The organism is Bacteroidota bacterium (genome assembly GCA_016195025.1).
In the GTDB taxonomy this organism is placed as follows: domain Bacteria; phylum Bacteroidota; class Bacteroidia; order Palsa-948; family Palsa-948; genus Palsa-948.
The window spans coordinates 1-57,671 of the sequence record JACQAL010000018.1 but is presented as its reverse complement, the minus strand read 5'-3'; the positions used below and the strand labels follow the sequence as shown (position 1 = coordinate 57,671).

53 protein-coding genes (1 of these 53 running past the window's edge) are annotated in these 57,671 nt (G+C 40.2%); 27 read left to right on the top strand and 26 right to left on the bottom strand.

Features of this window, described 5'->3' with window-relative positions; all coding sequences use genetic code 11:
* Both recG and HY063_03790 read right to left on the bottom strand, forming a co-directional pair.
* On the bottom strand, positions 1 to 1,001 hold the beginning of the coding sequence (recG, locus tag HY063_03795) for an ATP-dependent DNA helicase RecG (GenBank protein ID MBI3500896.1). The gene continues 1,144 nt to the left of window position 1, outside the view; 1,001 of the gene's 2,145 nt are visible here — the first part of the coding sequence; it begins with the start codon at positions 999 to 1,001; its stop codon lies off the left edge, out of view.
* A 2-nt stretch (positions 1,002 to 1,003) separates the two neighbouring features.
* A complete protein-coding gene (locus HY063_03790) occupies positions 1,004 to 1,228 on the bottom strand; it encodes a hypothetical protein (protein MBI3500895.1) in 225 nt (74 codons plus the stop codon).
* Positions 1,229 to 1,285: 57 nt separating this feature from the next.
* On the opposite strand from HY063_03790, the gene rfaE2 reads away from it, so the two are divergent.
* The 3 genes from rfaE2 to radA are packed head-to-tail and all read left to right on the top strand — an operon-like array spanning position 1,286 to position 4,670.
* Positions 1,286 to 1,780, top strand: coding sequence for a D-glycero-beta-D-manno-heptose 1-phosphate adenylyltransferase (gene rfaE2 / locus HY063_03785; protein MBI3500894.1), 495 nt, complete (start codon positions 1,286 to 1,288; stop codon positions 1,778 to 1,780).
* Between the two features lie 11 nt (positions 1,781 to 1,791).
* Positions 1,792 to 3,309 carry a glycosyltransferase family 39 protein gene (locus HY063_03780; protein MBI3500893.1) on the top strand — a complete coding sequence of 506 codons (1,518 nt, stop codon included), beginning with the start codon at positions 1,792 to 1,794 and terminating at the stop codon, positions 3,307 to 3,309.
* The gene (gene radA, locus HY063_03775) at positions 3,306 to 4,670 is read left to right on the top strand and encodes a DNA repair protein RadA (GenBank protein ID MBI3500892.1); all 1,365 of its coding nucleotides are present in this window, start codon (positions 3,306 to 3,308) and stop codon (positions 4,668 to 4,670) included. Before HY063_03780 ends, radA begins: the two co-directional genes overlap by 4 nt.
* Here the strand turns inward: radA and HY063_03770 are convergent.
* Positions 4,656 to 5,135, bottom strand: a complete 480-nt coding sequence (locus HY063_03770) for an Lrp/AsnC ligand binding domain-containing protein (protein ID MBI3500891.1) — start codon at positions 5,133 to 5,135, stop codon at positions 4,656 to 4,658. The two genes, radA and HY063_03770, sit on opposite strands and share 15 nt — an antisense overlap.
* A gap of 302 nt (positions 5,136 to 5,437) precedes the next feature.
* Complete coding sequence (locus tag HY063_03765; protein MBI3500890.1) at positions 5,438 to 6,109, bottom strand: hypothetical protein; 672 nt, start codon at positions 6,107 to 6,109, stop codon at positions 5,438 to 5,440.
* Between the two features lie 516 nt (positions 6,110 to 6,625).
* Here HY063_03765 and HY063_03760 point away from each other — a divergent pair.
* On the top strand, positions 6,626 to 7,882 hold the full coding sequence (locus HY063_03760; GenBank protein MBI3500889.1) for a T9SS type A sorting domain-containing protein: 1,257 nt from the start codon (positions 6,626 to 6,628) through the stop codon (positions 7,880 to 7,882).
* On the opposite strand, the gene HY063_03755 is transcribed toward HY063_03760, so the two are convergent.
* Positions 7,879 to 8,763 (bottom strand): DMT family transporter, encoded by an 885-nt coding sequence (locus tag HY063_03755; protein MBI3500888.1) that lies wholly within the window; start codon positions 8,761 to 8,763, stop codon positions 7,879 to 7,881. The two genes, HY063_03760 and HY063_03755, sit on opposite strands and share 4 nt — an antisense overlap.
* Positions 8,764 to 8,866: 103 nt before the next feature.
* Between HY063_03755 and HY063_03750 the strand changes: the two genes are divergently transcribed.
* The 5 genes from HY063_03750 to HY063_03730 all read left to right on the top strand — a co-directional run bounded on the left by HY063_03750 (position 8,867) and on the right by HY063_03730 (position 14,188).
* Complete coding sequence (locus HY063_03750; protein ID MBI3500887.1) at positions 8,867 to 10,006, top strand: PLP-dependent transferase; 1,140 nt, start codon at positions 8,867 to 8,869, stop codon at positions 10,004 to 10,006.
* Positions 10,007 to 10,010: 4 nt separating this feature from the next.
* Complete coding sequence (gene rnpA / locus HY063_03745) at positions 10,011 to 10,394, top strand: ribonuclease P protein component (protein ID MBI3500886.1); 384 nt, start codon at positions 10,011 to 10,013, stop codon at positions 10,392 to 10,394.
* 42 nt (positions 10,395 to 10,436) lie between these two features.
* Positions 10,437 to 10,667, top strand: coding sequence for a membrane protein insertion efficiency factor YidD (gene yidD / locus HY063_03740; GenBank protein MBI3500885.1), 231 nt, complete (start codon positions 10,437 to 10,439; stop codon positions 10,665 to 10,667).
* A 26-nt stretch (positions 10,668 to 10,693) separates the two neighbouring features.
* Positions 10,694 to 12,517: a PDZ domain-containing protein gene (locus HY063_03735; GenBank protein ID MBI3500884.1), complete on the top strand. Its 1,824-nt coding sequence runs from the start codon at positions 10,694 to 10,696 to the stop codon at positions 12,515 to 12,517.
* 114 nt (positions 12,518 to 12,631) lie between these two features.
* Entirely contained in the window at positions 12,632 to 14,188 is a 1,557-nt protein-coding gene (locus tag HY063_03730; protein ID MBI3500883.1) for an O-antigen ligase family protein, read from the top strand.
* On the opposite strand, the gene HY063_03725 is transcribed toward HY063_03730, so the two are convergent.
* Positions 14,185 to 14,931, bottom strand: coding sequence for a glycosyltransferase family 2 protein (locus HY063_03725; protein MBI3500882.1), 747 nt, complete (start codon positions 14,929 to 14,931; stop codon positions 14,185 to 14,187). The genes HY063_03730 and HY063_03725 overlap by 4 nt on opposite strands.
* Before the next feature lie 41 nt (positions 14,932 to 14,972).
* Here HY063_03725 and meaB point away from each other — a divergent pair, with 41 nt between their 5' ends.
* Positions 14,973 to 15,869, top strand: coding sequence for a methylmalonyl Co-A mutase-associated GTPase MeaB (gene meaB, locus HY063_03720; GenBank protein ID MBI3500881.1), 897 nt, complete (start codon positions 14,973 to 14,975; stop codon positions 15,867 to 15,869).
* Positions 15,870 to 15,878: 9 nt separating this feature from the next.
* Here the strand turns inward: meaB and HY063_03715 are convergent, their stop codons facing one another.
* The 4 genes from HY063_03715 to HY063_03700 all read right to left on the bottom strand — a co-directional run bounded on the left by HY063_03715 (position 15,879) and on the right by HY063_03700 (position 21,061).
* Positions 15,879 to 16,850: a hypothetical protein gene (locus HY063_03715; GenBank protein MBI3500880.1), complete on the bottom strand. Its 972-nt coding sequence runs from the start codon at positions 16,848 to 16,850 to the stop codon at positions 15,879 to 15,881.
* 455 nt (positions 16,851 to 17,305) lie between these two features.
* Positions 17,306 to 19,852 carry a bifunctional UDP-N-acetylmuramoyl-tripeptide:D-alanyl-D-alanine ligase/alanine racemase gene (locus tag HY063_03710; protein ID MBI3500879.1) on the bottom strand — a complete coding sequence of 849 codons (2,547 nt, stop codon included), beginning with the start codon at positions 19,850 to 19,852 and terminating at the stop codon, positions 17,306 to 17,308.
* Positions 19,853 to 19,940: 88 nt separating this feature from the next.
* Positions 19,941 to 20,402, bottom strand: a complete 462-nt coding sequence (gene tnpA, locus HY063_03705) for an IS200/IS605 family transposase (protein ID MBI3500878.1) — start codon at positions 20,400 to 20,402, stop codon at positions 19,941 to 19,943.
* Between the two features lie 86 nt (positions 20,403 to 20,488).
* Complete coding sequence (locus HY063_03700; protein ID MBI3500877.1) at positions 20,489 to 21,061, bottom strand: thymidine kinase; 573 nt, start codon at positions 21,059 to 21,061, stop codon at positions 20,489 to 20,491.
* A 106-nt stretch (positions 21,062 to 21,167) separates the two neighbouring features.
* On the opposite strand from HY063_03700, the gene HY063_03695 reads away from it, so the two are divergent.
* From HY063_03695 to corA, 4 genes are all read left to right on the top strand, one after another.
* Positions 21,168 to 21,740: a hypothetical protein gene (locus tag HY063_03695; GenBank protein MBI3500876.1), complete on the top strand. Its 573-nt coding sequence runs from the start codon at positions 21,168 to 21,170 to the stop codon at positions 21,738 to 21,740.
* A 35-nt stretch (positions 21,741 to 21,775) separates the two neighbouring features.
* Positions 21,776 to 22,684, top strand: a complete 909-nt coding sequence (locus tag HY063_03690) for a M28 family peptidase (protein MBI3500875.1) — start codon at positions 21,776 to 21,778, stop codon at positions 22,682 to 22,684.
* Between the two features lie 89 nt (positions 22,685 to 22,773).
* On the top strand, positions 22,774 to 23,445 hold the full coding sequence (rsmI, locus tag HY063_03685) for a 16S rRNA (cytidine(1402)-2'-O)-methyltransferase (GenBank protein MBI3500874.1): 672 nt from the start codon (positions 22,774 to 22,776) through the stop codon (positions 23,443 to 23,445).
* Between the two features lie 80 nt (positions 23,446 to 23,525).
* Positions 23,526 to 24,578 (top strand): magnesium/cobalt transporter CorA, encoded by a 1,053-nt coding sequence (gene corA / locus HY063_03680; GenBank protein MBI3500873.1) that lies wholly within the window; start codon positions 23,526 to 23,528, stop codon positions 24,576 to 24,578.
* A 7-nt stretch (positions 24,579 to 24,585) separates the two neighbouring features.
* Here the strand turns inward: corA and HY063_03675 are convergent, their stop codons facing one another.
* Positions 24,586 to 25,092: a hypothetical protein gene (locus tag HY063_03675; GenBank protein MBI3500872.1), complete on the bottom strand. Its 507-nt coding sequence runs from the start codon at positions 25,090 to 25,092 to the stop codon at positions 24,586 to 24,588.
* Positions 25,093 to 25,181: 89 nt separating this feature from the next.
* Positions 25,182 to 26,807 carry an alkaline phosphatase family protein gene (locus tag HY063_03670; GenBank protein MBI3500871.1) on the bottom strand — a complete coding sequence of 542 codons (1,626 nt, stop codon included), beginning with the start codon at positions 26,805 to 26,807 and terminating at the stop codon, positions 25,182 to 25,184.
* Positions 26,808 to 26,876: 69 nt separating this feature from the next.
* On the opposite strand from HY063_03670, the gene HY063_03665 reads away from it, so the two are divergent.
* Positions 26,877 to 29,003 carry a tetratricopeptide repeat protein gene (locus HY063_03665; GenBank protein ID MBI3500870.1) on the top strand — a complete coding sequence of 709 codons (2,127 nt, stop codon included), beginning with the start codon at positions 26,877 to 26,879 and terminating at the stop codon, positions 29,001 to 29,003.
* A gap of 14 nt (positions 29,004 to 29,017) precedes the next feature.
* On the top strand, positions 29,018 to 32,371 hold the full coding sequence (mfd, locus tag HY063_03660; protein MBI3500869.1) for a transcription-repair coupling factor: 3,354 nt from the start codon (positions 29,018 to 29,020) through the stop codon (positions 32,369 to 32,371).
* On the opposite strand, the gene HY063_03655 is transcribed toward mfd, so the two are convergent.
* Complete coding sequence (locus HY063_03655; protein ID MBI3500868.1) at positions 32,368 to 32,709, bottom strand: hypothetical protein; 342 nt, start codon at positions 32,707 to 32,709, stop codon at positions 32,368 to 32,370. The two genes, mfd and HY063_03655, sit on opposite strands and share 4 nt — an antisense overlap.
* Before the next feature lies 1 nt (position 32,710).
* Positions 32,711 to 33,955 carry an ABC transporter permease gene (locus tag HY063_03650; GenBank protein MBI3500867.1) on the bottom strand — a complete coding sequence of 415 codons (1,245 nt, stop codon included), beginning with the start codon at positions 33,953 to 33,955 and terminating at the stop codon, positions 32,711 to 32,713.
* A gap of 157 nt (positions 33,956 to 34,112) precedes the next feature.
* Between HY063_03650 and purH the strand changes: the two genes are divergently transcribed.
* The 6 genes from purH to rodA all read left to right on the top strand — a co-directional run bounded on the left by purH (position 34,113) and on the right by rodA (position 41,378).
* A complete protein-coding gene (gene purH, locus HY063_03645; GenBank protein MBI3500866.1) occupies positions 34,113 to 35,639 on the top strand; it encodes a bifunctional phosphoribosylaminoimidazolecarboxamide formyltransferase/IMP cyclohydrolase in 1,527 nt (508 codons plus the stop codon).
* 132 nt (positions 35,640 to 35,771) lie between these two features.
* Positions 35,772 to 36,794 (top strand): rod shape-determining protein, encoded by a 1,023-nt coding sequence (locus HY063_03640; protein ID MBI3500865.1) that lies wholly within the window; start codon positions 35,772 to 35,774, stop codon positions 36,792 to 36,794.
* Positions 36,795 to 36,815: 21 nt separating this feature from the next.
* Positions 36,816 to 37,646, top strand: coding sequence for a rod shape-determining protein MreC (mreC, locus tag HY063_03635; protein ID MBI3500864.1), 831 nt, complete (start codon positions 36,816 to 36,818; stop codon positions 37,644 to 37,646).
* A complete protein-coding gene (locus HY063_03630) occupies positions 37,639 to 38,148 on the top strand; it encodes a rod shape-determining protein MreD (GenBank protein ID MBI3500863.1) in 510 nt (169 codons plus the stop codon). Before mreC ends, HY063_03630 begins: the two co-directional genes overlap by 8 nt.
* 39 nt (positions 38,149 to 38,187) lie before the next feature.
* Positions 38,188 to 40,089 carry a penicillin-binding protein 2 gene (gene mrdA / locus HY063_03625; GenBank protein MBI3500862.1) on the top strand — a complete coding sequence of 634 codons (1,902 nt, stop codon included), beginning with the start codon at positions 38,188 to 38,190 and terminating at the stop codon, positions 40,087 to 40,089.
* Positions 40,089 to 41,378: a rod shape-determining protein RodA gene (gene rodA, locus HY063_03620; GenBank protein ID MBI3500861.1), complete on the top strand. Its 1,290-nt coding sequence runs from the start codon at positions 40,089 to 40,091 to the stop codon at positions 41,376 to 41,378. Before mrdA ends, rodA begins: the two co-directional genes overlap by 1 nt.
* Here the strand turns inward: rodA and HY063_03615 are convergent.
* From HY063_03615 to HY063_03585, 7 genes are all read right to left on the bottom strand, one after another.
* A complete protein-coding gene (locus HY063_03615) occupies positions 41,365 to 42,330 on the bottom strand; it encodes a hydroxyacid dehydrogenase (protein ID MBI3500860.1) in 966 nt (321 codons plus the stop codon). The two genes, rodA and HY063_03615, sit on opposite strands and share 14 nt — an antisense overlap.
* Positions 42,327 to 43,724 carry a magnesium transporter gene (gene mgtE / locus HY063_03610; protein MBI3500859.1) on the bottom strand — a complete coding sequence of 466 codons (1,398 nt, stop codon included), beginning with the start codon at positions 43,722 to 43,724 and terminating at the stop codon, positions 42,327 to 42,329. The genes HY063_03615 and mgtE overlap by 4 nt, the downstream gene beginning before the upstream one ends.
* A gap of 99 nt (positions 43,725 to 43,823) precedes the next feature.
* A complete protein-coding gene (locus HY063_03605) occupies positions 43,824 to 44,468 on the bottom strand; it encodes a DUF4956 domain-containing protein (GenBank protein ID MBI3500858.1) in 645 nt (214 codons plus the stop codon).
* Positions 44,469 to 44,579: 111 nt separating this feature from the next.
* Entirely contained in the window at positions 44,580 to 45,365 is a 786-nt protein-coding gene (locus tag HY063_03600) for a polyphosphate polymerase domain-containing protein (protein ID MBI3500857.1), read from the bottom strand.
* Positions 45,366 to 45,474: 109 nt separating this feature from the next.
* On the bottom strand, positions 45,475 to 46,071 hold the full coding sequence (locus HY063_03595; GenBank protein ID MBI3500856.1) for a hypothetical protein: 597 nt from the start codon (positions 46,069 to 46,071) through the stop codon (positions 45,475 to 45,477).
* Positions 46,072 to 46,080: 9 nt separating this feature from the next.
* A complete protein-coding gene (locus HY063_03590; protein MBI3500855.1) occupies positions 46,081 to 46,524 on the bottom strand; it encodes a hypothetical protein in 444 nt (147 codons plus the stop codon).
* A gap of 10 nt (positions 46,525 to 46,534) precedes the next feature.
* A complete protein-coding gene (locus tag HY063_03585) occupies positions 46,535 to 48,247 on the bottom strand; it encodes a T9SS type A sorting domain-containing protein (protein ID MBI3500854.1) in 1,713 nt (570 codons plus the stop codon).
* A 137-nt stretch (positions 48,248 to 48,384) separates the two neighbouring features.
* On the opposite strand from HY063_03585, the gene HY063_03580 reads away from it, so the two are divergent.
* The 4 genes from HY063_03580 (at position 48,385) to HY063_03565 (ending at position 51,651) form a co-directional block, all read left to right on the top strand.
* Entirely contained in the window at positions 48,385 to 49,446 is a 1,062-nt protein-coding gene (locus tag HY063_03580) for a T9SS type A sorting domain-containing protein (protein ID MBI3500853.1), read from the top strand.
* A 132-nt stretch (positions 49,447 to 49,578) separates the two neighbouring features.
* Positions 49,579 to 50,940: a T9SS type A sorting domain-containing protein gene (locus tag HY063_03575; GenBank protein MBI3500852.1), complete on the top strand. Its 1,362-nt coding sequence runs from the start codon at positions 49,579 to 49,581 to the stop codon at positions 50,938 to 50,940.
* A 31-nt stretch (positions 50,941 to 50,971) separates the two neighbouring features.
* Positions 50,972 to 51,313, top strand: coding sequence for a hypothetical protein (locus HY063_03570; GenBank protein ID MBI3500851.1), 342 nt, complete (start codon positions 50,972 to 50,974; stop codon positions 51,311 to 51,313).
* 2 nt (positions 51,314 to 51,315) lie between these two features.
* On the top strand, positions 51,316 to 51,651 hold the full coding sequence (locus HY063_03565; protein ID MBI3500850.1) for a hypothetical protein: 336 nt from the start codon (positions 51,316 to 51,318) through the stop codon (positions 51,649 to 51,651).
* Between the two features lie 115 nt (positions 51,652 to 51,766).
* On the opposite strand, the gene HY063_03560 is transcribed toward HY063_03565, so the two are convergent.
* The 5 genes from HY063_03560 to HY063_03540 form a co-directional block, all read right to left on the bottom strand.
* Positions 51,767 to 54,433, bottom strand: a complete 2,667-nt coding sequence (locus tag HY063_03560) for a TonB-dependent receptor (protein MBI3500849.1) — start codon at positions 54,431 to 54,433, stop codon at positions 51,767 to 51,769.
* 302 nt (positions 54,434 to 54,735) lie between these two features.
* On the bottom strand, positions 54,736 to 55,215 hold the full coding sequence (locus HY063_03555; protein MBI3500848.1) for a hypothetical protein: 480 nt from the start codon (positions 55,213 to 55,215) through the stop codon (positions 54,736 to 54,738).
* 82 nt (positions 55,216 to 55,297) lie between these two features.
* Entirely contained in the window at positions 55,298 to 55,867 is a 570-nt protein-coding gene (locus tag HY063_03550; GenBank protein ID MBI3500847.1) for a hypothetical protein, read from the bottom strand.
* A gap of 243 nt (positions 55,868 to 56,110) precedes the next feature.
* On the bottom strand, positions 56,111 to 56,614 hold the full coding sequence (locus tag HY063_03545; GenBank protein ID MBI3500846.1) for a hypothetical protein: 504 nt from the start codon (positions 56,612 to 56,614) through the stop codon (positions 56,111 to 56,113).
* Positions 56,615 to 56,617: 3 nt separating this feature from the next.
* Positions 56,618 to 56,755: a hypothetical protein gene (locus HY063_03540; GenBank protein ID MBI3500845.1), complete on the bottom strand. Its 138-nt coding sequence runs from the start codon at positions 56,753 to 56,755 to the stop codon at positions 56,618 to 56,620.
* Positions 56,756 to 56,967: 212 nt separating this feature from the next.
* Here HY063_03540 and HY063_03535 point away from each other — a divergent pair, with 212 nt between their 5' ends.
* Positions 56,968 to 57,333, top strand: coding sequence for a hypothetical protein (locus HY063_03535; GenBank protein MBI3500844.1), 366 nt, complete (start codon positions 56,968 to 56,970; stop codon positions 57,331 to 57,333).
* Positions 57,334 to 57,671: the final 338 nt, after the last annotated feature.

Sequence of the window (57,671 nt, the reverse complement as noted above, 5' to 3'; positions counted from 1 at the left end):
GGCGCCATTAAGCATGTCTGAAATCCGTTATCAATCGCAATGAGCATTGAAAGAAGCGCGACAATTGTTTTTCCGCTGCCCACATCGCCTTGAAGCAAACGATTCATTTGTTTGCCAGTTGCCATATCAGCGCGGATTTCTTTTATGACTCGCTTCTGCGCTTTCGTAAGTTCAAACGGAAGATGATTATTGTAAAAGTCATTGAAGGAATTTCCAACCGAAGAAAAATTAAATCCCGCATAAGTTTTTTTGCGGATTAGTTTCAATTGAAGCAGACGAAGCTGAATGAAAAATAATTCATCAAACTTTAATCTGAATTCTGCGCGCTTGAGCAATTCGGAATTTTCGGGAAGATGAATTATTTTATATGCTTCTTCTCTTGAAAGAAAATTATTTTTCTTTATCAATTCTTCAGATAAGGTTTCAGGAATGTTATTATTGATTTGAGAAATTAAAGTTCGCTGAAGTTTCCAGATTCCACTGCTGTCAAGCCACTTTGATTTTAATTTTTCTCCCGTGCTGTAAACGGGTTGCATTTTTCTGGCGAGTTTTAAATTTTCTTCCGTGGCTTCTTCCATTTCAGGATGGACAATGCTAAATGTGTTTAGAAACTTTTGCGGCTTTCCGAATACTATGTATTCGTTTTCTTTTTTCAGTTTCGGCAAAATCCATTTTATTCCCTGGAACCAAACTAACTCCATTGTTCCAGTTTCATCGGCAAGCCGCGCAACTAATCTTCGTTTTCCTTTAGAAATAACTTCCGTACTAATAATTTTTCCGCGCAACTGGACATATTGTAAATTGGAATTTAATTCGCGCACTTTATAAAATTTTGTGCGGTCAACATAGCGGAACGGAAAATGGTTGAGCAAATCTCCGAACGTGGAAATATTCAATTCCGATTTCAGAGTTTTTTCTTTCTCAGGACCAACGCCTTTGAGAAATTTAATCTCAGTATCTAAAAAAGATTTTGTGGCGCGCAAAGCTGTTTGCACATTCATCCTCAAACGGCATTTTTATCAGAAGGCAAAAGAATTTCAAGTTTGTCATACTTCACATTCACGAGCAAATCATCTCCGTGAAAAAAAGTTATTGCTGTTCCTTTTCCTTTGCGCTTAATGGAGCGGATATTTTCCTGGTGAATAAAATATTTTCCAAGCTTCCACCACACAGGGGTTTTATCCTTGGCTTTTACCGGAGCATCAAGCACAATAATTTTTTTTGTCATTATTAAATAAATTTGACGGGCGAAATTACATAATTCCTCTATCTTTGAAACCTCTTTATGACAAATCTTGAAATCATCAGGCAAAAAATTGTTCCACTCGAACAACTTCAACGCAATCTCCATGTTTGGAGAATGAAGGACTATAAAACTGTTTTCACCAACGGATGTTTCGACCTTCTTCATCACGGACACATTGATTATCTCAGCAAAGCATCCGACCTTGGTGATATTCTCATCATCGGCTTGAATTCAGATTTCTCCGTGAAAAAATTAGGTAAAGGAAAAAACCGCCCGATACAAAATGAAAATGACCGTGCGCTGATTCTTTCCGCGCTTCAGTTTGTGGAAGCAATTACCATTTTTCATGAAGACACTCCACTCGAACTGATAAAAATTGTTCAGCCGAATGTTTTGGTGAAAGGAGGTGATTGGAAAGAAAATGAAATCATTGGCGCTGATATAGTGAAAGCGAAAGGCGGAGAGGTTGTGATTATTCCCTTCGTAGAAGGGTATTCTACCACCGCGATTGAAAAGCGAATCAAGTCCTCCTAATTTTTTCCTGAATGATTGAGCGGCTGAAAATTCTCTGGGAAGAAAAACCTCTCCGCTTAATTTTATTTTCTGCGATTTTTTTCAGATTACTCTCTGTAATTTTTGCCAAGGGATTCGGCATGCACGATGACCATTTTCTCGTAATAGAGGCGGCTCAATCGTGGGCAGATAATTTTGATAACAACGACTGGCTTCCTTCTTCTGTTTCGCAGCCGAGCGGGCATAGTTGGTTTTATTCGGGAATTCATTATTTTCTTTTTGTTGTTTTAAAAGCATTGCGAATTAATGACCCGCAAACTAAAATGTACATAGTGCGTTTTCTTCATGCAATGCTTTCACTTATCACAGTTGTTTTCGGTTTCCGCATTGCAAATTTATTATCAGATAAAAAAACAGCAGCCATGGTTGGAATTCTTCTCGCCATTTATTGGTTTATGCCTTTTTTATCCGTGCGCAATTTGGTTGAAGTAGTATGCGTTCCTTTTCTGATGCTCTCATCCTGGATGTTATTAAAGCCGAATAAAAATAATTTCTTCCTTCATTTTTTTCTTGCAGGAATAATTGCGGGCATTGCTTTCTCCATCCGCTTTCAAACGCTGCTTTTCATAGGGGGATTGGGCATTGCTTTATTGGTGCAGAAAAAATGGAAAGAAGGATTTATTTTTGGAACAGGTGCGCTTATTTGCATGGTAATGATTCAGGGGATTACAGATAAAATTTTGTGGGGGCATCCTTTCATGGAATTCCGGGAATATGTTCGGTATAATATTGCTGCAGCGCGGGATTATTTGGTTCAGGAATGGTACATGTATTTTACGCTTCTGCTCGGCATCTTGCTTCCACCAGTAAGTTTTTTTCTTCTCTTTGGATTTTTCAGAAGTTGGAAAAAATATTTATTGCTTTTTCTGCCAACTTTTATTTTTCTCGCCTTCCATTGTTATTTCCCCAACAAACAAGAGCGTTTTATTTTTCCTATTGTTCCTTTCATTATTCTTCTCGGAGTAATCGGATGGAAGGATTTTGTTCAAACATCTGCCTTCTGGAATAAAAGAAAAAAACTGCTGCGCTCCTGCTGGATATTTTTCTGGGCATTAAACTTCGTTCCGCTTGTGGTTGTTTCGGTTTCCTATTCAAAAAAAACAAGGGTGGAATCAATGATATATCTTTCCCATAAAAAAGATTTCAGGCAACTAGTAGTGGAAGAAAGCAACCAGGATGATTACACCATGCCTCCTTATTTTTATCTTGGCAAATGGTATAACGGGGTTGGATATCCGCTGGGAGTTACCAGGGAAAAAACAATTGACACACTTTGTTACATGACGCACCGCTATAAAAATTATATGCCGAACTATGTAATCTTCTTTGATGAAGAAAATATAGAGCAGCGCGTTTTAAATTTCAAAAAATGTTTTCCGGATATTAAACTCGATACGATTATTGAACCTGATTTTATGGACCGGTTTATTTACAAACTCAATCCTGTAAACAGAAATTATACTGCGTATATTTACAAAGTTCAAGAATGACAAAAGTTAAAACAAGTTTCTTCTGCCAGAACTGCGGGGCGCAATCCGGAAAATGGATTGGCAAATGTCCTTCTTGCGGGGAGTGGAATACGTATGTAGAAGAAGTAATTCAAAAAGAAGAAAAAAAAAATGGAAGAAGCACCAGCACTCAGCGCGCGACAAAGCCGTTGAAGGTTTCTGAGATAGAACAAAGCGGAGAAATCAGGATTACACTTCCCGATAAAGAATTGAATCGTGTTCTGGGCGGAGGCGTTGTTCCCGGCTCGGTGGTTTTATTTGGAGGAGAACCGGGAATAGGAAAATCAACTTTAATGTTGCAGATTGCGCTTCAGCAGAAGAAAATCAAAACACTTTACATTTCAGGTGAAGAAAGCGAACAGCAGATAAGAATGCGCGCGGAAAGAATGGGAATTAAAAATGACGACTGTTACATTCTCGCAGAAACGAGTATGCAAAATATTTTCAAGCAGATTGAACTACTCGAACCGAATTTTGTGATTGTAGATTCTATTCAAACGATGTTCAGCGCGCACATTGAATCTTCGGCAGGAAGCATTTCGCAGGTGCGTGAATGCACCGCAGAACTTTTGCGCTTTGCGAAAGAAAGTGGAACACCTGTATTTCTCATAGGACATATTACAAAAGACGGAATGCTTGCAGGACCAAAAGTTTTGGAACACATGGTGGATACTGTTCTGCAATTCGAAGGCGACCGTCATCATATATATAGGTTGCTGCGAACTTTAAAAAACCGTTTCGGTTCTACGAATGAATTAGGAATTTATGAAATGACAGGAACCGGTTTGCGCGAAGTGAGCAATCCATCTGAAATTTTAATTACTGCACGCGAAGAACCCGTGAGCGGAGTTGCGATTGCTACCATGATGGAAGGAATCCGCCCGATGCTGATTGAACTTCAAACGCTCGTGAGTTCTGCTGTGTATGGAACTCCGCAGCGCACCGCAACCGGTTTCGATACAAAAAGATTATCCATGCTTCTTGCCGTTTTGGAAAAGCGTTGCGGATTCAAACTCGGACTCAAAGATGTTTTCTTAAATGTAGCAGGCGGAATAAAAGTGGAAGACCCTGCGATTGATCTTGCCGTGATTTGCGCAGTGCTTTCTTCCAGTGAAGATATTCCTATCTCTCAGAAATATTGTTTCTGTGCGGAAGTTGGTTTGAGCGGGGAGATTCGTCCTGTGAACAGAATTGAAAGCAGAATTTCAGAAGCGGAAAAACTTGGGTTTGAGCAAATTTTTATTTCGAAATATAACCTGAAAGGATTGAATCAGAAAAGTTTTAAGATTAAAATTACTTCGGTTGGAAAAGTGGAGGATGTATTTCGATTACTCTTTGGTTAATTCCACATCTCTTTTAATACTTTCTTCCAGCGAAATAATTGTTTCCGTTCTGTCAATTCCTTCTACCGACTGAACTTTTTCATTCAGCACTTCGCGCAGGTGTTCGGTGTTCCGACAAACAATTTTCATAAAGATGCTGTACACGCCCGTGGTGTAATGCGCTTCTACCACTTCGGGAATTTTTTCCAGCCGCTTGATTACTTTATCGTAGATGGAACCTTTCTGAAGATACACACCAACAAACGCGGTGAGGTCATAGCCAAGTTTCGCGTAATCCAAAACCAGCGAAGTTCCTTTCACGATTCCTTCTTTCTGAAGATTATTCATGCGCACATGAATGGTTCCGCTTGACATGAGAACGCGATGACCGATTTCGGTGTACGGCATCATGGCATCTTTCATCAGGAAGGAAATTATTTTCCTGTCCACATTGTCAATCTGGTAATTTTCTTTTTGTTCTTTCATACTACTTTATAATAATTACAACAAAAGTAATTATTTATTACAATAAGTATAATAATTATTCTAAATTGTTAAAGTATATATAATGAACGAAAACTGTTTCTACTTTTGCCTCGTGTTCTTTTTAAAATACTGTGGGGTGATGAAACAAGGCAGACATGCCCTCTTGTCTCGGGGGTGAGGAAAAAGAAACAAACACAGCATAGAGCCGTCCCTGTATTTTATCGGGATGACCAGGGTTGACCACTCTTCTTTGTGCTGCGGCTAATCTCCTCGTGGAGGTTCGAACCCTTCCCCTACAGCAATCAGTATATTACCGATTGATGCATTTCGCTCCAGGGTCCTGCCAGTTCAGGATGTTTGGTATTGTACCACCGCGCGAAAAGATAAATGCGGTTTCCCCGTTCTTTATAGTCGAGCCGGAGAAAAAACTTTGCGCGTGTGCTGATGTGCTTCAGGGTGCAGGCATCCACGCTCGCGGGAGGAGTTCTTCCTATCGCGTATGCAATGAGCACGCTGTTTGAAAGTTTATGCCGGTGCCCGCGCCCGGTGCCTGTAACCGTTCGGCAGAAAACTTTTATGGCGCCACCGCCCTGTCCTTTTAACGCCACCATAGGCGCTTCGTCTATTGATGCGGTGTGCACGGTGCGCTTGATTTTTTCAAGCGGGCTTCCGCGCTTTATGCGGAACAAAGAAAAATCGGAAGTAACGGTTCGGTTGGGATTGGAAGCAATGCGGTCAAGCAGTTTTTGCTGTTGGTTGTATTTCACCGTGTCGCGCTGCACATCAACGAGCATATTCTTCACCGCGGTGGTGCGGACTGCCGGATTGGAATAGAGTTTAAACCATTCGTCAGCCGTTTTGGCGAATGATTCCCATTGTGCGCGTTCTGTTTCTTCCCAGTTAAATCGTTCCCAGTTCTTTCCCTTGAAGGAAGTGAGCGAAGGGGCATTCAAAAAATGGGTGGTGCGAGTCATATACCGTACATACTCACCCAAATTACGCGGAATTCTTGATTCGTCAGGCATTTTTAGTGTGTGATAAGTGATTTAGTAATCATCTGAAGTAATGTGAGTGAACACTCATAACTTTGCGCAAATAGATTAGAACACTCCCGTTCTTGTTTAAGACATTGCGGGTGTTGTTTTCGTTCTGAAACAAGCATGCTGCAAAGGTAAACATTTCAGCGGAAGCCAGTCAGAAAGAGTTTTAAGCAAATAACAAGCATGCTAAGTGCTGTAATGTTGTTCCAAAATGTTATGAGTGTTCACCCATAACGGCTAATGTGTTTGTGAAATGCCTTACGGAAGAACGGGAATTCCTTCCGCTGCAAGCGCAATGCCTCAAACATGAGCGGGAATTCCTCCCGTTGCAAGCACAATGCCTCAAACATGAGCCGGAATGCCCGCGCGCAACAGCGCAATGATTACGCAGCGTGTTGGAAGAAGTTAAAGCGAATAGGAAATGTTTGCGGAAGTTGTATATTTGTCCTAATGAAAAAATTTCTTCCCCTCTCCACAGTTTTTTTCTGCTTGACAGTTGCGCATATTCCGACAATTGCGCAAGGAACTTGGACGCAAAAAGCATCCTTGCCTGCTGCTGGAAGAGTTGGAGCAGTTGGATTTAGCATCGGCTTAAAAGGTTATGTCGGTACAGGTGGAGGAACGAGTGCTTTTCAAGATTTTTGGGAATGGGATGGAGATACTGCTTCGCCCACTTATAATACATGGACTCAAAAAGCAAACTTTGGCGGTGGTAATAGGTGGTTGGCTGTCGGTTTTTCAATAGGGACTAAAGGATATATCAGTACAGGGGCTTTAAATGTAAATACATTTTACAGTGACTTATGGGAATGGGACCAAGCAACAAATACATGGGCGCAAAAGGCGAGTTTTGGCAATAACTATAAAAGAGGAGAGGCAATTGGATTTTCTATAGGCAACAAAGGATATATTGGAGCTGGCGATGATGGTTTTATCTTATACTTTGATTTTTGGGAATGGAACCAGGCAACCAATACATGGACAAAAAAAGCAAGCATTGACAGCGTTGGCGGGGGAAGAACTTATGCTGTCGGTTTTTCTATAGGGAATAAGGGCTACATCGGAACAGGAACAGGTTCCGGCAATTACAATGATTTTTGGGAATATGATACTACTTCTGATACATGGACACAGAAAGCAAATGTTCCGGTAACACCACGATTTACATGCACTGGTTTTTCAGTTAAAGCAAAAGGATATATTGGTATAGGCGCAGATGGTTCAGGAGCATATAAAGATTTTTTGGAATGGGACCAAGCGACTAACACATGGGCACAAAAAGCAAATTATCCAGGGATGGCAACAAGGTCTGCTACCGGCTTTTCTATCGGTAATAAGGGGTACATGGGAATGGGAGGTGATATTGGTTTTACTATAGGATATAATGACTTTTGGGAATACACGCCTGATACTGTAACAGGAATAAATAATATTCAAGAAAATGTCTTTATCAAAAATATTTTCCCGAATCCTTTTTCTTCGCAGACAGTTTTGCAGTCAGACAATTTTTTTCATAACGCAACCCTCACAGTTTACAATTGTTTCGGGCAACAGGTAAAAGAAATAAAAAATATCAGCGGGCAGTCAGTTACTTTTCACCGCGACAATCTCGCAAGCGGAATTTATTTCTATAAAGTAACAGGGGACAAGGGACAAGGGGCAGGTGAGGTTCTCGGCACAGGGAAATTAGTAATCACGGATAATTAATTTGCTTCTTTCCTCATACTCACCAAATACACCCCGATAAAAATCATGAGCGCAGAAAAAACTTTTCCCCAGGTGAGGGAATCATTCTTGAAAATATAAATTGTGATGAGCGCTGTGAGAAACGGTTGTGTATAAATGTAGGCGCTCACCACAGAAGGTGAAAGTTCTTTCAGCGCAAGCGTATTTAACAAGTAAGCAACAAAAGTGGTGAACACAATTACAAACCCAGCGTAGAGCCATATTTTTGTGGAGATGCTGTGCCAGTCAAAACTTATTGCGTCAGCAATTCCAAATGGAGTAACTAACGGAAGCGCGAAAAGAAAAGTCCATTTAAGAATGGTGATGCTGTGATATTTTTCCATCAGCGGTTTCACCAGCACCAAAAAAGTTCCCCACGAGCAGGCGTTGATGAACACATATAAATCTCCGAGGAAAGAAGATTCTTTATTTGTTCCGCCAAGATTTTGAAAAACCAAATACGTAGCGCCACTGAAACCGATTGCAATGCCAACAGTTTTTAAAAGAGTAATTCTTTCCTTAATAATTAAACTTGCTATAATAAGAACAAGGATGGGCGTTGTTATCATCATGATGGCTGCGTCAATGGGAGAAGTGAGATGCAATCCTTTCAGAAATAAAGATTGATTGATTGCCACTCCGCAGATTCCAAGCGTAAATAATCTCAGGAAATCTTTTTTATCCACTTTTTCTTTTACGATGAGCGAAGAAGACCAGAATAAAATAATTGCTCCGAGCACGCGCATAATCACGAGTACGTTGTAGGAAATTTCTTCCATCACAATTTTTGCAATAGGAAAACTTGCCGCATACAGCGCCTGCGAAAGAAAAAGTGCGAGATGGGCTTGCAATGTTTTATTCATAATGCGAATAACGAATCGGCTGCGAATTTACGAATGGAATCCAATGACATAATACTGTATTTGTATATTCGCAGATTCGTAAAAATTCGTTATCCGCACCACTATGAAATTTGCAACCAAAGCCATTCACGCAGGGCAAGAGCCCGACCCGACAACGGGCGCCATCATGACTCCTATTTATCAAACTTCCACTTATGTGCAGGAAGCACCGGGAAAAAATAAGGGCTATGCTTATGCGCGTGGAAAAAATCCTACGCGTGCTGCGCTGGAAAAATGTATTGCTTCTCTTGAAAATGCAAAACATGGTTTATGTTTTTCCAGCGGAATGGGCGCAAGCGATGCAATCATTAAACTTCTGAAGCCGGGCGATGAAGTGATTGCCACCAATGATTTATATGGCGGAAGTTACCGCATGTTCGAAAAAATTTACCGCAACTTCGGAATCAAGTTTCATTACGCGGATATGAGCGATGTGAATACTATTTCGAAACTCGTAAATGAAAAAACAAAAATGCTCTGGGTAGAATCGCCTACAAACCCGCTGATGAAAATAATTGACATTGCTGCCTGCGGAAAAATTGCAAAAGAAAAAAATCTGATTCTTGTAGTGGATAATACTTTTGCTTCTCCCTATTTGCAAAACCCTCTCGACTTAGGCGCAGGCATTGTCATGCACTCGGTAACAAAATATTTAGCCGGGCATTCGGATGTGGTGATGGGTGCGACCTGCACAAACGATGACAAGATTCATGAGCAACTTGCGTTCATTCTTAATTCATGCGGAGCAAATCCCGGACCTATGGATTCTTTTCTTGTACTGCGTGGAATAAAAACACTTCACGTAAGAATGCAGCGCCATTGCGAGAACGGAAAAAAAATTGCGGAGTATTTGAGAAGTCATCCTAAAGTTGATAAAGTTTTCTGGCCCGGTTTTTCTGATTCACATAATCACTCCATCGCAAAAAAGCAAATGAAGGACTTCGGAGGAATGCTCTCCTTCACATTAAAAGGAAATAAACTGGAAGATGCTTTCAAAGTTGTTATAAGCGTAAAAGTTTTTTCTCTTGCAGAATCTTTGGGCGGTGTTGAATCACTCATTTCACATCCTGCAACAATGACACACGCTTCCATTCCGAAAGAAGAAAGAGAAAAAACCGGCATTGCAGATTCGTTCCTGCGCGTGAGTGTTGGAATTGAAGATGCGGATGATTTAATTGAAGATTTGAAGCAGACGCTCGGATAATCAAATGAAGCGTTATACTTTCAAAAAGAACGAGCGGCTGGTAAATAAACAAACGCTTGAAGAAATTTTTTCTTCCGGAAAAAATATTTCTGCTGATTCTTTCCGCCTGTTATGGATAAGCAAACCGCAAACAACAATTTCACCTGTTGAAGTTGTTATTTCTGTTCCCAAAAAATCTTTTTCAAAATCCGTTCAGCGCAACCGCATTAAAAGGCGAATCCGCGAAGCGTACAGAAAAAACAAGCATTCACTTTATGAATTTCTTGAGAAAAAGAATCTCTCTATTGCACTGATGATAATTTATTCAGCAAAAGAGGAACTCGCTTATAAAGAGATAGAACAAAAAATGATAGTATCTTTACAGAAACTCATAGAGAAATTGCAATAAATTTCCCGTATATTCGTTATGCGTTAACATTATTTAACAGGCATGAATAAAATAGCAGGCATAATTTTAGTTACGTTTATTAAAGTTTATAAAATGACTTTATCTCCTTTCATAGGAAATTCTTGCCGCTATCAGCCCACGTGTTCACACTATGGAATAGAAGCCATTCAAAAACACGGAGCAATGAAAGGAAGTTGGCTAACGATGAAAAGAGTTTGCTCCTGCCATCCGTGGGGAGGGCATGGTTATGACCCGGTGCCTGAAAAAATTTAATTACTATTAAAAGAAAAAAATTCAAAATGAAAATCTCAAAATCACTTCTGAAAAAAATAAGAAACGGAGCAATTGTATTATCCATTTCCTTCACTGCATTTTTCTCGTTCGGCTTTGTTGACAGTTATTTCGAACTTTCCAAAAACCTCGACATCTTCGCAACGCTTCTGCGCGAACTCAACACCTATTATGTAGATGAAATCAAGCCGGGCGATTTAATCAAGAAAGGCATTGACGAAATGCTGAACACGCTCGACCCGTATACAGAATTTTATGCCGAGACAGACATTGAAGATTATAAAATGATGGTCACCGGACAGTATGGAGGAATTGGTTCTCTCATTCGTCAGAAAGGCGATTACGTCATGATTGGCGAACCTTACGAAGGATTTCCCGCACAAAAGGCAGGATTGATGGCGGGCGATGTAATTACAGAGATTGACGGGAAATCTATCAAAGGAAAAACAACTGCCGATGTAAGTAAACTTCTCAAAGGGCAAGCAGGAACTGCCGTAAAAGTTTTGGTGGAACGCGAAAGCGAGAAAAAACCTTTTGAAGTTTCGCTCACGCGCGAAGAAATCAAAATCAAAAATGTTCCTTATTATGGAGTGATTGGCGATGGAACTGTTGGCTATATAAAACTTACCGGCTTCACCGAAAATGCCGCAAAAGAAGTGAAGGATGCTTTCACGCAACTCAAAGAAAAAAATCACATCAAGTCACTTGTGTTTGATTTGCGCGATAACGGTGGCGGGCTTCTGAAAGAATCGGTTGACATTGTAAATACATTCGTGGGCAAAGACCAGCCGATTGTGGAACAAAAAGGAAAAGTGAAAGAGATGAACCGCACACACAAAACGCAATTTGCTCCGGTAGATACTACCATGCCCATTGCAGTTCTGGTAAATAAAAATTCTGCTTCGGCTTCTGAAATTGTAACCGGCTCTCTTCAGGATTTGGACAGAGCCGTGGTGGTTGGCCAGCGTTCATTCGGAAAAGGGCTTGTTCAGCAAACCGTTCAGCTTTCTTACGGCACGCAAATGAAAGTTACCACTGCAAAATATTATACACCCAGCGGAAGATGCATCCAGGAGTTGGATTACTTCCACAAAAACAAAGCGGGCAAGGCGGAACACATTCCCGATTCGCTCATTCGTGAATTCAAAACCAAAAACGGAAGAAGCGTATATGACGGAAGCGGAATTTTCCCGGATGTAAAAACAGAGCCGCGGCAATACGCGCTCATCACCGGAACCATTCTCAGCAAAAATTATGTTTTCGATTATGCAACAAAATACCGTTTAGCGCATAACACGCTTTCTTCTTCGAAAGATTTTTCTCTCACAGAAAAAGAATACAGTGATTTTGTAAATTACTTATCGGATAAAACCTATGAGTATACTACGAAAAGTGAAAAATCTCTTGATGAGTTGAAAAAGAATGCCGAATCGGAAAAATATTTTGAAAATATAAAAACGGACTATGATAACCTGAAAGAAAAAATAAAGTCAAATAAAAAAGAAGACCTTGCAAAATACAAGCCGGAAATAAAAGATTTTCTGGAAGAAGAAATTGCATCGCGCTATTATTACCAGCATGGGCGGCTGGAATCTTCACTTCGCGATGACAAAGAATTGAAAGAAGCCATTCGCGTACTCAACGATCAGGAATTATACAAATCAATCCTTAATGGAAAAGGACAATATAAAGTAATCGGCAAGCCGGGCGATGCGCAGGCAAAAGCAAATACTACTGATGATGAAGGCGAAGATTTGCTTGCTCCCGATGATAATATTAAAAAAGATTCTTTGAAAGTTGTGCCTCCTCACAACAAGAAAAAAGGAGGATAACTTTTCTGAAAGCAATTTAAAAATCCCTTTCATTTTTCCTGAAAGGGATTTTTATTTTTGCATGCAATATTGCGGAAGCGCTTGCGTTCAGTTTGCATCCATGAAAAACCGCCTATGTTAAACTCTACAAAAAGTTTTTTTTACTACTCTTATTTATTCGGAATTTTTCTTCTTGCTGCCTCCCTGCCGTTCTCAAAATTTCTGACCAGCGTTTCAGAACTTATTCTTTTTATTTCCTGGCTGGCTGACAAAAATATTGCAGAGAAAATAAAATCGTTTCTGAAAAATAAAACTGCTTTAATTATAAGTTCTGTTTTCATTCTTCATTTAATCGGGCTTGCGTATACTTCTGATTTTAATTACGGGTTGGAAGATGTTAAGAAAAAAATTCCGCTGATGCTGCTGCCGCTTGTTTTTTCAACTTCTCATCCGCTTTCAAAAAATATTTTTGAAAAATTATTGTCTCTTTTTGTTTTGACAGTAGTAGTAGTATCGTTTATTTGCTTTTATGTTTTGCTTGGATATTCGGGCAGACAAATTCTTCAGCCGCAGGATGCTTCCATTTTCATGTCGCATATTCGTTTTGGACTTCTTATCTGCATGGCGGTTTTTATTCTCGGATATTTTTTCATAGTTAAAAAACAAATCACAATAAAAATTTTTATTGCCCTGTTAATCGCATGGCTTATTTTATTTTCAATAATGCTCGAATCAGAAACCGGGTTAATCTGCATTGCAATTCCTTCTTCGGTTTTACTTTTCCGATTTATTCTGAAAACAAAAAATACAATTGTAAAATGGTCACTCTGCATTTTATTTGCAGCTATTTTGATTGGCGTTATAAAACTTTTTCTTTTCGTATCTGATAATTTTAATTTGTCCTCAAATAAAAAATGCCCAGCTGCTTCTAAAAATGGAGTTCCATATACAACCAATTCTTCCAGCACAGAAATTGAAAATGGAAATTATGTTTGGCAATGCATATGTGAAAAAGAACTTGCCGATGAGTGGAATAAAAAAAGTAAAATTGATTACGGAGGAAAGGACTTAAGCGGCAACGAAATTAAATACACATTGATTCGGTTCCTGACTTCGAAAGGATTGAACAAAGATGCAGAAGGGATGCAGACGCTTTCATCTGAAGAAATAAAAGCCATTGAAAAAGGAATTCCAAATAAGAATTTCATTGGCATTTTTAATCCTACTGCGCGGCTGCAAAAAATTTTTTGGGAATTTAATTTATATTCAGGCGGTGGAAATCCCAGCGGGCATTCGGTAGTGCAGCGTTTTGAATTCTGGAAAGCCGCTATGGGAATTATAAAAGAAAATTTTTTCTTCGGAGTGGGAACCGGTGATGTAGATACTGCTTTCGTGCTGGAATACGAAAAAATAAATTCTCCGCTTAAACAAGAATGGCGATTGCGTTCACACAATCAGTTTCTCGCTATAGGAACTGCATTTGGAATTGTTGGAATGGTTTGGTTTTTAATCGCGCTTTTTTATCCGCTTATTGCTGAAAAAAAATGGAAAGATTATTTTTATATTATTTTTTTCACCATTGCCTTTCTTTCAATGCTTACCGAAGATACTCTTGAGTCACAAACAGGAGTTACATTTTTTGCCTTCTTTAATTCGCTGTTTTTATTTTGCAGAAAAGAAAATGGCTCTTAGTGTGAGTCATACAAGTTACGATATTTCAAATAGGTTTCCCATGCTGTGATTTTACAAATCACAAAACCATATTTTCCATCCAGGAATCCAAGTTTAAAAAAATAATTTCTAAGGAATTTAAATCCTGTTTTCAAATAAATCATGGAAACAGAAATTTTTCTTCCTTGTTTTTTCATTTCTCTTGCTGATATTTCCGCGAACTTTTCTGCCTGCTTGTAATGTTCATCTATGGAATAATAACTATAATGCAAAATATCTCCTTGCAAAAATCCAACTTTATTTTTTTCATTCATTTCAAATTTATCATGCGGGTTCATTCCGCCCCATTTTCCTTTTCGCGAATCCCACAATCGAAGTTTTCTGTCAGGATACCAGCCGCAGTGATGAATCCATTGTCCGCAATAATTAGTGAGGCGATTCATATAATAACCATCATTCGTCCAATTATTTTTTACAGCGAGAATATTTTTTTTCAGTTCATCTGAAAGCGCTTCATCGGCATCCAAAGAAAGTATATGTGGAAATTTTGCCTGCGTGACAGCGAAATTCTTTTGTTCAATGTGTCCGTCAAATTTATGGGAAACGAATCGCGCGCCTTTTGATTTACATATCTCTTCTGTTTTGTCTGTAGAAAAAGAATCAATAACTACAATATCATCCGCAATTTCCTTAACGGAATCCAGACATCTTCCGATATTTTTTTCTTCGTTGAAAGTAATTATGACAACCGAGAGTTGAATCATGGTCGCAAAGTTAAGATTATTAATTTTTTACCTTTGTTTAGATGAGTTCAACGAAAGACATACTGAAAAAATTTGAATCAGGCGAACTAAAAGCGCTGGCAAGAGTTATTTCCGTAGTTGAAAATGAAGCAGACGGCTACGAAGAAATATTATCCTCGCTCAAAATAAAAAATGTTCCTGTTGTTGGAATTACAGGGCCTCCGGGAGCAGGAAAAAGTACGCTCATAAACGCCATTCTGAAAAAACTTACGGACAAGGGAAAACGAATCGGTGTGATTGCCATTGACCCGACTTCTCCCTTCAATTACGGCTCGTTGCTTGGCGACAGGTTAAGAATGGCTGAACATTTCACCAACGAAAAAGTTTTCGTCCGCTCGCTGGCTACGCGCGGTTCGCTGGGTGGGCTTTCAGCCAAAACAATTGAGGTGGCGGATGTGATGCGCGCGTTTGGTTTTGATTATGTATTTATTGAAACCGTTGGCGTTGGACAAAGCGAAGTGGAAATTGCAGGACTTGCCGATACCACTGTTCTCGTTCTTGTGCCCGGCTATGGAGATGAAGTGCAAACGCTGAAATCCGGCATTATGGAGATAGGAGATATTTTTGTGATCAACAAAAGCGACCAGCCGAATGCAGAAGGGTTTGCAAAAAATATAGAACAGTTAGTTCACAGCAGAGAAAAAAGTAATTGGACTCCACCGGTTTTGAAAGCAACTGCCACCGAAGAAAAAGGCATTGAAGAAATAATTAAGAAGATTGACGAACACGCAACCCACAGTAACAACAAAAAATTATTCTTGCTTACAGAAAAAGCATTTAAACTGATACAGAACAAGCGAATGAAGGACATTGACAAGAAAAAATTGCAGAAGGAAATTGAAAAAGAAATGAAGAAGAAGGATTTTAATTTTTATCAATTTATAAAGTCAATAACTTAAAGGTCAAACTCATTCATTCTTTCTAATCAAACCAAATTTCGTGTCAGTATAAGAAGGGTAAATATCATCTGAGGTATTTGGTTTTCTATCTGGACCTGAAGAAAACAAATAATACTTTTCTCCTGCTTTTTTATAATTAAATGCTCGTTGCTTGACTTTTGGATTTTGTATAAAGGGGAAAGGTTCATAAATTATAGCACCTCCAGCAAAAAAATTTGTATCTATCTGTTGTAAACTATCAGGATATACTCCATGTTTTAATTTATATAGTTCAATAGCTTTCACATCTGAATTTAAATATTCTTGACAAATTGTTCCCATAAAATTTGTTTTCTTCAAGTCTTTCCCAATACCTTCGCCTGCTTTATAAAGAAAATAAACTCCTACTAAAACCAGCAATATTATACTTCCAATTATAATCCACGTATAATCGATTTTTCCTGGAACCACTAACGGTTGTTTTCTGGTTATACTACCTAATCCCTTTATTTTAACGATTCCACTTTCAACTATTCCCTGAAAATTTAATGCATCCGTTTGGGATTGAAAAAATCTTTTGGGAATGAGAAGAGAGGAATTATCTACAAAGATTATATTGATATAATCCATATTTGAATAACATGTATAAATGCTTTGCCAAATAATTTTTTTAGTTTCATCTTGATATTGAATATCTATTCCATCATCATTACTTACTATTTTTTTCTTTTCTGTAAATTTTTTATCTGCTGATATTTTTTTATTAATTAGTACAATTGCAGTAATAAATGGAATTAGATAAAAAGTAAATGACAATACAGAAATACCCCAAATAAATGCAAATAAAAATTTAGATAAACTAAATGATTGGGTTATACATGCTAACGCTAAACCAAATGAAATTAAAATAACAAAGAGAATTCTTTTTCGTATTTCACCAACAAATTGAATTTTAAAAAACTTTTTATAATCTTCTTTTGTATTTTGAAATTCCACATTCATTGATTGCAAACTTATCATTTTATTTTTAAATATTGCATTTCGCACGAGGGATTGAAGCAATTACATATCACTCCTACGGAGTTTTAATTTCTATTTATCTGTGTTTTTATAAATAGCTCACCTCTTTGGGGTTCAATACAAAAATATTTTTCAATTCAAGTTAACCCCGAAGGGGTGGTCTGATTATAGAAAAAAGTCCATCATCATTCTAACTCCGTAGGAGTGGCATGTTGGCTGTTTGCGTTAGGGATTGAGCCATTTGTTTGAACTCTTTTTTGCACTTCGCAAAAAAAGTGAGTGGCGAAAGCCCGACCGCGCTTCGCGGGAACGCCCAAGAAAAAATTCACAAGAGAGTCCTCCCCCTTCACCCCCTCCAAGAGGGGGACACAACAGCCTTCATCAAGCCTGCCTGCAGTAGGCAGGGGGAAATTTTACACTTCGACAGGCTCAGTGTGTTACTCGTGAAAATAAACTCGCTTCACTCTTCGTGAAATTCCGGTGAACACTTCGTAGGGGATGGTGTCCATATCTTTTGCGATGAGCGAGATGGGATTTTGCTCACCGAAAACAATTACTTCATCGCCTTCCGCGCATTGAATGGCGGAAATATCGAGCATGCACATGTCCATGCAAACATTTCCGGCAATGGGCGCGGGCTTGCCTGCGATGATCATTTTCCCTTTTCCGTTGCTGAGGCGCCTGCTGAGTCCGTCTGCGTAGCCGATGGGAACGGTGGCGATGCGCATTTCTTTTTTCGCTATGAATTTACGGCTGTAACCCACCGATTCTCCTGCGGGAATATTTTTTATCTGCGAAATAGTTGTCTTGAGCGTGGAAACATTTTTCAGCTGCGCCTGTTCGGTTTCGTTCGCGCCAATTCCGTATAAACCGATTCCGAGCCGAACCATTTCAAACTGCGCGCCAGGAAACCGTACTATGCCTGCCGAATTTAATATGTGACGAAGAATGGAATAGTCAAACCGCGAACGAATGACTTCACTCATCTCTCCGAATTTTTTTATTTGCTGGCGTGTGAATTCATCGTGCGCGGATTCATCGCTTCCTGCCAGATGAGAAAACACAGAGCGCACTTCCAGATATTTGCTGTTGCCGATTCTCACTGCGAGTTCGTTCACTTCTTTTTCTTCAAAGCCGAGACGGTGCATGCCGGTGTCGAGTTTTAGGTGGATGGGAAAACGAACTGCCCCTCCTAAATCCTCCCCATTGGGGAGGACTTTAATACTTGCTCCCTCCCTAACGGGGAGGGTTGGGGTGGGGCTTCTTCTTTTCACGGCATCTTCAAAAAGTTTCAGCACGCGGAAAGAAAAAATTTCGGGTTCCAGATCATTTTTAATCATTGCGTCATAACTCGCTTCTTCGGGATTCATTACCATAATCGGCACGGTGATTCCCGCTTTGCGAAGTTCAATTCCTTCATCGGCATACGCCACCGCGAGATAATCCACATGATGGTGCTGAAGAATATTCGCGATCTCAAAACCCCCGCTTCCATAGGAGAACGCCTTCACCATTGCCATCATCTGAGTTCCGCCAGCAAGTTTGGAGCGGTAATAATTCAGGTTATGAACGAGGGCGTTCAGATTTATTTCAAGAACTGTTTCGTGCGCTTTCTGCTGAAGCACTTGCGATATTTTTTCGAAACCGAATGCACGCGCGCCTTTCAGTAGAATTGTTTCGTTGGAAAAAATATTTCCATTGTACTGCGAAAGAAATGCATCTGTGGTCTTGAAAAAAGTTTTTTCCGTTTCAAATTGTTTTTGCTGTCGGGAAATTGCTTCACCAATTCCGAAAATCTTGTTGACTCCTTTTTCTTTTACAAGTTGCGCCACTTCTTTATAAAGTTCATCTTCATTTTTTCCACTCTGGAAAATATCTGAAAGTATCAATGTTCGCTTCGGATGTTGCTTTTGCTGATTCAAAAAATCCAACGCAATAGCAAGCGAACCCAAATCTGAATTGTAACTATCGTTGATGACGGAGCAATTGTTAATTCCTTCTTTCAATTCCAAACGCATTGCCACAGGACTCAAACGCGTCATTCGTTCGGCAATGATTTTATTCGGATAGCCGAGAAACAGCATCATCGCCCAACAGTGAATGGCGTTCTCAACGCTTGCGTCATCCGTGAATGGAATTCTGATCCGGATGAAATCATTGTTGTAAACGCCCTGCAGTTCGGTTTCGTTTCCTTCCTTGGTAACTTTCCCCACCTGAAGATTTGCTTTTGATTTGCGCGACCAAGTGAAGAGATTTATTTTCTTGATAACCGGATTCGCAATAATTTCTTCGTTCAGTTTCAGATTATCGCGGTTGTATATCAACGTATTCGCATGAACGAAAAGTTTCAGCTTCTCGCGAATCTTTTGTTTTGGGTTCAGAAAATTTTCATCGTGTGCTTGCCCGATATTTGTAATCAAACCAACTGTTGGAGAAATAATCGGCTCCAGGTTTTCCATTTCATCGGGCTTGGAAATTCCTGCTTCAAAAATGGCAATGTTGTGCTCTTCGCTCGTCAGCCACACCGAAAGCGGAACTCCCACTTGTGAATTATAACTCTTCGGGCTTCGCACCACGCTTTTGTCTTCCTGCAAAAGATGATAGAGCCATTCCTTCACAATGGTTTTTCCGTTACTTCCGGTAATTCCGATAACGGGAATATTAAATTTCTTTCTGTGATTCGCTGACAAGTGCTGAAGCGCAGACAAAGTATCTTTTACGAGAATGAAATTTGCTTCCACCAATAATGCAATATCGTGCGGAAGTTCCGATACCACAAAATTCCGAACGCGCTTTTTGTAAGCATCGTTAATAAATTTATGTCCGTCATTGCGCTCACTCTTCAAAGCAAAGAAAAGAGAAGTTTCAGGAGAGGAAATGCTCCGGCTGTCAATGAGCAAATGACGAATCTGAGCATCAGGATTTCCGTTTCCACTGAGCGTTCCGCCTAAAATTCTTGCTATGTCTTTTGCGAAGTAATACAATTGTATTCTTTTTGTTAGTCCCGCAGGGACGGTCTGTTTGTAAAAAAGAGAGCCATACCAATAGAAGTCCCACCGGGACGACCTGTTATTATTCTACCCATTCGAATAAATATTTATCATCGTATTTCACATCGTTATTCTTCAACATCTCCAAATATTCTTCTTTAAATGATTGCTTGCCGTGATGTTCTTTCTGACTGCGAATATACTTCACAACAGAATCAATTTGTGAATGTGAATGAGAAAAAGCACCGTAACCTTCCTGCCAGTTGAATTTTCCTTTAATCCACCTTTTATCATTGATAAACTTTGAAGACACCGCTTTTATTTCTCGAACCAAATCTGAAATGCTCATTACAGGTTTAAACCCAACAAAAATATGAACGTGATCGGGCATGCAATAAACAGCAATTAATTTTTGCCCGCGATTCTGAACAATTCCAGTAATATATTTCTGTAATTCTTCTCTATGAGATTCTGAAATCAGGTTTTGCCTTCCCTGAACTGTAAAAACAATGTGAATATAAATTTGTGTGTATGTATTCGACATTTTTACAGGTTGTCCCTACGGGACTTCATTTTTATTTTGAATTCTATTCTATAATCAGTTCGCTCCTATGGAGCGACATGCAATATTTATTTTTCCGTTGCTTTATTAAAACATTCCCTGCACAATGGCTCGTAATTATTTTTCTCTCCAAGCACAATCAACGAATCATCTTCTGAAATCCTGTGAGAAAAATTTGCAAGAACACCGCATCGCATACACACCGCGTGAACTTTCGTGACATATTCAGCACTTGCCATCAACGCTGGCATCGGACCAAACGGTTTTCCGAGATAATCTTTGTCAAGTCCGGCTGTTATAACTCTGATTCCTTTATTCGCCAGCGTGACGCAAACATCCACCACTTCCAAATCAAAAAACTGGACTTCATCAATCGCAACTACATCTGCGTCTTTCATTCGTTTCAAAATTTCGGAAGAGTTCGCAACTGGAACGGAATGAATTTCATTGGCATCGTGCGAGACCACTTTTTCTTTTGCGTAGCGGTCATCAATCACGGGTTTATAAATTTCTACTTTCTGTTTCGCAATCTGCGCGCGCCTGATTCTGCGGATCAGTTCTTCCGTCTTGCCGGAAAACATACTTCCGCTGATAACTTCGATCCATCCTTTGCGCGGGTTCATATTATTTTCCGGAAACATGGCTGTTATTTCCCCCTTGCAAAGGAGGATAAAGGGAGATTTGTTAGATTAAACTTTATCGTATTTTTATCACAACAAATCTAAACAAAAAGCGTTCACACTTTAAATGGAAAGAGAGCATCTTATAAAAGAAATCCAGGACATTTCTGAACGCATTCGAAACAACGCTTCAGACGCAGATTCTTTGCTGACGGATGTCGCTCATCTCTACGAAATGGTGATTCTGCTTAAGCATTTGCCGGAAGAAGTAAAAACGAACGGAACAATAAAAACTGAAAGGGTTGAAGTTAAGGTTGAGATTGAAAAGAAAACTACAGAACCCCTTGATTTGTTTTCAGTAGCAGAGACTTCTGAACCTGTTGTGGAAACTGCGAATGAAAAACCTGAGAAAAAAATTGTCGCCAAGAAATCTGAAGAAAGCGTTACCGAAAAAATTTCGCACAAGAAAATTTCCGATTTAAAATCTGTCATTGGCATCAATGAAAAATTCCAGTTCATCAACGAACTTTTTGACGGCAACATGAAAGAATACACCGTTGCCCTCGACCAGATAAATAATTTCTCCACTCTTGGTGATGCGGTGAACTACCTCGCAAATCTTAAAGAGATGTATAAATGGAACTCTGAAAACCCTATTGCTTCCAACTTTGAAGAACTTGTTCAGCGTAGATTCTTTTAAATCCTCGAAAAACGAAACCATACGAAAAATACGAAATGAGAAATCGTATTCTGCCATTTACCTTCTGTCTTTTCACTTCCGCTTTTTCTTTCTCTCAATCTGAAGTTCTTAAGTACGCTCATCAAGTAGTCGACACCCTCGCTTCTCCGAGCATGTATGGGCGCGGTTATGTGAACAAAGGTGACAGCATTGCAGCAGATTACATTAAAAAAGAATTTGAAAAATTTGGAATCAAACCGATTGGAAAAGAGTTTGAACAGAAGTTTAATTTTTCTGTGAGTGTGGCGAAAAAAGATTCAATCGAAGTTGAAATAAAATATTTTTCTGATTACCAAACTCAAAATATTCTCAGCTATATAAAAGGTTCACAATATCCTGATTCATTCATTGTATTTTCTGCTCATTACGACCATCTCGGACAAAAGGGAAAAGATGTTTACTTCCCTGGCGCAAATGACAACGCCAGCGGTTGCGCTATGCTGTTGAACCTTGCAAAATATTATTCTCAGCATCCACCAAAGTATTCTGTTGCATTCATGTCCTTTGGCGGAGAGGAAGTCGGATTGCTCGGCTCAAAATATTATGTGGAGCATCCGCTGTTTCCATTAAAGCAGATAAAATTCCTGGTGAACATGGATATTATGGGAACAGGCGATGAAGGAATCAAAGTCGTGAACGCCACTGAGCATAAAAAAGAATTTGATGAGCTAGTAAAAATTAATACAGCGAAAAATCTTTTGCCTGTTGTTTCTCCGCGCGGAAAAGCCGCGAACAGCGACCATTACTTTTTCGAAGAAGCAGGAGTGAAAACTTTTTTCATCTATACACTTGGAGGAATCAAAGCATATCACGACATTTATGACAGACCCGAAACTTTGCCGCTGACCAAGTTTGAAGAAGTATATAAATTGCTTTTGGATTTCACGTCATATCTTCAGCAGTAATCTACGAATGTACTAATCACTACTAATCTACTAATTCATAGGTAGTTTTTGATTAGTACATTCGTACAGATTAGTAAATTAGTAGATAAATGGGAAAACTCTATATAGTTCCAACTCCTATCGGCAACTTAGAAGATATCACTCTTCGTGCGTTGAGGATTTTGAAAGAAGTGAAAGTTGTTCTTGCTGAAGACACTCGTACTACCGGACATCTTCTGAAACATTTTTCCATTGAAAATAAATTGCAGTCGCATCATTTGCATAACGAACATAAAATGGTGGAGCAAGTTGTTGAAAGAATAAAAGCAGGTGAAACCGCTGCGCTGGTGAGTGATGCAGGCACACCTTCTATCTCTGACCCGGGTTTTTTGCTCGTGCGCGAATGCATCAAAAATAATATCGAAGTAGAATGTTTGCCTGGAGCAACTGCTTTTGTTCCTGCACTAGTGAATAGCGGATTGCCCAGCGAATCATTTGTGTTCAACGGATTTCTTCCGCAGAAAAAAGGACGCAAGACAAAACTAGAATCTTTGAAAGACGAAGAACGCACGATGATTTTTTATGAATCTCCTTTTCGTTTAATGAAAGCACTGGAAGAATTTGCAAATGTTTTTGGAAGCGAACGTAGCGCCAGCGTTTCCCGCGAACTCACAAAAATGTTTGAAGAAACAAAACGTGGAACGCTTGCTGAATTAAAAAAATATTTCTCTTCTAAGGCTGTGAAAGGAGAAATAGTAATTGTAGTGGCAGGCAAAGAATAGTTTTCGCAATTAACAATTATCAGTTCGCAACTCATTTCTCTTCCATCTGCCATCTGCCATCTTACATTTTACATTTGTTTATGTCTCCTCCGTATTCCGAAAAAACCGGACTTCCTCCCGGCACCGTGATTTATTCTGGCGATGAGCAGACCGCCAAAGTCAAACTCACGCTTATGCAGTTTAATGAAAAAGAATTTTTTGAAAAAGAATTTTACGATGTAGATGAATGTATCGCAGAAACTGCTACTGAAAAAATTTCATGGATAAATGTGGATGGGATTCACGACATTGAAGCCATCAAAAAAATAGGTGACAAGTTCAACATTCATTCGCTCACGCTAGAAGATATTGCCAACAACGAACAACGCCCGAAGTTTGAGGATTACGAAACATATCTCGTCAGCGTAATGAAAATGATTGTGTATGCTGAAAAAATTATATCGGAGCAATTGACGATTATTCTTCTCGACAACAACACCGTTCTTTCTTTCCAGGAAGCCGAAGCGGGCGATGCGTTTGATATTATCCGAATGCGCATTCGCCAGGGAAAAGGACGTGTTCGTAAAATGGGAGCCGATTATCTTGCATACTGTTTGATTGATGCGGTAGTGGATTTTTATTTTCTTGTTCTCGAAAAATTTGGCGACCATATTGAAATTCTTGAAGAAGAACTCATCAACAACCCTTCAAAAAAAACCATGATGACGCTTCACGACATGAAGCGCGAAATGATTTTTCTGCGCAAAGCCGTATGGCCCATGCGCGAACTCATCAACAATTTCGACCGCTGCGAAAACAAACTCATCAAAAAACCAACGCATCTTTTTATGCGCGACCTTTACGACCACACCATACGCGTGATTGACAGCGTGGAAACTTTCCGCGATTTGCTTTCAGGCATGATGGATATTTATCTCTCGAGCGTAAGCAACCGCATGAATGAAATTATGAAAGTGCTTACCATCATCTCCACTATTTTTATTCCTGTAACTTTCATAGCAGGCGTGTACGGAATGAACTTTAAGTATATGCCCGAACTCGATTCACCTTATGGCTACTGGATTACGTGGGGAATCATGCTCGCGATGATGCTCTCACTGGTAATTTATTTCAAAAGAAAAAAATGGCTGTGATTTTTTGTCACGCCTCACAGGGTTTTCTCAAATCAACAAATGACAAATACCATTTTCCGTCCACGAATGAAAAATAATAGCGAGCGTTATTCGAAGTATTGATAACCGTGTATTGAATTGTTTTGGCTTGCTCTTCCACCTTCGCTTCATCCTCTTTGCTCAAACTCGCATATGTCCATACTTTTTCATCTTTAAAAGAATTTATTTTTTGCACATAACACCCTTCTTTTGTCCAGAAAGTTTTGGCATCACAATTTATTTTCGGAAGTTCTTCCTCTTTGCAATTTGAAAAATCCACCGGAAAATTTTTATCTACCTGCGAAGTGTTGCTCATGTTCGGCATTGCGCCCGATGACTGGATGAGCCACACCCCTTCCTTTGGTGAAATAAACTGATTAATGTTGGAAATGTTTATTGTCTTCAGAACAGAAATAAAATTTTCAGTTTGCCCCGTATTAATTTTTCTTTCGGAAGAAGATTGTATGGAATCTGCGCTCTGTAAAACCTGTTTCATTTCTTTTTGATGCGGGGAGTTACAGGCAATAACCGCCATTACTAAAAGTGAGAGAGTGAGAAAGCGAGAAAATGAATGGACAGCTATTTTCATTTTGTCAATGATTGAATTGGTTTTGCCTGGCATCCTGCCGGTGAAGAAATTTTCAGGAACTTTGAAACGGTTGGAGCAATCTGAGTTATGATAATTGGCTCGGAAGAATTTCCCGGTTTCACATCATATCCCCACCAGAGCAGCGGCACGTGCGTATCATATATATATGGCGTGCCGTGTGAAGTTCCTTTATGATACCCTTCGAGCCAGTTGGGCTTGAGAACAAAAATAACATCTCCGCAGCGGTCGGAATAAAATCCTGCGCGCACTTTCACACGAATGGAATCTTTTCGCGAGCCATCGGTGAAAAAATTATTTTCCTGCTCAAGCGTGCTAGCGGTAAGCGCATCGGCAATGCCATCCATCTTTGATAAATACTGTGCTGTTTTGTATGCAACATTTGAAACACTGAGATTTTTTTTATTGATTTTTTCCCGGTCAAGATAAATATCAAAATCAGAAACTCCTGTTAAAAGCGAATCGTTATAAACTCTGAAAAGAAATTTTTTTACCGAATCGGCAACCGTTTTTTCATCAATCACTCCCGATGGAATATTTTTTTTCTTCAGGCATGGAACCGATTCTCCTGCGCCATGGTCGGCAGTAAGAAAAACAAGTACATTATTTTTTCCCACCGATTCATCAATGAATTTTAAAAGTTCCGCCAAATCTTTATCCAAGCGGATGTAGCAATCTTCCAACTCCACGCTTTGCGGTCCAAACTGGTGCCCGATGTAATCAGTGGAAGAAAAACTCACGGAAAGAAAATCAGTTTCTTTTCCCTTGCCGAGATTTTCATCGTAAATAGTTTCAATTGCAAAATCTTTTGTAAGTGAATTTCCAAAAGGAGTTGAACGGATAAGCGCCATACCTCCGTTATCTTTCATCAACACCTGCAAATCATAGGGAAAAATTGTTTTTTCTTTTCCTTTGAACGGTTGTTCGCAATCGCAATCATCTGCATCGCTCTCGGTATATTTCTCTATAGGGAGAATGGTTGACCATGACTGCGATAAATAGTTGCGCGCCAATTCCTTCTTATTGAAATCAGAAACCCATTTGGGAAGTTCTTTCATATAATACGTGCTCGAAATAAAATTTCCGTCTTCGTACCAGTAAGCCGCAGTGGGATTATGCCCGGCAGGAAGAATGGCTGCGCGGTCTTTTAACGCAATGCCAATAACTTTTGATGTGCTGTTTTCTTTTTTTAATTCTTCGCCAACTGTAGGAGCAAGTAAATTCTGCGGAGACATTTTTGCAGATTCAGAAGATGCTCCTGCTCCGCTCACATACATGTCATAAACGCAGTAAACAGGTTTTCTTGTTTCGCGGTTGAACCATTGATTGGAAACAATTCCGTGAACGCTTGGAGTTGCGCCTGTAAAAATGGAAGCATGACCGGGACCGGTGAAGGTGGGAACATAATTGTAATTCGTATTCTTGCAGTTGAATCCTTCATTCACTAATTTTTTAAAGCCGTCATTTCCAAATTTGTTCCAATACTTTTCAAGATAATCGTAGCGCATCTGGTCAACAACAATTCCCACCACAAGTTTCGGCTGGGAATAAGTGAAAAGTGAAAAGTGAAAAGTGAAAAGTAAAAAAATAAATAACTTTTTCATTTTGTAATGCAAAGATAAACATATAAGGTAATTCGTAAATTCGTACGCATTCGTGTTTCGTTTGTTTTTATGTCGAAAAAGAAACAAATAAAAAATAATTCATCAAAAGAGAAAGCAAAACTCCAACCTGCTTTGCGCCATACATTCAAGCCGAATAGTTGGCTTGCGGTGATTTGCGCTGTGATTGGGTTTTGTTTATATGTGAACACGGTGAAGCATGATTACGTGCTCGATGATGTTGGCGCCATCACCGGCAATGAATATGTGATGGAAGGCATCAGCGGCATTCCGAAAATTCTCAGCGTGGGCATGTGGCATTTCGATAATGTAAATCTTGGTTACTACCGTCCGCTCTCCATGATAACTTTCGCTATAGAAAATCAATTCTTCCCGAAAAATCCTCACATAAGTCATTTGGGAAATGTAATCCTTTATTCGCTCACCGGGTTTTTTCTTTGCATGCTTCTGATGAATCTCTTTAGAAATTTTCATCCTGTATTTTCTTTTATCATCGCTTTATTATTTATAGCCCATCCCATTCACACGGAAGTAGTCGCAAATATCAAAAGCCGAGATGAGATTCTGGCATTTCTGAATTTAATTATCGCAGCTTTTCTTCTGTTGCTGGCGCACAGAGAACAGAAAACAAATTTCAGATTTGTTTTCATCTCCTGCATTTTCTTTTATCTCGCTCTTCTCTCCAAAGAATCTGCCATGACCGGCTTACTCATTGTTCCGCTGATGTTATTTTTCTCCTATAACATTTCCATAAAACAAGCGCTGCTGAAAACGATTCCTTTCGCACTGATGATTTTAATTTTTCAAATGCATAAATACGGAGTGCTCGGAACAGTTACCGGACAAATTCCAAAAGACATTGTGAATTATCCTTACACAGAAGCGGGAACAAAACTTCCGAGCACGTTTTTAATTTTCCTGCATTGCATTCGCTTAATTATTTTTCCTCATCCGCTTACGTATGATTATTCTTATAACCAAATTCCCGCAGGAGGATTTGGTTCTCCGCTTGTTTTATTTGGATTTCTCGTAGCGGCTGCATTGGCATATTTCAGTTTTAAAGGACTTCTGAAAAAATCAACGCTTGCTTTCGGAGTTTTAATTTTCTGCGTAACGCTTGCTCCCGCACTTGCATTTGTTTTTCTTCGCGGTGGAATTCTGGCGGAAAGATTTTTATATGCACCATCACTTGGCTTCAGCATTGCAATCACATTTCTGCTGGTAAAATTTTCCAAAGTAAATATTCATTCGCAGGAATTAAAAATTGATTCGCTCGCAAAAGAATTCAAACTCATTCTTCCCGCTGGCATAATTTTTATTTTGTATTCTTTCAAAACTATTACGCGAAATCCTGTGTGGAAGGATAACATGACATTATTTTCTACAGATGTAAATTCTTCTCCTAACTCCTGCCAGGTGCGAAGACATTACGGAAGTGAAATAATTAACAAAGGTATTGCAGAAAAGGACGAAAAGAAAAAATCAGAATTGTTTGAGCTAGGTGTTGAGCAATTAAAAATAGCGTTGCAGATAAATCCGCATTTCGGTGATGCGTTTTTTAAATTGGGAGTTGCATATCAAACTGTAAAAATCAATAACGACTCGGCCATTTTTTATTACACGCGCGCCATTCAGGAAGCTCCCGGCTATGCAATCTCCTATAACAATCTTGGAATTTTATATGAAGGACTTGGCAAACAGGATTACGCTTCTTACTATTATAACAAAGCGGTGGATGCGAATCCTTTTTTTCAGGACGGAGTCCGCAACCGCGATTCGCACAAAAAAAAATACGGACTGGATGTGCGGATGTTTCCTTCTTCTACAAATTTAGATTCACTTATCCGGTCAACTCCCGAATCAAAACGTGATTACGGTTTTTATTATAAACTCGGGACAGATTACGCTTCGAAAGGCGATTATGTAAATGCTGCGCGCTCGCTTGAAAAATCTGTTGAACTGAATCCAACTTTTATTGATGCGATGGTAAATCTTTCCAACTGTTACGGAATGCTGAAAGATTACAAAAAAAATATTGAGGTGCTGAATAAAGTTGTCGCGCTTTATCCGAACAATGCGCAGGCACTCGGAAATTTGGCAGTGACGTATGAGTTGCTTGGAAACAAAGATAAGGCGGAAGAGTATCGCGATAAAGTAAGAAAGTTGAGCGGACAATAATTGTGGAACCTGCATTGAATCTTTCATTCGTTCTGAAAAATTATTTCGGAGATGAAAGGGTGTTGTCTATTTCAAAATTTTTAGAAGAGAAAAAAAATGTTTCGGCAAAAGACATTGCCGGCTCTTCGCTTTCATTAATTATTCGTGCAGTTGCAGAAAATAAATCCGGAGTTCATTTTGTAATTCTACAGGATAAAGAAGAAGCGGCTTATTTACTAAACGATTTGGAATCATTCGCTGGTCGGGATTTGAAATCCCGACCAACTTTATTTTTCCCCTCTTCTTTCAAAAAAAAATTCAGCGCTGAAGAACAAGATACTTCTTCCATTCAACTGCGTGCAGAAATTTTGAATGCGATTCGCACCAATGAATCTTTAATTATTGTTTCCTATTCAGAGGCAATTGCCGAAAAAGTAATTTCAAGAGAACATTTGGAAAAAAATTCGATTGATATTATTAAAGGAGAAAAAATTTCTTTATCATTCTTAACTGATTTGCTGAATGAATATGGATTTGAACGAAGCGATTATGTTGTTGAGCCCGGACAATTTTCCGTTCGCGGGGGAATTGTGGATATTTTTTCTTTTGCAAACAATGAGCCGTTCCGCATTGAACTTTCAGGTGATGAAATTGAATCCATCCGAACATTTGACATTTCAAATCAACTTTCACTTCAAAATTTAGAACGCGCTTCTATTCTACCAAACATACAGGAAAAATTAGCAGAGGGGAGGTCAACTTCACTTATAGATTATATTCTTGAATCAAAAAATGATTTGTATTTATGGATTGACAATATTCAAAATACAATTCATTCGATTGAAGAAGGATTAAAAAATATTTCAGGAGAAAAAAATGTTTTTCTTTCTGCTGAAGAAATAAAAAAAGAATTTGAAAAAGTTCCTGTAGTTGAATTTTCTGGCTCTTCACTGACAACTGCAACTGCTTCTGCCAACTTTTCTTTTTCTCCACAGCCAACTTTCAATAAAAACTTTGATTTGCTTTTTGAAAATCTCAAAAAACAAAAGTCAGACGGTTATTCAAATCTCATTCTGTTTGATAATGCAAAACAGATGGAACGCCTTCGGGAAATTTATGAAAGTATTTTTCCTTCGAAGGCGAGCGAAATAAAAGAACTTCCTTTCACAGAAAATTTAGGCGGACTGCACGAAGGGTTCATTGACCACGATAAAAAAATTTCCTGCTACACCGACCATCAGATTTTCGGGCGTTATCACCGATATAAAATAAAAAGTTCCGGCTATAAAAAAAGCGAAGCGCTCACGCTGAAAATGCTGAAGTTGCTTCAGCCGGGAGATTTTGTCACGCACATTGATTACGGAATCGGGCGGTTTGGCGGGCTGGAAAAAATTCTGGTTGGCGGAAAAGAACAGGAAGCAATTCGCCTTGTGTACAAGGATAACGATACCTTATATATAAGCATTCATTCGCTTCACCAGATTGCGCGGTATGGAGGAAAAGAAAGTGAAGTTCCGAAATTAGATAAACTCGGCTCGAATACGTGGACGAGTTTAAAGAACAGAACAAAAAGAAAAATCAAAGAGCTTGCTTTCGATTTGGTAAAACTTTATGCGGAGCGAAAATCAAAAAAAGGTTTTGCTTTTTCTCCAGATAATTATTTGCAGAACGAACTCGAAGCAAGTTTTATCTATGAAGATACACCCGACCAATTGAAATCCACCAACGATGTGAAGCGCGATATGGAAAATGAATCTCCTATGGACAGATTGGTTTGCGGAGATGTTGGTTTCGGAAAAACGGAAGTTGCCATTCGCGCTTCGTTCAAAGCTGCATGCGATAGCAAGCAAACTGCAATTTTAGTTCCCACAACTATTCTCGCACTTCAGCATTACAAAACTTTTTCTGAACGGATGAAAGGATTGCCGGTGAACGTAGATTACATCAACCGTTTCAAATCAACAAAAGACCAAAAAGAATCTTTGAAAAAACTTTCCGAAGGAAAAACAGATATTATCATCGGCACACATCGCTTGCTGGGAAAAGATGTAAAGTTCAAAGACCTCGGCTTGCTAGTTGTGGATGAAGAACAAAAATTTGGCGTTGGCGCAAAAGATAAATTGAAACTTCTGAAAGCAAATGTGGATACTCTCACGCTCACCGCAACTCCCATTCCGCGCACGCTGCAATTTTCTATGATGGGTGCGCGCGATATGTCTGTCATTAATACTCCGCCACCGAATCGCTATCACGTTCAAACGGAAGTTCAGCAGTTCAACGAAAAAATTATTAAGGAAGCAATTGACTATGAAATTCAGCGTGGCGGACAAATATTTTTCGTCCACAATCGCGTGCAAACCATAGGAAGATTTGCAGAAATGATTCAACGGCTTTGTCCGAAAGCGAAAATTCTTGTCGCGCATGGGCAATTAAAAGGTGAAGCGCTGGAAAAATCTATGATGAGTTTTATCGAAGGAGAATATGATGTATTGGTTTGCACAACGATTATTGAATCCGGTCTTGATATTCCGAATGCGAATACAATTATCATTAATGACGCGCAGAATTACGGCTTAAGTGATTTGTATCAACTGCGCGGAAGAGTTGGCCGTTCAAACAAAAAAGCATTTTGCTATTTGCTCACACCACCATTTTCAACTTTAACCAACGAAGCAAAAAAAAGATTGCGCGCCATCGAGGAATTTTCTGATTTGGGAAGCGGCTTCAATGTCGCTATGCGTGATTTGGATATTCGCGGAGCAGGAAATTTATTAGGCGCAGAGCAAAGCGGATTCATTACTGAAATCGGCTATGAGATGTACCAGAAAATTTTGGATGAGGCGATGGCTGAATTGAAAGATGAAATGTTCGATGGACGAGGTATGATGGATGATGGAAAAAACCATCAACCATCAACCATCAACCATCAACCATTTATAAGAGATTGCCAAATCGAAACCGACCTTTCCATTTTAATTCCTGATGAGTACGTTGAAAACATTGCGGAGCGTGTTTCGCTTTATCAGCAATTGGATAACAGCAAAACCGAAAATGATTTAATGAATTTTGAAAAGCAATTGATTGACCGCTTCGGAGAAGTTCCTGAACAGACGAAGCAACTCATCAACATTGTGCGCCTGCGCTGGCTGGCAATGGAACTTGGCTTTGAAAAATTAATTCTGAAGAATGGAAAACTTATAGGTAATTTCGTTGCGAATCAGAAATCTCCATTTTACCAGAGCGAAATATTTTCTAAAATTCTGAATTTTGTTCAAAGCAATTCTAAAATTTGTTCCATGAAACAAGGAGAAGAAAAATTATCGCTCGTGATTGAAGGAATAAAAAATATTGGAAGCGCAATGGAAATATTCAGAAAAATAAAATCTTAAAGTTCCTCATCCATCCTCTTATAAAAAATCAAAAAGAAAACTGTAAACGCAACAGAGAAAACAATTCCCACATAACTCACATCGTCAATCATAATGGAGAAAATTATTTTGGCGAAGAATGCCGCAATGAAAAGATGTACTCCCCAGCGTTTCATGTGCCAGGTTCCGATGAAAGAAATAAATTGAACCGCTACAATGATTCCATAAATCGCAGGCGCCATTTCAGAAATTTTTCGGATGAATGGAGAAAAAACAAAAATAAAATTCAGCAAACTCCAGAGAATTCCGAGAATGCAGATGATAGTGAGAATGACTGGTCTTTTTCTAATCGCTTCCATTTTAGTTTGAACGTATTGCTTCCACCGGATCCAACTGCGAAGCGTTGTACGCAGGAACAAATCCTGATACAACTCCTATCAAAGCGGAGATTGTTAAGCCGAGAATTATATTCGACTGCGTTAAGTTTACTTCCATCTCCATTAATTTTTCCACAATAAAAGTTCCGATGTAAATAAAAAAAAGTCCGATTAATCCACCCATGATAGAAAGCACCACCGCCTCTGCCAGAAATTGCAGCAATACAAAATAATTTTTTGCTCCAAGTGATTTTTGTATACCGATAAGATTTGTTCTTTCTCTCACCGATACAAACATAATGTTCGCAATTCCGAATCCTCCTACGAGAATTGAAAATCCACCAATAATCCATCCGGCAATTCCGACTACAGAAAATAAATCGCCAATCCTGTTAGAAAGCATGGAAGTTTGATTCAAGGCGAAATCATCTTCGGCAATCGGTTTCAGTTTACGGATGGCGCGCATAATTCCGGTGAGTTCGTCAATTAATTCATCATTTGGAATTCCCGGCTTCGCGCGCACCATGATTACCGGGTCAAACCTATCACTGCGTAAATCCACTATGTTGCGCGCAAAATTTATCGGCACAAGAATGTGCGTGTCAATGTTGCTTCCAATCATGCTCTCGCCTTCTTTTTTCAAAACGCCAATCACCGTGAGTTTGCTGTCGCGAACTTTAATTTGTTTTCCAATCGGGTCTTCGTTTTCAAAAAGTCCTTCCTTAATAGTGTTTCCAATTACGCAAACCGGCCTTCCGCTCGAAGATTCGCTCTCAGAAAAATATCTTCCGCTCACAACTTCGAACGAGCGGATTTGATTATACTCATGTGAAACACAAAGTGCATCTGAATTTTCCACGCTGCTGTTTTTATATTTCGCGGTGGTTTTCGCGCTCACCACAAATGCAAACGCATCGCCCTTCGCGCTCGCACGTTTCACTGATTCGAGTTCGGAAATGTTTGGCACCGGGCGATTAATATATTTCCACCAGGGATAATCGGGACCGAAAGTCCACGGCCACTTCTGAATATAAATTACATTATCGCCAAGCGATTTCACGCTGTCGCGAAGTTTTTTCTCTAACGAATCCGTCATCGTGAAAACAGAAATGATGGCGAAAATTCCTATGGTAATTCCAAGCAGCGAAAGAAAACTCCGGAGTTTATTTGTCACCAGCGCCTGAATGGCAAAAAGAAAACTTTCTTTGAATAATGTAAAGAATAACATGGCCTACTAAAATACTAATTGGTACGTCCCGATGAATCGGGATGAAGCAAATGTACTAATGAAACTCAATTTCTCTTGGCAAAAAGTGAATGAGCTGTTAATTAGTATATTGGTAGAGATTCGTAAATTAGCAGATGAAACTTCTACTTTTGCTCACATGAACAAAAAAATTAAAAGTGCGCTCATCTCGGTTTTTTATAAAGACAATCTTGAACCGATTGTAAAAAAATTGGGCGAGCTTGGCGTAACTATTTTCAGTACGGGAGGAACGCAGGAGTTCATAGAAAAACTCGGAGCGAAAGTCACGCCTGTTGAAACGCTGACTTCTTATCCTTCCATTTTGGGCGGACGAGTGAAAACACTTCATCCGAAAATTTTCGGAGGCATTCTGAGTCGCAGAGAAAAAAATGAAGATGCTTCACAACTCTTGGAATATAAAATTCCGGAAATAGATTTGGTGATTGTGGATTTATATCCGTTCGAAGAAACCGTGGCGAAAACAAAAGACGAAACAGAAATTATTGAGAAGATTGACATTGGCGGAATCTCCCTCATCCGAGCGGGCGCGAAAAATTTTAACGATGTGGTGATTGTTCCTTCGAAAAATGAATATGCTTATCTGTTAAAAATTCTTGAAGAGAAAAAGGGAACTTCCTCGCTTGAAGACAGAAAATATTTGGCGACAAAAGCATTTGCAGTCACTTCGAAATACGATACTGCAATTTATTCCTACTTCAGCGGGGAATTGAAAGTAACCATGCCAAACCTGAATGGCTCCGCTTCCAAAATAAAATCGCTTCGCTACGGTGAAAACCCACATCAGAAAGGAACTTTCTATGGCGATTTTGAAAAAATGTTTTCGCAACTCAACGGAAAGGAACTTTCCTACAATAATCTTTTAGACATTGATTCAGCCGTAAATCTCATAGCGGAATTTTCAGAAACAACTTTTGCAATTCTCAAACACAATAACGCCTGCGGAATTGCTTCCAGAAAAAAATTAATTGATGCGTGGAAAGATGCACTTGCAGGAGATTCGGTTTCCGCTTTCGGAGGAATATTAATCGCAAATACAAAAGTGGACGAAGCAACAGCGCAGGAAATAAATAAACTTTTCTTCGAAGTAATAATTGCCCCCGCTTACGATGAAACGGCATTAAACATTCTCAAGCAAAAGCAAAACCGGATTATTCTTCTTCAAAAAGAATTTGTAGTTCCTTCAAAATTAATTCGCACCACGCTGAACGGTTATTTGGAACAAGACAGAGATTTCAAATCCGAAACGGAAGCCGAAATGAAAACGGTTACAAAAATTTCTCCCACGAAAGAAGAACTCAGCGATTTGGTTTTCGCAAATAAAATTGTGAAGCATACAAAATCAAATACAATTGTGCTCGCGAAAAACAAACAACTGCTGGCAAGCGGAGTCGGGCAAACTTCACGCGTAGATGCGCTCAAGCAGGCAATCATTAAAGCAAAAAGTTTTGGTTTTGATTTAAAGGGAGCAGTGATGGCTTCCGATGCATTTTTCCCGTTTCCCGATTGCGTGGAGATTGCTTACAACGCAGGAGTGAAAGCGGTGGTTCAGCCGGGCGGTTCCATCAAGGATAAAGATTCCATCGAGTTCTGCAACAAGAATGGTATGGCAATGGTGATGACAGGCACAAGACATTTCAAGCATTGAGAAAATTTTAACGTTAAAAAGTTTGTGAATAACTAATAAAGGTTCACGCTGAACATAAAAATAGTAGTGCGACATTTGAAACCAAAAAAAGATTCGTTATATTAGTAACAAGTTTTGTAATTCGTAACCCCTATGGGATTTTTTAGTTTCCTCACGCAAGAAATAGCAATTGACCTCGGCACTGCAAACACAGTCATCATCCATAACGACAGAGTCGTAGTGGATGAACCTTCCATCGTTGCCATTGAACGCAACACCGGAAAAGTAATTGCAGTCGGAAAACTTGCAATGCAGATGCACGGCAAAACGCATGAGAACATAAAAACAATTCGCCCGCTGCGCGATGGAGTGATTGCCGATTTCAATGCTGCCGAATACATGATTCGCGGATTAATAAAAATGATTAACCCCGGAAGAAGATTATTCGCTCCTTCGCTTCGACTTGTGATTTGCATTCCTTCCGGAATTACCGAAGTAGAAAAGCGCGCGGTGAAAGATTCTGCCGAGCACGCAGGAGGAAAAGAAGTTTATCTCATTCACGAACCCATGGCGGCCGCGCTCGGAATCGGAATAGATGTGGAAGAACCAATGGGAAATATGATTGTGGATATTGGCGGAGGAACGAGCGACATTGCAATTATTGCGCTGGGTGGAATTGTGTGCGACAAATCAATCCGCATTGCGGGCGATGAACTCACTGCCGATATAGAAGATTACATGCGAAGGCAGCATAATATTTTAGTGGGCGAGCGTACTGCCGAGAGAATAAAAATTGAAGTGGGCGCAGCCATTCCCGATTTGGATAATCCTCCGCCCGATTTTCCCGTTCACGGAAGAGATTTGATGACGGGCGTGCCGAAAGAAATTTTTGTTTCGTATTCTGAAATCGCCCATTCATTGGATAAATCCATTTCGAAAATTGAAGAAGCAATTCTGAATGCGCTTGAAATCACTCCGCCTGAGCTGGCAGCAGATATTTATAGAACCGGAATTTATCTGACAGGCGGTGGCGCTTTGCTTCGCGGACTTGATAAACGCATTTCGCTGAAAACAAAACTTCCCGTTCATGTGGCGGAAGACCCGCTTCGCGCGGTTGCACGCGGGACAGGAATTGCACTGAAGAATGCAGATAAATTTCCATTCCTGATCAGATAATGCAATTCATTATCGAATGCGATGCGAAATCTAATTCTCTTTCTCACCCGAAATTATTACATCCTGCTTTTTCTTTTTCTTGAATCGCTTTCTCTTTTTTTAGTTTTTCAGAATAATCATTTTCAGCGCGCGCATTTTTTGAATTCATCCAATGCCATTGCAGGAAATATGTATGAGGCCTATTCAGGAGTTACGGAATATTTTTCTTTGAAAGAGCAAAATAAAAAACTTGCTGAAGAAAATATTACGCTGAGAAATCAACTGAGAGAATCTTTTTCAAATGAATTGAAAGCGCCAATATTTGTAAACGATTCTCTTCATAAGAAACAATTCATGTATCTCTCAGCCAAAGTGGTGAACAATTCCACCAACCGGGGGAAAAATTTTTTAACACTGAACATCGGTTCAGCACAAGGAGTAAAAACCGAAATGGGAGTTATCAGTCCCGATGGCATTGTAGGAATTGTGCGCGATGTTTCGGAAAACTTTTGCACGGTAATGTCAGTTCTTCACGAGAGTACGCGCATTCCTGTCAACATAAAAAAGTTCGGAGAAAATTCTATTCTTACCTGGGATGGAGTGGATGAATGGCACGCCTACATGGAACGCATTCCTTCTCATCTTGAAATTGCAAAAGGCGATACGATTATTACTAGTTCTTACTCTTCTATTTTTCCTGAGGGAATTATGGTCGGCTACATAGAGGACTTTGAAAAAATTGCCGGCAATACTTTTTACAATGTGACTATAAAATTATCTACCGACTTTAACCGGCTGAAATATGTAACGGTGGTAAATAATTTAATGAAAGCAGAACAAACCAATCTCGAAAAAATTTCCCAGCATGAATGAGATTGTAAGAAATAGTTTGAGATTTATTTTTCTCGTCTTGTTCCAGGTTTTAATCCTGAATCACATTCAACTCAGCGGTTATCTCAATCCCTTTCTCTATGTGCTTTTCATTCTCATGCTTCCGTTTCAAACTCCCGACTGGCTGGTGCTCGTGCTCTCATTCGCGCTCGGGCTCAGCATTGATATGTTTTCCGATACGGGAGGAATGCACGCTGCCGCTTCGGTGTTCATGGCGTTTGCGCGCAAACCGCTTCTCAAAATAATTTCTCCGCGCGAGGGCTACGAACCCACGCAGCATCCCACCGTTCAGCAATTCGGGTTCGGATGGTTTTTTTCCTATGCAGGAATTCTTGTGCTCATTCATCATTTCTTTTTATTTTATCTCGAAGCGTTTCACTTTTCCGGATTCTTTCACACATTTTTCCGAGTGATTCTCAGTTCTGTTTTTACGCTCACATTAATTTTCGTCAGCCAGTTTTTCTTCACGAAAACTCGGACATAAAAATTAAAATGCTTATATTTAGGATGAACGAATAAAAATATGAGCGCTCACTATTCCGACCGAAAATATGTCATCATCGCGATTTTTTCATCCATCATTTTAATTTTTCTCGCGCGGCTTTTTTACATCCAGTTGATTGACGACCAATATAAACTCACTGCGCGCAACCAGGCATTCCGCTACATGACCGATTATCCCGCACGCGGAAATATTTTCGACCGAAAAGGAAAACGATTGGTTTATAATCAAGCCGCGTATGATTTAATGGTGATTCCGAAACAAGTGAAAGACGCTTCGCGCGAAACAAGTTTCGACACGCTTGATTTTTGCAGGACGATTGGAATTGACCGCGAAACTTTTTTGCGAAGAATGCTCAAAGCAATTCAGGCGCCAAATTCTCCTCTGAAAGAAAGTGTGTTTGAAAAAGAAATTTCGGTGGAACATTCCGCCATTCTGCAGGAAAAACTTTTCAAGTTCCCGGGATTTTTTCTCCAGCCGCGCACGCTGCGAAAATATCCGCAGCCGATTGCCGGGCATTTACTCGGATATGTGGGTGAAGTTTCTCCCGAGATGACGGACACAAGCGACTATTACAAGAATGGCGATTACATTGGCGTGAGCGGAATGGAAAAGGCGTATGAAATTCCGTTGCGCGGAATCAAAGGCACGCACATTGAAGTGGTGGACGTGCACAACCGCAGGCAGGGAAGTTACATGAATGGAATTTACGATACGATTGCCGTTGCCGGAAAAGATATTGTGTGCACCATTGACGCGCAACTTCAGGAATACGGAGAGAAGTTGATGCAAAATAAAATCGGAAGCATTGTTGCGATTGAACCGAGCACCGGAGAAATTCTCGCATTTGTTTCAAGCCCCGCATACGACCCGAATCTTCTCATCGGCAGCACGCTTCCGCAAAATTTCAGAATACTCCAGCAGGATTCGCTCAAGCCGCTGTTCAACCGCGCGCTCATGGCTTCGTATCCGCCCGGTTCAACTTTTAAATTAGTGATGTCACTTGTCGGGCAGAATGAAAAAGTTTTATCCAAGTCATCTTCTTTTTTCTGTGCAGGAGGATATAATTATGGCGGAGCGCGTCCGCTGAAATGCGATGCGCATCACGGCACGCTTGATTTGCAGCCCGCCATTCAGCATTCGTGCAACACCTATTTCTGCAATGTGTTTCGCGTGGTGATGGACAATAAAAAATATAAAAAGATGGAAGATGTTTTTTCTGTGTGGCGGGATTACGTAACGAGTTTCGGAATCGGTTCGCATCTGAACACCGATATTCCGAATGAACTTCGCGGCTCACTTCCCACCATTGCGCATTACAATAAAGTTTTTGGAGAGCATCGCTGGCATACTTCCACAATTATTTCTCTCGCCATAGGGCAGGGCGAACTTGGAATCACTCCGATTCAAAACGCGAATGTGGTTTGCATCATTGCGAATAAAGGATTTTATTACATACCGCACACCGTAAAAGCAATCGGAAAAAACTCGAATGACTCACTGCTTGCGCGCTTCAGAGAAAAACATTTTGCGATGGTGACGGATACTGCGTATTATAACGTGGTGATTGAAGGAATGAATGAAGTGGTGAAGCACGGAACAGCAGCGGCTTCTCAGATTCCCGGAATAGATTACTGCGCAAAAACGGGAACGGCAGAAAACAAAAGAGTGATTAACGGAAAAGTGGTTCAGTTAAAAGACCATTCTCTGTTCATTGCGTTCGCTCCGAAAGAAAATCCCAAGATTGCAATTGCAGTCACAGTTGAAAACGGAGGATGGGGAGCATCGTGGGCGGCACCCATTGCGAGTTTAATGATTGAAAAATATTTAACTGATTCGATTTCACGCCCGGATGTTGAAAAGAAAATGCTTGAAGGAGATATTATTCATTCAAATATTATTGGAAAACAAAAAGGTTATTAATGAGAGAACAGAAAAATATTTTTTCGAATATTGACTGGGTGATGGCTGGATTATTTCTTACGCTTGTCATTCTCGGCTGGCTGAATATTTACGCGGCTGTTTACAACGAGGAGCATAAAAATATTTTCGACATCTCACAGAAATATGGAAAGCAATTACTATGGATTACAGGCGCACTCATTATTGCAGTGGTTGTTCTCATCATTGACGCAAACTTTTACACCGCATTCCCCTACCCGATTTATATCGCTGTGGGAATTTTATTAGTGGCAGTAATTTTTTTAGGAAGAGAAATTTCAGGAAGCCATTCATGGTTTCGCTTTGGAGATTTTGCTTTTCAACCGGCAGAATTCGGAAAGTTTGCGGTGGCGCTTGCGCTCGCTAAATATTTAAGTTCGATGGATACAAAGATTGAACGCCTGCAGACAAAACTTTTTGCGTTCGTACTCATTCTTCTTCCTGCCGGAATAATTGTTATGGAAAAAGAAGCAGGCACCGCGCTGGTGTATGTTGCATTCATTTTCGTTTTGTTCCGTGAAGGTTTTTCAGGAAATCTTTTGCTCGGAGGATTTTTTACAACACTACTTCTCATTTCAGCATTACTGGTGAATAAAGTGGTACTTGTGATTTTATTGGCATTGATTGCAGCCATTATCTCATTTGTGGTATGGATGAACTCGAGAAATAAAAAAAGGGCGCGCAGATTCTTACTGGGAATTTTTGCCCTTCTGATTGCTGCTTCAGGAGCAGTGTTTGGAGTGGATTATGCTTTCAGCAAGATGAAACCACATCAGAAAACCCGCATCAATGTTTTTTTGGGGAAAGATGTGGATAAAGATTTAAAAAAGAAAGCGGGTTACAATGTGAACCAAAGTTTGATTGCCATTGGCTCAGGAGGTTTTTCCGGAAAAGGATTTTTGCAGGGCACGCAAACCAAATATGATTTTGTTCCCGAGCAAAGCACCGATTTTATTTTTTGTACGGTGGGAGAAGAATGGGGATTTCTCGGAAGTTTATTTATTCTTCTTTTATTTCTTGCGCTGATACTGCGAATAATTTTTGTGGCGGAACGGCAGCGCTCTTCCTTCAGCCGGATTTTCGGATACGGGGTTGCCTCCATTTTATTTTTTCACGTGACCATAAATGTGGGAATGACCATCGGGCTTGCGCCTGTGATTGGAATTCCTCTTCCTTTTTTCAGCTATGGCGGCTCTTCGCTGTGGGCGTTTACAATTCTGCTTTTTATTTTTATTAAACTCGATTCGAACCGGCTGCTTATTTTGAGATAGCAATTATTTTCTCCGCGAGAATCTTCGCCATCTTTTCACTTGATTCAATACTCCATCCGGCAATGTGAGGAGAGAGGATTACCTTTGGAGATGAAATTAAATAGTTCCATATTGCAGATTGCGGATTGCGGATTGCGGATTTAATGCCTTCAAAGGAAGATTCCTCATATTCTATTACATCCAGACATGCTCCTAAAATTTTTCCGCTCCTGAGATTTCTCACAAGGTCATCGGTTTTTACAATTTGCCCGCGGGAAGTATTGATGAGATAAATATTTTTTTTGAATTTGTTAATGAAAGAATCATTCACCAGAAATTTTGTTTCATCGGTCAATGGCAAATGCAAACTCAACACATCGGCTTGTGAAAAAATTTCTTTAGGGTTTGCTTCTTTTATTTTCCCTATTCCATTATTTCCCTTATCTCCATATTCCTTTTTGTATTTATCGTAGGCAAGAATTTTTACATCAAACCCGCACAGCAGTTTTGCAAATGCACTTCCTGTATTTCCATAACCGTAAATGCCAATTGTTTTTCCTTCGAGTTCTGCTCCTCTATTTCCTTCACGAATCCATTTTCCTTCTTTCACTTCATTGTTTGCTTTGCAAATATTATTCAGCAAACTCAACAACATTCCGAGCGCATGTTCCGCAACTGCATTGCTGTTTCCTTCGGGAGAGGATAGGCATTTGATTCCTTTTCGTTCGGCATAAGCAACATCAATGTGTTCCATGCCTGCGCCTACTCTTGCAATGAATTTGAGATTTGTTGTGGCGTCAATAAATTTTTTGTCAATATCAAAACGACTGCGAAGAATTATTCCCTGATAGGAAGAAATTTTTTTTTCGATTTCTGATTTGGAAGAAGTGAAATCTTCCTCGCAAATAAAATTATTTCTCTCCAATTCTTTTTTCAGGGAAGGATGAGCGGAATCAATGAAAAGAATTTTCATAGGAGAATTCCGCCAAGAATGATGGACGCGACCGTGAAATAAATAATTAATCCTGTTACATCTACAAATGTTGCAACAAACGGAGCCGATGAAACGGCAGGATCGAGTCCGATGCGTTTCAGAAAAATTGGAAAGGTAGAGCCAACTAAATTTCCCCAGAGCACAACACCAATTAAAGAGATTCCAACTGCAATTCCTACCAGCATCCAGTGCGGCCCGTAAATATCTATGAATGCTGACCAGATTGCCACTCTTAGAAATCCAATTACACCCAGAATAATTCCAAGTAGTATTCCTGTTTTAATTTCTTTTCTCACAATTCTCCACCATTCTTTTATAGAAACTTCTCCCAATGCCATGGCGCGTATGATAAGCGAAGATGCCTGCGAGCCGGTATTTCCTCCGCTTGAAATAATCAGCGGGACAAAAAGCGCGAGGACTACGGCTTTAGCAATCTGGTTTTCAAAAAAACTCATTGCGGTGGCGGTGAAACTTTCTCCTATGAAAAGAACCACCAGCCAGCCCGCACGTTTTTTCAGCATCTGGAAAACAGAAGTGCTCATGTATGGATCCTCGAGCGCCTGCATACCTCCCATTTTCTGCGCGTCTTCGGTGGCTTCTTCGCTCATCACATCCATCACATCGTCCACCGTAATTCTTCCCAATAATCTTCCGAGATTATCTATCACCGGCAGCACCACGAAATCATATTTCTTCATAATGTTCGCCACTTCTTCCGAAGGAGTATCGGTGCGAACGGAAATTACATTCGGATTGTATGCATCGGTGATTTTTGTGCGCAGCGGAGTGGTGATCAATTTTTTCAGCGAGAGAATTCCAAGAAGTTTATCGTCATCGTCCACTGCATACACCGCGTAAATGTTATCAATCTTTTCCGCCTGCCTGCGCATTTCGCGAACACATTCCCACACGGTTTGATTCACGTGCACGCGGATTAATTCTTTCGCCATGAGCGCGCCCGCAGTTCCTTCTTCGTATTTCAGCAGGTCAACAATATCGCTCGCCTGCGCTTTGTCTTCTTTTTCCAGTTCGCGCAGCACTTCGTCCTGCTGCTTGTCGGAAAGTTCTGAAATTACATCTGCGGCTTCATCGGAAGGAAGATGGTCAATGTGGTCGGCAATCTGCGCGGAAGTGAGCGAATCGAGAAAGCGCTCGCGCTTATCGTCTTCCATTTCGATGAGCGCATCGGCAGCAATTTTATCTTCAAGAAAATTAAAAAGTTTTTTTCCGTCTTCGAGATTAAGTTCGTTCAGGATTCCGGCAATATCTGCCGGCTGAAGTTTTTTCAGATTCTTCTCGAGCCACTTAATGTTATTTTCATTAATGGCGGTGGAAATTTTATCGAGGAAATCTTCTGTTACTTCAAACTGCATCGCCTACGAATTACGAATGGGGACGAATATACGAATGAAAACAAAAGAAAATAGCGTGATAAAGAGAAAAGAAAAATATCAGAGGGAAAAAATTATTCGCTACACGGAAATATCATTCGATTTTTTTGTGTCGTAATAATAAATGCGGATGGTTGCCATGTCTCGGAGAAAATCAACTTTCGTTATGCTGAAGCGGTGAATGTTCAAGCCCGTGCGCGTGCGCAAATCTTCGAGGAGTTTCTGGTGGTTTTCCGGTTTTATCATTTCAATGTTTTCGTACATGATAACTTTTCCAAGTTCCTTCTTCATAAGCAAATTTGTTTCCAGACACAACGTAACCACAATGATGATTGAATTAATGAGCGTGAGTTCATCCCATCCGCCTTTTGTTACCGAACTGATTAATCCCATAGCGATAACCAAAAAAAGATAGGTCATGTCTTTCGTGGAAACATCTTCCGTTCGGTAGCGCATGATTCCGAACACGGCAAACAAACCGAATGAAGCGCCAATGGACATTTCCACTTTGTTCATCATGAACGTGACGAGAAAAATCACAAGGTTGAAAATAAAAAATGTGAAGAAAAATTCTTTGGTGCGGTAGTTCGGATAATAAATGAAACGTATGAGAACAAAAACCGAAGCGAGGTCAATGCCGAGCCGGATAAAAAATTTCCACGACAACTTATTGAAAATTTCCCAGCCGGTGGTTGCCGTGTCTTGTACATCCTGAAGTAAAATCATATTACTTATTTTTTCTACTAAATACTAATCTTTACCAATATACTAATAGCAGCCGTTGTATTTTTGGTTTTCATTGGTAAATTAGTACCGATTGGTATTTGGTAGATGTGTTTATGTTCCTGTTGGAGCAAGAGCAGTGTTTGCCATTTTAGTTACAAACCTAACCCGCTCTTTGAAATTATTTTTCTTTATGTCGAATAAATTATAAACCCCAAAACAATATTTGCTGATGCCGCTTTCGCGGACGCCCGTCATGCGAACAAGGCGGATGAATTGCGAAATGGAAGATGCCTTGTCGCGCTTGGCTTCTGCAATTACCATTTGCGGAAAGCGCACAGAAAAATTATCGGTTGAATCCGCTTTTGCAAAATGCAAACCGGTGTCAATGGTCAATCGCTCCTGCGAAAATTTATTTACGAAGGTCATGCGCGAATAATTCACCCACATTTTCGGCATAAATAGTTCGGGAGCGAACGGAGTAATCTCTTTCAAAAACTTTTCCGCCTTCTCTGTAAAGCCCGCCTCAATGGCTTTCATCTTCACTCTGTTCTTTATCGTTCTTCCTTTATTGTTCTTGAATTTTATTTCGAAGAAAGTCAAGCCGCCCGAATCCACGTATCTTCTGAAACGAAGTTTGTAGCGGTTCAGCATTCCCTTGTGGTGTTTTTCAAAGAGAGAAAATTTTTCGGTGTCGTAATAAAGCGATTCATAGCGGTGAAGGCGGACATTATTTATTTCAAGCAGGCGGTAATCCGATTTCATTCCTTCCAGAATTTTCGGAAGATGCGTGGCGGAAAAAACATATTTGGTATCCACGCGCTCCATCAGTTTCACGCTGTCCATTTCTTCGAGCGTAATGGGCTCAAAGATTGAAACTGTTTCAAGAATTTTTTCCATTGCAAATTATTCCTACTAAATACCAATTTATACCAATATACCAATTAACAGCCGTTGTGTTTTTGGTTTCATTAGTAGATTAGTACTGATTGGTATTTGGTAGATGTTTTCAGAATTGATACGTGTATTTGCGCGAAGAGATTTGATTGTTGCTTCCGTCATATTCTTTTTTCTCCACACGCAATCCTTTGTTATCGAATATATAAACGGTTTTCATAGTAAGTTTGCCATCACCGTCATACGTTACTTCAAGGATTTTATCACCCTTGCTGTTGTAAGAGTATTGCAACTTCTGAATGACCTTGCCATTCCCGTCATACTCTGTTTTTTCGGTTTCATTTCCATTCGAATCATATTTTGAAACATACTTAATATTTTTTTCGGGCTTGGGTTGTTTTTCTGCCGCGTCAAAAATGGTTTCCTCCAGTTTGTTTCCTTTCCCATCGTACACATACGTTTCTTTATGCTTCAGCGTGCCATCCTTGTGGTAATCTTCTTTCTGAATAATTTTGCCACCCTTATCGTATGCTATGTAAATATCTTTTCGAGGAGCAGATTCTTTTCCATCCTTATACTCCGTAACCATTTCGGTAACGGATTTTATATGAAAGCCCTTGACTTCTTTTTTTATTTTTTTCTTGTTCTGGGCAAAGAGAGAAAATGAAAATAAAAACACAAGAAACAACGCAAACAATTTTCTATTCATGAAACTGTTTTATTTATTTTTCAGAATAGTAATGGTTCCCAAATCTATAGTTTGTTTCTTCTCAGTAATGGTTACTTCACTAACAACAGCTATTGGCGGTATATAAATAGCGCTACTACCTGCCGTGGAGCATTTAACTGAATCGGCAGAATAAACGTAAACTTTATAACTTCCTTTTCGGAGATATTGAAATTGAAATTCACCATTATAATCAGTCACGTCATTAGAACTTTCACCCAAATCATCTCCATAAATAATATGCACTGTTTGGTTAGTTCCGGCATATTGTGCAAGAAGTGGTGATGAAAAATTTGCAGTACCATACTGTCTTACCCAGATTTTTCCCTTAATAGTGGCTCTTCCCCCGGTGCCAGGCACTTTTTTACATGACACTTCGACTCCACTCAGTGTGATAAAAAAAATAAAGATAATCAGTGAAGATTTTTTTTTCATAAAAAGGAATTTAATCGGTTAAAATTAGTTTTCCTTTTGATACAGCATTGTTGCCGTTTCTGATTTCATAAAAATAAATTCCGCTTTGCAAATTACCTCTTGCAATATTTATTTTGTTTAGAGAAACCGCAAATGGAATTTCAACTTTTTTGCCAACTAAGTCATAAATGAAAAATGCGACATCCCCCTGCACCCCCTTTATGAAGGGGGACATAATCTCAATTACCGCTGAAGAAGAAAAGGGATTAGGAAAACATTTGCTTTCTACATAATAATTTTCTTCCGCAACTCCATCTGCAGAGCCGCTGGCATAAAGATGATGCGCGTAAATATCATTGTCAATTAAATTCCTTGCATCCTCAAAAGCATAAATGCATCCCCCGTTTCCATCCATAACAATGCGCGGATTATTTTGCGTACCGGCAGCAGTTCCTACGGGAGAATTCCATAAGATTATTCCGCTGGAATTTACTTTCACCCCGTAAATATCATCTGATGTGCCGGAATCACGATACGCTATAAGCGCATTGCCCCAGCCGTCAGGAACTATGGCTGGCGCTCCCTGCCCGTTCGGACCTCCTTTTATAAGAATTCCGTTAGATGCCCATTGCATGACTCCGGAAGCATTTACACGCTGGGCATATATATCTCCTTTCAGGTCGCTTCGAAAATCTTTCCAGACAATAAATGCTCCATTCGTCCCATCAACAGCCATGTCCAGGTAACTTTGCAAACCAACTGAGGTGCATACCGGAATTCCGTTTGTCGTCCATTGCATTGTTCCGGAAGCATTCACACGCTGAGCGTAAATATCGGTGCTGTCACAACCATTACATGGATTGCGTTTGTCTTCCCAGGCAATGATGGCGCCTCCTGCTCCATCCGATTCCATAATGGGATTTTTTTGTGTTGCTCCTGTCGCCTCACTACAAACAATAATTCCGTAACCGCCAATTCCTCCCCATCCTGACACAGTAGTTCCTGAACTATTGATGCGCTTTGCGTAAATATCATAATCAAGTCCGTTTCGTTTATCCTGCCAAACAATGATGGCGCCTCCCGCTCCATCGGTTCTGATTCTCGGTCTCTTTTGTGCGCCTAAATCATTGCAGATGGCAACACCGCTTGCCGCCCACGTTAATGTTCCGGAACCGCTGACACGCTGGGCAACTATATCCCAGTCATTTGTTAAAGAAGAATCCTGCCAGACAATGATGGCTCCCCCGCTTCCATCGGCAATAAGTTTAGAATCGCGCTGGTCGCGTGGTTTTGCTGCTCCTGAAACTGCTACTCCGTTTGCTGTCCATAAAATATTTCCGGAAGAATCTATTCGCTGCGCATACACATCCCTGTCTGCTGCACGGTGGTCGTTCCAGGCAATGATGGCTCCGCCAAAACCATCGGCAGCCATGGCAATAGTTCCCTGGTCGCTGTCGTTTGAGCAAATATTAATTCCGTTCAACGTCCATTTTGGGTAACCGTTTTTATCAAGGCGCTGAACATAAATATCGGCATGGTTGGTATCAAGGCGAGAATCCTCCCAGGCAATGATGGCGCCTCCTTTGGAATCGGTTACAATTTTTTCACTCTGCTGATTGTGAACGGCAACAGCAACCGGTGTGTTAATTGCTGAACTCAGGTTCCACTGCGAAAACCCTTCGACTACGCTCAGGGTGACAAATGCAGTTGGCAATAATGCAAGGAATAAAATTTTTTTCAGCATGGGAGCATTTTTAACAAGGCAAATTTAACATAATAATTATATAGAGATTCTGAATCATTATAAAGATAGGAAAATTTCATTCCATGCTTTTTGAAATAGATTGTATATTTGCCAACCAATCAATAAAAAATTTTCAAATGAAAAAACTTTTACTCTTTTCTTCAGCATTTATTTCTGCCGCAGCGCTCAATGCGCAAATCACCTTAACGCAGGCAGACGTTGCCGGATGGCTCAACGTATTTGTGAATGCACACGACACCACTCATGCCAACAAACCCGCAGGCGCAATTCAGCCCGGACCGGCAGGCGCAAGCCAAACGTGGACTTTTACCACGCTTGTTGCCGATTCAACCGATTCCGTTCTGTTCACCAGCCCGTCATGGGTTGTAGGTGGTTCTAATTTTTCTTCTTCCAATCTTGCCACGTATAATTATGCCGATTCCAATTCTTCTTTTTTAACAAACTCTTCTTCCGGCATTACCATGCAAGGCGTTTGGACAAATGTGAACGGAACATGGATGCCTCTTTATTTTAATCCGAACTACCGCATTGCAAAGTTTCCTGATACATACGGAAACACTTTCACGAATACCGCGCAACTCGATTTGAAATTTTATTTCGGACAGTTCGGCATTGATTCCATCCGTGTGAAACAAGTGATTGACCAGAATTCAAAAACCGATGGATGGGGAACACTGAAGACACCGCTCGGAAATTTCAACTCGCTGCGCCACCGCGAAAAACAAATGAACACCGATAGTGTTTGGATATATACCACCGGAAGTTGGTTCCCGTATTCCGCCACGCAGGATAGTTTATGGCATTTTGAATGGTGGGCAAACGGAGTGGGCTTCAACCTGCTTTCGATGGACAGCGCCCATGCCGATACCATACGGAATATTTCATGGCTGAAACAACTTCCTCACGCGGGAGCGGTGAATGAACTTTCTGTGCTGGGCGATATTAAAGTGTATCCCAACCCGGCTGTGAACCAAATCAACTTTGAAATTAAAAATGCCGATGCGGCCGCCATTGAAATTTTTGACTTGAACGGAAACCGCATTGCGCTTCTTCCGGCAAACAAAAACAGCAAAATCACTTTCACCGCTGAATTGCTTGCGCAGGGAACATATATTTACCGCGCCTTCGATACGAACCGAAAAGTTGTCGGCACCGGAAAATTTGATTTGATAAAGTAAAATCTTTTCTGTAAAAATAAAACCCGGGCAGGGAAACTACCCGGGTTTTTTATTGACGCTTCGTTAAAGAAAAATCGGAATTGCAGATTTCCTTTTTTGTTATCTTTAAATAATCTTTTAAAAAACAAGAACATGAAAAAAATTTTATTCCCTCTTTTATTTTTATTCTTTGCTGCATCTTTCCTTTTTGCCCAGCAATCGAATCCTGCTTCATTTGCCGGAATGTTTTTGAAAAAACATTCGCAGCATGATTTGTCAAAGCAAAAAAAAATTTCTTCCCTCAAATCTCAGCTTCCCGTAATAAACACGGTGTGGAAGCCCGCGCGCTATATTGACTGGAACTGGGACACCACCGGCAATTCATGGCTCTATGCCGACAGCGTTCATGCTTCGTACAACACCAACAGCGATATTACACAGGAAGATTATTATTTTTCAAATCCATTTCCTGAACAAAGAATCACATACACTTACACCGCAACACATAAACTTCTGAATATGCTTACGCAATGGTGGAACGGTACAAGTTGGGATAATTCTTACCAGGAAGTTTATACTTATAACGGAAATGATTTAATGACTCAGGATTTAAGTCAAACCTGGAACACAAGCACCAGCGCGTGGGATAATCAAAACCAGTATTTATATACTTACAATGCGAACAACAAGATGACGCAGGAAATCGGGCAGGGATGGAATGCTACAACTTCAGAATGGGATAATTGGTTCAAGATGGATCTGACCTACAATGGAAACCAGCAAGACATCCAGGAAACTTATTCCAGTTGGAATACTACCACGAACGTATGGGATTATTCTGATAAAGTTGACCTTAAATACAACACGGGCGGAGTGCTGAAAATTGCTACTGTTGAATTGTGGAACACTTCCACCAGCGCATGGGATAGTACAGATTATTATCCTAACATTACCTGGCATTACTGGAGCGGTGATTACCGCACTTCCACCTGGCAAAGCGATACCGTGCTGTCATGGAACGGAAGCGGATGGGATTTATCCTGGCGCGATACATATACTTACGATGCAAAAAATAATCAAACCGACTATAAAGAAGAAACCTACTCAAATCCTAACTGGACAATTTCGTATGAATATTCTTTCAGTTATCTCTACGATGCAAACAATAACATCACTCAACTGATTCAACAGGACTGGGACCCCAATAAAAATACGATTGTGAATTACCACAAGCGCGATTACTTTGATTACTCTCCTTACAGCGCGGTTGCGGAAATAAATTCTGATGATGGAATTTTTATTTATCCCAATCCATCTTCAGGACAGTTTACAGTTTCCGGTTTACAGTCCGCGGTTCAAATTACAGTTTATAATCTGGTAGGCGAAGCAGCATATCAAACAACTGTGAACAGTAAACAGCAAACCGTAAACCTGAACGCAGCAAGCGGCATTTACTTGCTGCGCATGAGCACCAGCGAAGGAGCCGTTTCAAAGAAAATTATTCTCGAAAGGTAACTTCCTGCGTACATTTGCAATTATGTTTGAAATAAAAACTATTTCTGATTCTATTTCTGTTTCCGAATTAAAATCAATGGCGGAAAAACAATTCGGCTCTATGATAAAAGCGGTGGTGGATATTGATAAAGGCACCATGGCAGTGGGCGGAGAAATGCATGCCGATGAAGAAACATTTCTGATAGACGAAGGAAGCAAACAGGAAAATCTTTGGGGAATAAATATTTATCCTGAGAAAAAAGGAGAAGAGCGCATTGAATTTGATTCCATGATAAACATTCGCCCGTATATGGGCAACCGCACACGCAGCGTGGAAAACACAGACATGCAAAAAATAATAATTGGCATTGTAAACAAACTCATAACAGATTAAGCATGGCGTTTCAGCATCAAACAATGGCGCAAGGCAAATGGTTTACTTACACGCTTTGCCAGCAACTGGGAAACATTGGCAGCGAAGTGGGGCGCGCAAACCGATGGAAAGACAAAGACCAGAAACTGTTTGAAAGCGCTGCGTTCAGAGCCATTGAACTGCTCGACCTCACTTTGTCGGATGCGCGGTGGAAAAAACGGCTGAAAGAAATTGCCCGCGCCCGCGAAGTGCTTTGCGATGCTTTTACCGGAGGAACGCTTTACAACTCTTCCTTTGCCGACCTTGAAAAATATTTTTACCACTTCGCCTACGCAGCAAGAAACTCAATAGGCAGGTAATTAATTACCGTGCCAGTCGCAATAACGGTTACCCAAAAAATTATTCTGGCAAAGTAATTCGGCAAGACACAAAAAATCCCTTCTGCTTTTCTTCAGCGAAGGGATTTTTTATTTTCTAAAACTTAAACCCAACCTTGGTGTAGTAATACGCGCCCGCAAAACCCATTTGCACGGCATCCCATATTCCACCGCTTTCGGTAAGCGCAGGGTCATGCGCATCGGGATAGGTGTTCAGAATATTTATTGCGCCAAAGGTAATGCGGATGTTGTTGAAGTTATAGCCAAGAGCTAAATCCAGTGTGGCTTTGGATTTATATACATCCACTTCGCCCGGGTCGGCAATGCTGTCTCCATTATCATTCCAGTTAACTAATTGCACTTTTCCGAACACATTCACGCGCGCATCCACAAAAAATTTGTTCACCTCATAGTTGGCATTGAAAGTTATTTTGCTCTTGGGAGCCGAAGCCAGCAAAAAATATTGCTCGCGCAAACCGAAGTAAGTATTTTCTTTTCCTTTCAGTTTATCGTTGGTATAAATTCGGTCAATCTTCATGTTGTTGAAGTTGGCGGCAACCGATACGCGCAGCGTTTTCTTATCGGTGATGATGGGAGTATGCGCCAGCACAATATCAACTCCATGCGTTTTCGTGTTCACCGCGTTGGTGAAGAACTGCGCAGCGCCCACGCCCAGCGCTTTCAAATCATTTCCAATCACCGGGTCGCTGTCGTAAAAAGCGCCCGTGAGCACAATACGGTCTTTGATGTTTACGGAATATGCATCCACCGTGAACGAAAACGATTTGCGGTGAATGGTGAAACCGTAACTCACGTTAGCCGATTGCTCGGGCTTGAGTTCAGGAATGCCGAGCGCGTAGGTGATGGGGCTGTTATTCGCGGCAATAATTTTATCAATGGGCTGACCTGCTACAAAATCGGTGAAGGTGGTGTTGTAATAAAGTTGCGCAAGCGAAGGAGCGCGGAAGCCCGTTCCGTACGAAGCGCGCGCGGAAATATAATTGCTGATTTTATAGCGCGCAGAAATTTTTCCGTTCGTGGTGGTTCCGAAATCGCTGTAGTCCTCGAGGCGAAGTGCTGTTCCCACCAATAAATTTTCAGTGATGTCTAATTCGCCATCGGCATAGAGCGCTTTGTTGGTGCGCGACACATTCACTTCGTTGGCGGGGCGGAAACCCGGAAAGCCCTGCGAGCCGCCCGGTGCAAACACGCTGTCCACACTATTGAATGTTCCATCCGGATTAAATATGCTGTCCACGCGGTTCAGCACTTTGCCGTATGATTTATACGAGCCCTCTTCACCGGCAAAAATTTTATAGTTGTCAATTCTGAATTCCGAGCCGAACGCCACGTTCAAACCCGAAAGCACTTCGGGATAAAACTTGGAGAAGTTGAGCGAAGAAGTGTTTTCGGAAAGATTAAATCCGCCTGCATTGAAATGCGTGGGCGAATTGTAGCCGAGCGTTGCGTTTGCGGTTTTATCAACGGAGAAATGAAAATTGTTCGCGCCAAATGTATTGTTCACATCCATGTTCCAGCCGTTGTGAAGTTTGGAGCGCACGCCCATTGACATTGATTTATCCGTAATCACCGATTGAATCACGGGGTCCATTCCCGCAGGGTAAAGCGATTTCACATTGCGCTCGGAAAGCGAATCACGCGACCATGCATATGCTTCCGTGAAACGGTAATTGTATCCGCCAAAAGCATATACTTCGGTGTTTTCTCCCGCAGAAACAGAAGAGTTCATGAACAGCGAAGCGTTATTGGAAGAAGCATCACCAAATTTTCTGCGGTAGATTCCGCCTGCACCGTATTGCGAAGCGCTGGTATCGGAAGGGCGGAACGTATGCTTCTTGCTCGAAGCGTCCATCGTAAGATTAATGAAACCGTCTTTGCCTATTTTCACTCCGTTGTTTGCGCTGAACTGCCAGGTTTCGCCATCAAATTTTCTTTCGGGCTTCACCACTTTGAACATGGAAGGAGGAGTGGCTTTGTTCATTCCCGTGAGAACGCTGCCGGTCATTTCACCTGTGTTTGATTTCAGCACCACGTTCACAACTCCCGCAATGGCATCGGAGCCGTATTGCGCGCTCGCTCCATCGCGCAGAATTTCTATATGGTCAATGGCGGAAAGCGGAATGGCATTCAAATCGGTGCCGGTGTTTCCTCTTCCGCGCGAACCGAAAAGATTGATGAGCGAGGACTGGTGCCTGCGCTTTCCGTTCACGAGCACCAGCGTTTGGTCAGGTCCCAAGCCGCGAAGCGTGGCGGGGTCAATATGGTCAGCGCCATCTGCCCCGCTCTGTTTGTTCGAGTTGAACGAAGGCGCGGTTTCCTGTAAGAGTTGATTCACTTCGGTTTGCCCCGATACGGAAGAAAGTTTTGCAACATCAATGATATCTACTCCCACGGCAGTTTCGGTCTGGCTTCTGCCCAACCTGCGCGTTCCCACAATTTCGGCAGTGCCCAATGTGTTGGCGAGAATCATGGCGGCATCGTACGCGGTGCGGTGCTCTGCCAGAATCTGGTTTTTCAGATAGCCCACGTAACTGAACGTGATTACCGAAGCGGTATCTTTATAGTTGATGGAATAACTTCCGTCAGCGCTGGAGCGGGTGGCGTTCATGGTGCCCTGCTCGAAAATGAAAGCCCCGCTGAGCGGCTTGCCGTTTTCATCGTATACTTTTCCTTTCAGCGTGTTTTGCGAAAAAGAAATTCCGCAGATAGTAAGAGCGATGAGTAATGAATAAATTTTTTTCATGGTTCGTTTAGGTTTGAGTCCCCGACTCCGCCCGGACTGACATGTCACTCTGAACGAATCGAAGAATTAATTTGACCGCAATGATATTTAATTTTTTAACGGGAAGATGTTTTGCAGTGAAAAAGTAAATAACAACGGGGTGTGGGAAAACAAGGGCGAGTTACTGAATCACTACCTTCTCCGTAAAAACTTTCAAACAAACTCTCCCTCTTTCCCTCTCTTTATACTGAAATAAATCTGCTTGTGAAAATGTGCTTGTTGTGGATAACAACATTAAAGAAAAAAAGAAAAATAATTTCATTTTATTTTTTAAAAAAGTAATTATACTCTATGCTATTATAATTTGCCTGAAGATGCATTTCGCTTTTAGTTAATTTTAATATTAACCATTCACCGGATTTTGATGAAGCAGTATAAAGAGGATATAAGAATCCATAAGGATGCCCTATTCCACTCGTTCTTGGGTCAGAAAAAACAATCACATTCTTTTGATTTTTCAATTCCCAATCACCTCCTGTACAATTCCCAGTAAATGTTCCATGTTTAGAAAAAAGAGAGCCACCATTAAATTGTATCTTCTTACTATCCGCGAATAGACATTGAGTCATTCCCCAATAATAATCAGTCGAATCAATACCATTTATTAATAACTGTTCAATTGTCCAATTACCATTTATTCTGGTAGCAACTCCGCAATGCTTTCCGCCCTCAGGATATTTTTTGCAATCGGTAATGCAAAAAGCAAGGAGGAGAAAAACAACTATGTATTTTTCTTTATACATTATTTTGTGCTTTGAGCGAGTTACAAACTATAACCAATAAAAACAATAACAGAATAAAAATTATTTTTTTCATATACAATTTTTAAAACATATAACCCATACTTGCCCCTACAAAAAACCAATAAAATATAGCAGCAGGACTCGCATTACTACTTGTCGCGTTATAAAATAATGGTGTCCATCCAATTCTAAAAAGAAATTTACCTTCTGATTTTTGATAGCGATACATTAAATTTGCAGTTGGAACTAAAATCCAGATATCATTGTCTCCCCATGCTGTAACATATTTATTCTTTAAATTATCATGTGATATGATTCCAGGCAATCTTGCACCAAGTCCAATTTCAAAATGATTTTTATATTTTCCCGAAATATAATTTATCAATATAGCTGGTCCTCCAAGAACACTTGCTCGTTCATTTATGTTTATTAAAACTCCTGCCCTTGCTGTAAAAAAGCCAGGATTATTTTTAAATAATTTTCTTTCATAATTCAATGAAAAAACACCTCCAGCATTTCCCCCTATTTCTCCATACACTGCATTCTTTCTAAATTCCGTTTTATCAAGTATTTTATTGCTACTTAAACTATCTTGGGCAAAAAAACTTTTCGCAGTAAGTAAAAACACTATTGTTATGAAAAGTTTTCTCATGAATTATTTTTGTTTATCTCCCCAAATATTCCTCACAGTAGCCGGCAAACTTTCTCCGGGTTTGTTTCCAATAACCATAAAATAATTTACAAGCCGGTATCTGTAATGCCAGTACTTATCAAGATTGGTTTGATTGCTTTACGCCTGCAACAAGCTGAAGCCAAATAAAAAGTTTGAAATTATTATTGCTGATATTCCTGTTTTTATTTTCATAGATAAATTATTTATACAAACTAAAATTCTTTACCCTTTTATTTTTTTGAGCGAACTATTCCACCTATTAACAGGATGCTTATTTTTTGTTACTGCTTTATAAAACATTATTCCTCCTGTAACAGCTATAGAAGCATAAAAGATTGCAAATATTGGATATTCGGGGATAAGTACTGTTGCTATTGTTGTCCATAAAACGCCATATATAAAAGCACCTGCGCCTGCAACACCAAGTATAATTTTTCCAAAAGGATGATTATTGAATCTATAATCCAAAATGGAGTCATATTTAAATCTAATATGATAGATTACAATATTTGTATCTGTAATTGCTGTTAGTTTGCCTTTACAAAAATAGTGTTGACTTCCTTTTTTCATTTTTAATTTTATTTTTTTACCTGTTTTAAGAATTTCAATGTGTTCAGGATTTTTTTTATTAACAAATTCAAGGATAAGAAGTGAATCATTTTGTGAATATATTTTAGAAATGAGAAAGAATAATATTAGTATGCATGGTGAAAATAATTTTTTCATAATTTATTTTCCTTTTTCCAGTTTTTCAATTCTCTCCTCCATTGCTTTATTTTCTTTTTGCAGTTCTATTGTGTATAAACTAAGTTCTTCTATTTTCTTTAACAATGCAGCATCCATTTTAGCAACATCTATGCTTTTCATGGACAGTAAGTTTAAATTGTAGAACGTATCAAGAGCGAGAATGCTTTTTCTTACGGAAATGTTCGGGAAAGGTTGCAGAAAAAGAGAGAAAAAAATTAACTGCTCCCTCTCCGCGCGGTTAACATTTTTTAACATTCTTCTTCAAATAAATTTCCTCCTGCTGCCGTTTCAGCATTTATAAAACAACTGCCATGCAAAAAAAATTACGCTAAATGTACATTGCAATGCAAGTGCCTCTTACATTCAGGGATGTAAATGGTTTCCCCTACCAAAAAGACGGAGCCGATGTGCTCTATGCAAAAGCGCGCGGGCAAAACTGCGAACTGTATTTTGAAAATGAAAAGGAGCCGCTCATCTACGGTTATCCGTTAATCCATTTTCATCAAAAGGTCTGGGACCTCAATCTCTTCAGGCGCATTGACTGGTTTCTGCTGGTAAAAATCGGCTGTGTGCTCAACCGCAAATGGCGAAAGGCGCTGCTAAGCAACGGGCTTATTCTTCGCCTCACCCGCAGCGGAAATAACAAGTTGAAAAATTATCTCGCCAAACATAAAAACAGCGAAAGCGGCAACAAGTAACCCGCACTTCAGCGCTTCCTTATAATGTTTCAGCAACCCGTGCGCGTGCCTCCGTGCACCGTTCTCTCTAACGGGTATCGGGGGCTCGCGCCTGAGTGTGCCGGGCTTGAGAACCGCTGCCCCGTTACCGCGAAGGAGTGTCACGGGCTCGCGCCTGAGCATCCCGGGCTTGGGCACGGTGTACTGGGGCTCGAGCCCCAGTGTCTTTCCCTAAAATAGCTATACAGTTTATAAAATAGAAACTGTATGGAAAATCAAAAAAAAATAACAAGTGCCACAAGTAGAATTTTTTCCACCATTAAGCCGGAATACATCATGCGGCAAGCAGTCAATGAAAT

Bases quoted from the DNA above. Each gene is read 5' to 3' on its own strand.
- rfaE2 (MBI3500894.1), top strand. From the start codon at position 1,286: ATGACAAATCTTGAAATCATCAGGCAAAAAATTGTTCCACTCGAACAA.
- HY063_03650 (MBI3500867.1), bottom strand. From the start codon at position 33,955: ATGTTATTCTTTACATTATTCAAAGAAAGTTTTCTTTTTGCCATTCAG.
- HY063_03565 (MBI3500850.1), top strand. From the start codon at position 51,316: ATGGCGTTTCAGCATCAAACAATGGCGCAAGGCAAATGGTTTACTTAC.
- HY063_03750 (MBI3500887.1), top strand. From the start codon at position 8,867: ATGAAATTTGCAACCAAAGCCATTCACGCAGGGCAAGAGCCCGACCCG.
- HY063_03755 (MBI3500888.1), bottom strand. From the start codon at position 8,763: ATGAATAAAACATTGCAAGCCCATCTCGCACTTTTTCTTTCGCAGGCG.
- mrdA (MBI3500862.1), top strand. From the start codon at position 38,188: ATGAGCGCTCACTATTCCGACCGAAAATATGTCATCATCGCGATTTTT.
- HY063_03540 (MBI3500845.1), bottom strand. From the start codon at position 56,755: ATGAAAAGCATAGATGTTGCTAAAATGGATGCTGCATTGTTAAAGAAA.
- HY063_03615 (MBI3500860.1), bottom strand. From the start codon at position 42,330: ATGAAAATTCTTTTCATTGATTCCGCTCATCCTTCCCTGAAAAAAGAA.
- HY063_03630 (MBI3500863.1), top strand. From the start codon at position 37,639: ATGAATGAGATTGTAAGAAATAGTTTGAGATTTATTTTTCTCGTCTTG.
- HY063_03575 (MBI3500852.1), top strand. From the start codon at position 49,579: ATGAAAAAAATTTTATTCCCTCTTTTATTTTTATTCTTTGCTGCATCT.
- corA (MBI3500873.1), top strand. From the start codon at position 23,526: ATGTCTCCTCCGTATTCCGAAAAAACCGGACTTCCTCCCGGCACCGTG.
- HY063_03545 (MBI3500846.1), bottom strand. From the start codon at position 56,614: ATGAAAAAATTATTTTCACCATGCATACTAATATTATTCTTTCTCATT.
- HY063_03765 (MBI3500890.1), bottom strand. From the start codon at position 6,109: ATGACTCGCACCACCCATTTTTTGAATGCCCCTTCGCTCACTTCCTTC.
- HY063_03725 (MBI3500882.1), bottom strand. From the start codon at position 14,931: ATGATTCAACTCTCGGTTGTCATAATTACTTTCAACGAAGAAAAAAAT.
- rsmI (MBI3500874.1), top strand. From the start codon at position 22,774: ATGGGAAAACTCTATATAGTTCCAACTCCTATCGGCAACTTAGAAGAT.
- HY063_03580 (MBI3500853.1), top strand. From the start codon at position 48,385: ATGAAAAAACTTTTACTCTTTTCTTCAGCATTTATTTCTGCCGCAGCG.
- mreC (MBI3500864.1), top strand. From the start codon at position 36,816: ATGCGAAATCTAATTCTCTTTCTCACCCGAAATTATTACATCCTGCTT.
- HY063_03760 (MBI3500889.1), top strand. From the start codon at position 6,626: ATGAAAAAATTTCTTCCCCTCTCCACAGTTTTTTTCTGCTTGACAGTT.
- HY063_03585 (MBI3500854.1), bottom strand. From the start codon at position 48,247: ATGCTGAAAAAAATTTTATTCCTTGCATTATTGCCAACTGCATTTGTC.
- HY063_03555 (MBI3500848.1), bottom strand. From the start codon at position 55,215: ATGTATAAAGAAAAATACATAGTTGTTTTTCTCCTCCTTGCTTTTTGC.
- HY063_03550 (MBI3500847.1), bottom strand. From the start codon at position 55,867: ATGAGAAAACTTTTCATAACAATAGTGTTTTTACTTACTGCGAAAAGT.
- HY063_03730 (MBI3500883.1), top strand. From the start codon at position 12,632: ATGTTAAACTCTACAAAAAGTTTTTTTTACTACTCTTATTTATTCGGA.
- rodA (MBI3500861.1), top strand. From the start codon at position 40,089: ATGAGAGAACAGAAAAATATTTTTTCGAATATTGACTGGGTGATGGCT.
- HY063_03595 (MBI3500856.1), bottom strand. From the start codon at position 46,071: ATGAATAGAAAATTGTTTGCGTTGTTTCTTGTGTTTTTATTTTCATTT.
- HY063_03605 (MBI3500858.1), bottom strand. From the start codon at position 44,468: ATGATTTTACTTCAGGATGTACAAGACACGGCAACCACCGGCTGGGAA.
- HY063_03655 (MBI3500868.1), bottom strand. From the start codon at position 32,709: ATGGAAGCGATTAGAAAAAGACCAGTCATTCTCACTATCATCTGCATT.
- purH (MBI3500866.1), top strand. From the start codon at position 34,113: ATGAACAAAAAAATTAAAAGTGCGCTCATCTCGGTTTTTTATAAAGAC.
- HY063_03690 (MBI3500875.1), top strand. From the start codon at position 21,776: ATGAGAAATCGTATTCTGCCATTTACCTTCTGTCTTTTCACTTCCGCT.
- HY063_03695 (MBI3500876.1), top strand. From the start codon at position 21,168: ATGGAAAGAGAGCATCTTATAAAAGAAATCCAGGACATTTCTGAACGC.
- HY063_03590 (MBI3500855.1), bottom strand. From the start codon at position 46,524: ATGAAAAAAAAATCTTCACTGATTATCTTTATTTTTTTTATCACACTG.
- meaB (MBI3500881.1), top strand. From the start codon at position 14,973: ATGAGTTCAACGAAAGACATACTGAAAAAATTTGAATCAGGCGAACTA.
- HY063_03535 (MBI3500844.1), top strand. From the start codon at position 56,968: ATGTACATTGCAATGCAAGTGCCTCTTACATTCAGGGATGTAAATGGT.
- HY063_03670 (MBI3500871.1), bottom strand. From the start codon at position 26,807: ATGAAAAAGTTATTTATTTTTTTACTTTTCACTTTTCACTTTTCACTT.
- HY063_03735 (MBI3500884.1), top strand. From the start codon at position 10,694: ATGAAAATCTCAAAATCACTTCTGAAAAAAATAAGAAACGGAGCAATT.
- HY063_03560 (MBI3500849.1), bottom strand. From the start codon at position 54,433: ATGAAAAAAATTTATTCATTACTCATCGCTCTTACTATCTGCGGAATT.
- HY063_03780 (MBI3500893.1), top strand. From the start codon at position 1,792: ATGATTGAGCGGCTGAAAATTCTCTGGGAAGAAAAACCTCTCCGCTTA.
- yidD (MBI3500885.1), top strand. From the start codon at position 10,437: ATGAATAAAATAGCAGGCATAATTTTAGTTACGTTTATTAAAGTTTAT.
- HY063_03640 (MBI3500865.1), top strand. From the start codon at position 35,772: ATGGGATTTTTTAGTTTCCTCACGCAAGAAATAGCAATTGACCTCGGC.
- HY063_03665 (MBI3500870.1), top strand. From the start codon at position 26,877: ATGTCGAAAAAGAAACAAATAAAAAATAATTCATCAAAAGAGAAAGCA.
- radA (MBI3500892.1), top strand. From the start codon at position 3,306: ATGACAAAAGTTAAAACAAGTTTCTTCTGCCAGAACTGCGGGGCGCAA.
- rnpA (MBI3500886.1), top strand. From the start codon at position 10,011: ATGAAGCGTTATACTTTCAAAAAGAACGAGCGGCTGGTAAATAAACAA.
- HY063_03770 (MBI3500891.1), bottom strand. From the start codon at position 5,135: ATGAAAGAACAAAAAGAAAATTACCAGATTGACAATGTGGACAGGAAA.
- mgtE (MBI3500859.1), bottom strand. From the start codon at position 43,724: ATGCAGTTTGAAGTAACAGAAGATTTCCTCGATAAAATTTCCACCGCC.
- HY063_03600 (MBI3500857.1), bottom strand. From the start codon at position 45,365: ATGGAAAAAATTCTTGAAACAGTTTCAATCTTTGAGCCCATTACGCTC.
- tnpA (MBI3500878.1), bottom strand. From the start codon at position 20,402: ATGTCGAATACATACACACAAATTTATATTCACATTGTTTTTACAGTT.
- HY063_03715 (MBI3500880.1), bottom strand. From the start codon at position 16,850: ATGAATGTGGAATTTCAAAATACAAAAGAAGATTATAAAAAGTTTTTT.
- HY063_03700 (MBI3500877.1), bottom strand. From the start codon at position 21,061: ATGTTTCCGGAAAATAATATGAACCCGCGCAAAGGATGGATCGAAGTT.
- HY063_03790 (MBI3500895.1), bottom strand. From the start codon at position 1,228: ATGACAAAAAAAATTATTGTGCTTGATGCTCCGGTAAAAGCCAAGGAT.
- HY063_03675 (MBI3500872.1), bottom strand. From the start codon at position 25,092: ATGAAACAGGTTTTACAGAGCGCAGATTCCATACAATCTTCTTCCGAA.